This window comes from Paenibacillus algorifonticola (genome assembly GCF_050481745.1).
Lineage (GTDB): Bacteria > Bacillota > Bacilli > Paenibacillales > Paenibacillaceae > Pristimantibacillus > Pristimantibacillus algorifonticola_A.
In genome coordinates, this window is record NZ_JBCNGR010000016.1 from 1 (window position 1) to 57,671 (window position 57,671).

General features: G+C 43.8%; 48 protein-coding genes and 1 pseudogene (1 of these 49 running past the window's edge). 35 read left to right on the forward strand and 14 right to left on the reverse strand.

The annotated features are described in order from the left end of the window. The 7 genes and pseudogenes from ABEW34_RS15225 to ABEW34_RS15255 form a co-directional block, all read left to right on the forward strand. Positions 1-450: hypothetical protein (locus ABEW34_RS15225; protein WP_430160049.1), on the forward strand; the 450-nt coding region annotated here is incomplete at its 5' end. Positions 451-452: 2 nt separating this feature from the next. Further along, on the forward strand, positions 453-704 hold the full coding sequence (locus tag ABEW34_RS15230) for a hypothetical protein (RefSeq protein ID WP_056034238.1): 252 nt from the start codon (positions 453-455) through the stop codon (positions 702-704). Between the two features lie 257 nt (positions 705-961). Then, positions 962-1,201 (forward strand): annotated as a pseudogene (locus tag ABEW34_RS15235) (polymorphic toxin-type HINT domain-containing protein); the annotation flags it as partial. Between the two features lie 157 nt (positions 1,202-1,358). Further along, positions 1,359-2,066, forward strand: a complete 708-nt coding sequence (locus ABEW34_RS15240; RefSeq protein WP_430160050.1) for a response regulator transcription factor — start codon at positions 1,359-1,361, stop codon at positions 2,064-2,066. Next, positions 2,063-3,103, forward strand: a complete 1,041-nt coding sequence (locus tag ABEW34_RS15245) for an ATP-binding protein (RefSeq protein ID WP_430160051.1) — start codon at positions 2,063-2,065, stop codon at positions 3,101-3,103. The genes ABEW34_RS15240 and ABEW34_RS15245 overlap by 4 nt, the downstream gene beginning before the upstream one ends. A gap of 88 nt (positions 3,104-3,191) precedes the next feature. Next, positions 3,192-3,965, forward strand: coding sequence for an ABC transporter ATP-binding protein (locus tag ABEW34_RS15250; RefSeq protein WP_430160052.1), 774 nt, complete (start codon positions 3,192-3,194; stop codon positions 3,963-3,965). After that, positions 3,931-5,811 (forward strand): FtsX-like permease family protein, encoded by a 1,881-nt coding sequence (locus ABEW34_RS15255; RefSeq protein ID WP_430160053.1) that lies wholly within the window; start codon positions 3,931-3,933, stop codon positions 5,809-5,811. The genes ABEW34_RS15250 and ABEW34_RS15255 overlap by 35 nt, the downstream gene beginning before the upstream one ends. Before the next feature lie 254 nt (positions 5,812-6,065). Here the strand turns inward: ABEW34_RS15255 and ABEW34_RS15260 are convergent, their stop codons facing one another. Next, positions 6,066-7,211 (reverse strand): DUF6688 domain-containing protein, encoded by a 1,146-nt coding sequence (locus ABEW34_RS15260; protein ID WP_430160054.1) that lies wholly within the window; start codon positions 7,209-7,211, stop codon positions 6,066-6,068. Between the two features lie 279 nt (positions 7,212-7,490). Here ABEW34_RS15260 and ABEW34_RS15265 point away from each other — a divergent pair, with 279 nt between their 5' ends. From ABEW34_RS15265 to ABEW34_RS15295, 7 genes are all read left to right on the forward strand, one after another. Then, positions 7,491-9,005, forward strand: coding sequence for a sugar ABC transporter ATP-binding protein (locus ABEW34_RS15265; protein ID WP_430160055.1), 1,515 nt, complete (start codon positions 7,491-7,493; stop codon positions 9,003-9,005). Between the two features lie 106 nt (positions 9,006-9,111). Continuing rightward, positions 9,112-10,149, forward strand: coding sequence for an ABC transporter permease (locus tag ABEW34_RS15270; RefSeq protein ID WP_430160056.1), 1,038 nt, complete (start codon positions 9,112-9,114; stop codon positions 10,147-10,149). 2 nt (positions 10,150-10,151) lie between these two features. Then, entirely contained in the window at positions 10,152-11,144 is a 993-nt protein-coding gene (locus ABEW34_RS15275; protein ID WP_430160057.1) for an ABC transporter permease, read from the forward strand. A gap of 140 nt (positions 11,145-11,284) precedes the next feature. Next, positions 11,285-12,337: a rhamnose ABC transporter substrate-binding protein gene (gene rhaS, locus ABEW34_RS15280; protein WP_430160058.1), complete on the forward strand. Its 1,053-nt coding sequence runs from the start codon at positions 11,285-11,287 to the stop codon at positions 12,335-12,337. A gap of 33 nt (positions 12,338-12,370) precedes the next feature. Continuing rightward, complete coding sequence (locus ABEW34_RS15285; RefSeq protein ID WP_430160059.1) at positions 12,371-12,697, forward strand: L-rhamnose mutarotase; 327 nt, start codon at positions 12,371-12,373, stop codon at positions 12,695-12,697. A 172-nt stretch (positions 12,698-12,869) separates the two neighbouring features. Next, positions 12,870-13,754: a cation diffusion facilitator family transporter gene (locus tag ABEW34_RS15290; RefSeq protein ID WP_430160060.1), complete on the forward strand. Its 885-nt coding sequence runs from the start codon at positions 12,870-12,872 to the stop codon at positions 13,752-13,754. 357 nt (positions 13,755-14,111) lie between these two features. Next, positions 14,112-15,125 carry an SH3 domain-containing protein gene (locus tag ABEW34_RS15295; RefSeq protein ID WP_430160061.1) on the forward strand — a complete coding sequence of 338 codons (1,014 nt, stop codon included), beginning with the start codon at positions 14,112-14,114 and terminating at the stop codon, positions 15,123-15,125. A gap of 114 nt (positions 15,126-15,239) precedes the next feature. Here ABEW34_RS15295 and ABEW34_RS15300 read toward each other — a convergent pair whose 3' ends face one another. From ABEW34_RS15300 to ABEW34_RS15310, 3 genes are read right to left on the reverse strand one after another with little or no spacing between them, the layout of a single operon-like run. Next, positions 15,240-16,427 carry an acyltransferase gene (locus tag ABEW34_RS15300; protein WP_430160062.1) on the reverse strand — a complete coding sequence of 396 codons (1,188 nt, stop codon included), beginning with the start codon at positions 16,425-16,427 and terminating at the stop codon, positions 15,240-15,242. A 25-nt stretch (positions 16,428-16,452) separates the two neighbouring features. After that, positions 16,453-17,868, reverse strand: a complete 1,416-nt coding sequence (locus ABEW34_RS15305) for an NAD-dependent malic enzyme (RefSeq protein ID WP_430160063.1) — start codon at positions 17,866-17,868, stop codon at positions 16,453-16,455. Between the two features lie 48 nt (positions 17,869-17,916). Further along, on the reverse strand, positions 17,917-19,032 hold the full coding sequence (locus ABEW34_RS15310) for an MGDG synthase family glycosyltransferase (RefSeq protein WP_430160064.1): 1,116 nt from the start codon (positions 19,030-19,032) through the stop codon (positions 17,917-17,919). Positions 19,033-19,337: 305 nt separating this feature from the next. Here ABEW34_RS15310 and kapB point away from each other — a divergent pair, with 305 nt between their 5' ends. Further along, positions 19,338-19,724, forward strand: coding sequence for a sporulation phosphorelay system protein KapB (gene kapB / locus ABEW34_RS15315; protein WP_430160065.1), 387 nt, complete (start codon positions 19,338-19,340; stop codon positions 19,722-19,724). Positions 19,725-19,852: 128 nt separating this feature from the next. Here kapB and ABEW34_RS15320 read toward each other — a convergent pair whose 3' ends face one another. Beyond that, a complete protein-coding gene (locus ABEW34_RS15320) occupies positions 19,853-21,232 on the reverse strand; it encodes a stalk domain-containing protein (protein WP_430160066.1) in 1,380 nt (459 codons plus the stop codon). A 490-nt stretch (positions 21,233-21,722) separates the two neighbouring features. Here ABEW34_RS15320 and gltB point away from each other — a divergent pair, with 490 nt between their 5' ends. Further along, complete coding sequence (gene gltB, locus ABEW34_RS15325; protein WP_430160067.1) at positions 21,723-26,324, forward strand: glutamate synthase large subunit; 4,602 nt, start codon at positions 21,723-21,725, stop codon at positions 26,322-26,324. Between the two features lie 445 nt (positions 26,325-26,769). Here the strand turns inward: gltB and ABEW34_RS15330 are convergent, their stop codons facing one another. Further along, a complete protein-coding gene (locus tag ABEW34_RS15330; RefSeq protein ID WP_046228883.1) occupies positions 26,770-27,138 on the reverse strand; it encodes a helix-turn-helix domain-containing protein in 369 nt (122 codons plus the stop codon). Between the two features lie 390 nt (positions 27,139-27,528). Between ABEW34_RS15330 and ABEW34_RS15335 the strand changes: the two genes are divergently transcribed. From ABEW34_RS15335 to ABEW34_RS15350, 4 genes are all read left to right on the forward strand, one after another. Continuing rightward, positions 27,529-27,960 carry a PilZ domain-containing protein gene (locus ABEW34_RS15335; protein ID WP_430160068.1) on the forward strand — a complete coding sequence of 144 codons (432 nt, stop codon included), beginning with the start codon at positions 27,529-27,531 and terminating at the stop codon, positions 27,958-27,960. A 13-nt stretch (positions 27,961-27,973) separates the two neighbouring features. Continuing rightward, on the forward strand, positions 27,974-28,924 hold the full coding sequence (locus ABEW34_RS15340; RefSeq protein ID WP_430160069.1) for an LCP family protein: 951 nt from the start codon (positions 27,974-27,976) through the stop codon (positions 28,922-28,924). Positions 28,925-29,583: 659 nt separating this feature from the next. Further along, positions 29,584-30,486, forward strand: coding sequence for an ABC transporter ATP-binding protein (locus ABEW34_RS15345; RefSeq protein ID WP_430160216.1), 903 nt, complete (start codon positions 29,584-29,586; stop codon positions 30,484-30,486). Next, a complete protein-coding gene (locus ABEW34_RS15350; RefSeq protein ID WP_430160070.1) occupies positions 30,479-31,282 on the forward strand; it encodes an ABC transporter permease in 804 nt (267 codons plus the stop codon). The genes ABEW34_RS15345 and ABEW34_RS15350 overlap by 8 nt, the downstream gene beginning before the upstream one ends. A 323-nt stretch (positions 31,283-31,605) precedes the next feature. Here ABEW34_RS15350 and ABEW34_RS15355 read toward each other — a convergent pair whose 3' ends face one another. The 8 genes from ABEW34_RS15355 to ABEW34_RS15390 form a co-directional block, all read right to left on the reverse strand. After that, on the reverse strand, positions 31,606-32,055 hold the full coding sequence (locus tag ABEW34_RS15355; RefSeq protein WP_430160071.1) for a bactofilin family protein: 450 nt from the start codon (positions 32,053-32,055) through the stop codon (positions 31,606-31,608). Between the two features lie 24 nt (positions 32,056-32,079). Then, complete coding sequence (locus tag ABEW34_RS15360) at positions 32,080-33,120, reverse strand: M23 family metallopeptidase (protein ID WP_430160072.1); 1,041 nt, start codon at positions 33,118-33,120, stop codon at positions 32,080-32,082. Between the two features lie 198 nt (positions 33,121-33,318). Then, entirely contained in the window at positions 33,319-35,562 is a 2,244-nt protein-coding gene (locus ABEW34_RS15365; RefSeq protein WP_430160073.1) for an O-antigen ligase family protein, read from the reverse strand. Positions 35,563-35,667: 105 nt separating this feature from the next. Then, positions 35,668-36,303 (reverse strand): class I SAM-dependent methyltransferase, encoded by a 636-nt coding sequence (locus tag ABEW34_RS15370; RefSeq protein ID WP_430160074.1) that lies wholly within the window; start codon positions 36,301-36,303, stop codon positions 35,668-35,670. A gap of 15 nt (positions 36,304-36,318) precedes the next feature. Then, positions 36,319-36,963 carry an NTP transferase domain-containing protein gene (locus ABEW34_RS15375; RefSeq protein WP_430160075.1) on the reverse strand — a complete coding sequence of 215 codons (645 nt, stop codon included), beginning with the start codon at positions 36,961-36,963 and terminating at the stop codon, positions 36,319-36,321. Next, positions 36,936-37,529, reverse strand: a complete 594-nt coding sequence (locus ABEW34_RS15380; protein ID WP_430160076.1) for an HAD-IB family phosphatase — start codon at positions 37,527-37,529, stop codon at positions 36,936-36,938. Before ABEW34_RS15380 ends, ABEW34_RS15375 begins: the two co-directional genes overlap by 28 nt. Before the next feature lie 16 nt (positions 37,530-37,545). Then, complete coding sequence (locus tag ABEW34_RS15385) at positions 37,546-38,502, reverse strand: hypothetical protein (RefSeq protein WP_430160077.1); 957 nt, start codon at positions 38,500-38,502, stop codon at positions 37,546-37,548. After that, entirely contained in the window at positions 38,495-39,874 is a 1,380-nt protein-coding gene (locus ABEW34_RS15390; protein WP_430160078.1) for a hypothetical protein, read from the reverse strand. The genes ABEW34_RS15385 and ABEW34_RS15390 overlap by 8 nt, the downstream gene beginning before the upstream one ends. Before the next feature lie 336 nt (positions 39,875-40,210). Between ABEW34_RS15390 and ABEW34_RS15395 the strand changes: the two genes are divergently transcribed. The 15 genes from ABEW34_RS15395 to ABEW34_RS15465 all read left to right on the forward strand — a co-directional run. Beyond that, entirely contained in the window at positions 40,211-41,083 is an 873-nt protein-coding gene (locus ABEW34_RS15395) for an acyltransferase family protein (protein WP_430160079.1), read from the forward strand. Positions 41,084-41,477: 394 nt separating this feature from the next. Then, the gene (locus ABEW34_RS15400; protein ID WP_430160217.1) at positions 41,478-42,800 is read left to right on the forward strand and encodes a glycosyltransferase; all 1,323 of its coding nucleotides are present in this window, start codon (positions 41,478-41,480) and stop codon (positions 42,798-42,800) included. Between the two features lies 1 nt (position 42,801). After that, positions 42,802-43,878 carry a mannose-1-phosphate guanylyltransferase gene (locus ABEW34_RS15405; RefSeq protein WP_430160080.1) on the forward strand — a complete coding sequence of 359 codons (1,077 nt, stop codon included), beginning with the start codon at positions 42,802-42,804 and terminating at the stop codon, positions 43,876-43,878. A gap of 50 nt (positions 43,879-43,928) precedes the next feature. Further along, positions 43,929-44,933: a GDP-mannose 4,6-dehydratase gene (gene gmd / locus ABEW34_RS15410; protein WP_430160081.1), complete on the forward strand. Its 1,005-nt coding sequence runs from the start codon at positions 43,929-43,931 to the stop codon at positions 44,931-44,933. 16 nt (positions 44,934-44,949) lie between these two features. Continuing rightward, positions 44,950-45,882 carry a GDP-mannose 4,6-dehydratase gene (locus ABEW34_RS15415; protein ID WP_430160082.1) on the forward strand — a complete coding sequence of 311 codons (933 nt, stop codon included), beginning with the start codon at positions 44,950-44,952 and terminating at the stop codon, positions 45,880-45,882. A 24-nt stretch (positions 45,883-45,906) separates the two neighbouring features. Then, complete coding sequence (locus ABEW34_RS15420; protein ID WP_430160083.1) at positions 45,907-46,551, forward strand: acetyltransferase; 645 nt, start codon at positions 45,907-45,909, stop codon at positions 46,549-46,551. Continuing rightward, positions 46,548-47,666 carry a DegT/DnrJ/EryC1/StrS family aminotransferase gene (locus ABEW34_RS15425; protein WP_430160084.1) on the forward strand — a complete coding sequence of 373 codons (1,119 nt, stop codon included), beginning with the start codon at positions 46,548-46,550 and terminating at the stop codon, positions 47,664-47,666. The genes ABEW34_RS15420 and ABEW34_RS15425 overlap by 4 nt, the downstream gene beginning before the upstream one ends. 37 nt (positions 47,667-47,703) lie before the next feature. Next, a complete protein-coding gene (locus ABEW34_RS15430) occupies positions 47,704-48,489 on the forward strand; it encodes an ABC transporter permease (protein ID WP_430160085.1) in 786 nt (261 codons plus the stop codon). 19 nt (positions 48,490-48,508) lie between these two features. Continuing rightward, positions 48,509-49,252 (forward strand): ABC transporter ATP-binding protein, encoded by a 744-nt coding sequence (locus tag ABEW34_RS15435; protein ID WP_430160086.1) that lies wholly within the window; start codon positions 48,509-48,511, stop codon positions 49,250-49,252. A gap of 23 nt (positions 49,253-49,275) precedes the next feature. Then, on the forward strand, positions 49,276-51,504 hold the full coding sequence (locus ABEW34_RS15440; protein ID WP_430160087.1) for a hypothetical protein: 2,229 nt from the start codon (positions 49,276-49,278) through the stop codon (positions 51,502-51,504). After that, positions 51,501-53,099, forward strand: coding sequence for a glycosyltransferase (locus tag ABEW34_RS15445; RefSeq protein ID WP_430160088.1), 1,599 nt, complete (start codon positions 51,501-51,503; stop codon positions 53,097-53,099). The genes ABEW34_RS15440 and ABEW34_RS15445 overlap by 4 nt, the downstream gene beginning before the upstream one ends. A gap of 10 nt (positions 53,100-53,109) precedes the next feature. Further along, positions 53,110-53,685 (forward strand): hypothetical protein, encoded by a 576-nt coding sequence (locus ABEW34_RS15450; protein ID WP_430160089.1) that lies wholly within the window; start codon positions 53,110-53,112, stop codon positions 53,683-53,685. 35 nt (positions 53,686-53,720) lie between these two features. After that, positions 53,721-54,464, forward strand: a complete 744-nt coding sequence (locus tag ABEW34_RS15455; RefSeq protein ID WP_430160090.1) for a sugar phosphate nucleotidyltransferase — start codon at positions 53,721-53,723, stop codon at positions 54,462-54,464. A 140-nt stretch (positions 54,465-54,604) separates the two neighbouring features. Continuing rightward, complete coding sequence (locus tag ABEW34_RS15460) at positions 54,605-57,298, forward strand: YfhO family protein (protein WP_430160091.1); 2,694 nt, start codon at positions 54,605-54,607, stop codon at positions 57,296-57,298. A gap of 59 nt (positions 57,299-57,357) precedes the next feature. Then, positions 57,358-57,671, forward strand: partial view of a sugar 3,4-ketoisomerase gene (locus tag ABEW34_RS15465; protein ID WP_430160092.1) — the 5' portion only. Its footprint extends 124 nt past the window's final position; only the first 314 of its 438 coding nucleotides appear in the window; it begins with the start codon at positions 57,358-57,360; the stop codon falls past the right edge of the window.

Genomic DNA, 57,671 nt, shown 5'->3' on the forward strand with positions numbered 1-57,671 from the left:
TGGGCAGGTTCGAAGCTGAAATCACGTTTTTTTGCTCGGGGGACGGGATATGTTCAGACAGGTGGGAGAGAACTTTCAGTTGATGCATATCTAAAGCGACTTGATGCTGCTGGTGCAATGTATGATTCCTTTAGAAAATCGAATGTGGATATACAGAGTATTTCCCAAAATACAGGTATGTCTGTGAATAGAATTCGAAGAATAAAAGATCACTTGTTTTTTAAAGAGCATATTAAAGAACATGGTGTTGGACGCTTTGAAGCAGATTATGAAATCGCACAAGCATGGGATAGACTTCAAAAAGGATCATTTAAACCACAAGATATTGACTTATTGAATCATGAACTCTTTGAATCTAAATTTGAAGGTATTTTTAAAACAGACTATAGGACTGCACATGATAGAACGGTTGATTCTGGTCGTCCATGGTATCCACATGAGGAGGATTAAATTTGGCTTCATATGTATTGCTACTAAAAGTTCAGGAAGATGACGAAACAGTTGTCTACAGATTTGGACCAAATGAAGATGTTATGGGTAAAATTGAATTTCATAAGTTAACTAAGAAGTTTTCCGAGATAGAGTCTATACCTGATCCTAATATTCCTAGCAAATTTTATTTTGATAGAGCAGCTCAAAGATTGGTGATTTGCTTGGTTAGAGAGGGGGGCGAGTTCCCAGAAAGAACTACATTTGAATCATGATTATTTTGGTTTTCATGTGATCAATTTTTACAAGTTGTTAGGGCTACCCACTAATGAATGAATCGAGCGGAGCAAGAAGAAAGAACATAATCTTTATACCCGAGTTATTTGAATCTGATCCTAAAGAGATTATTCAAATATGTGAAGGCTAAATTTTGTAAACCTTGATTGGTCTTTTGCCTTTCAGGTTTTTTTTTTTATGACTCTGTTACCACTGAGGTGAATGGGGAAAGGCTTCTAGCAGGAAACAAGTAGAGGAGAAACCGATCGAGGAAATCGAGGTAGGGGATAAGGTTCTCTCTAAGGATGATGAGACCGGAGAAGTGGCCTATAAAGAGGTCGTAGGGCTGTTCCAGAAACAGGCTGACGAAATCTATTACGTCCACATCGGGGATGAAATCATCGAGGTCACAGGCGAGCATCCATTCTGGCTTGATGGCAAGGGATGGACGTTTGTTAAAGACCTGAAATTCGGCGACTTGCTTGTTTCGAGTGATGATTATTTGGATAACATTTCCTGTTTATAGCGCATTCCTCCCCACATTGTTGAAGCCTAGACTCAGCAGCTTGTAGAGCACGGCGGAGGTTGTACGCGCCGTAGGCCCGGCAATGATATAATTGTCATAAGCGTTAAGCTAAATTTGGAGGTGCGAAATGCATACGATTATGCTTGTTGAGGACGATCCCAAGCTTTCGGCGCTGCTGACCTCTTATATGGAGAGGTATGGGTATACCGTTTGCGTGCCGGATGATTTTGGCGCGATTCTTGGGCAGTTTGAGCAGATGCGGCCGGAGCTGGTGCTGCTAGATATTAATTTGCCGCGATTCGACGGCTACTACTGGTGCCGCCAGATTCGTACGGTATCGACGTGTCCCATCCTGTTCATCTCGGCGCGCGCCGGTGAGATGGATCAGGTGATGGCGCTGGAGAACGGGGGAGACGACTATATAGCAAAGCCGTTCCATTACGAGGTCGTCATGGCCAAAATTCGCAGCTTGCTGCGCCGCTCTTATGGTGAATATGCATCAAGACCGCAGGAACGCGTCTACGAGCTGGATGGGCTGACAATGTACCCCGAGCGTCTGGAGCTGGAGCTGTTCGGCAGTCATACCGCGCTGACCAAAAAGGAAGCGGATATTATCGAGCTGCTGATGGTGCATGCGCCTAGGTATGCCAGCCGGGACGAAATTTTGGAGAAGCTGTGGGACGACCAGAACTATGTGGACGAGAACACACTTAATGTCAATATCGCCCGTGTGCGGCGCAAGCTTCAGGAGCTGGGCATTCAGGATGGAGTGGAGACGCTGCGCGGCACTGGCTACAGGCTTGTGCCGTCATGGCGAGGAGGGGAGAGGCAATGAGGCTGTTCTGGCGCGATCATCTGGCGCTATTGCTGCTGCAGCCGGTCATTATAGGAGTGGTGCTGCTGATCTGCTGGCTGGACGGCTACCGCAATGGAGAGATGGTGCTGTACGCCGCCTTTCTCGGCGCGCTGTTGTTCGCCGCCTACCTATGCTTTCGTTATGTGACGCATAGAGAATACTACAAGCGTCTGGCCTCGCAGCCTGCCACGCTGGATGAGGGGATTGAGGCGCTCGACCAGGCGCCCGCTCCACAGGCGCTGCAGCAGCTGCTTCTCTCGCATTACCAGCTGCTGCAGCAGCAGCTGACTGACTCGCAGCAGCAGCAGAATACGCATCAGCTGTTCATGAACCAATGGGTGCATCAGATGAAAACGCCGCTTGCAGTCATCGAGCTGACGCTGCAGCAGGAGCCGGCAGCTCCGTATACAAGCAGTATACGCGAGGAGACGGACCGGCTGCGCACCGGGCTGGAAACGGTACTGTATGCGGCGCGGCTGCAGTCGTTCGAGCATGATTTTCATATTAGGCTCGTGTCGCTGGCTGTGGCTGCCGATCAGGCCGTGCATGAGTGCAAGCGGTTGTTTATCCGTAGTCTTGTCTACCCTTTGGTAAAGGGAGACAAGTCGCTGCAGGTGCGAACGGATGAGAAATGGCTTGTGTTTATCATCGTGCAGTTGCTGACGAACGCGATCAAATATTCGGCGGGAGAGCATAAAAAGGTGGAGCTGACGCTCGGCGAGCAGGGTGGGCAGGCTGTTCTGGAGGTGCGGGACGAGGGCATTGGCATCTCGCGTGCCGACATTCGCCGCGTGTTCGAGCCATTCTATACGGGGGCCAACGGACGGCGCTACCGTGAATCGACCGGCATGGGGCTATACCTGGTGAAGCAGGCCTGCGACCACCTGCAGCATGAGGTGGAACTGGTGTCCGCCCCTGGCGAGGGCACCGCGGTCAGGCTGCTGTTCCCCTCTTGGCAGCGCGGGGGCATTGAGGCACCGGTAGGCACCGGTAGGGCGAACCTTACACCGATGTAAGATTGCTGAAAGACGAATCGATAGCACAGCTGCTCCCTGCACTGTAAACTGAAGGTAGATGATTCAGACAAAGGGGAGAGATACAGGAATGGAAATGCTGCAAGTGAATCAAGTAAGCAAGGTGTACGGCACAAAGCTGGCCTATCGGGCGCTTTCGGGCATCAGCCTCTCGGTGGAAGAAGGAGAGTTCGTTGGCATTATGGGGCCTTCTGGCAGCGGTAAGACGACATTGCTGAATATGATTGCCACGATCGACATGCCGACCTCAGGCAGCGTTCTGATTAACGGCAGCGATCCGCACAAGCTGCGGCGCAACGAGCTGGCCCGCTTCCGCCGGCGCGAGCTGGGCTTCGTATTCCAGGATTTCAACCTGCTTCATACGTTGACCGTGGCTGAAAATATTGTGCTGCCACTAACGCTGGAAGGCTCAAGCATGGCTGTGATGAAGGAGCGGCTGACCGCCGTGACCCGCAAGCTGGGCATTGATGCGATTGCCGACAAGCGGGTGTATGAAATTTCTGGCGGCCAGGCGCAGCGGGTCGCGATCGCCAGAGCGATCATCCATCAGCCGAAGCTGCTGCTTGCGGACGAGCCGACCGGCAATCTTGATTCCAAGGCGGCGCGGGATGTGATGCAGACGCTGGAGACGATCAACCAGCAAGACCTGACGACGATGCTGCTCGTTACCCATGACGCGGTAGCGGCAAGCTACTGCTCCAGAGTCGTATTTATTAAGGACGGCAAGCCGTTCGCTGAGATTCACCGCGGCGAGCATCGGCAAGCGTTCTTCCAGAACATTATCGATACGCTGTCGCTGTTGGGGGGTGATGCCAGTGACCTTTCGACAATTCGCCTTCAATAATGTGCTACGCAACAAACGGCTGTATGCCGCCTTTTTTTTCAGCAGCATGTTTTCGGTGCTTGTGTTTTTTGTCTATGCGGTGTTCGCCTTCCATCCGGCTCTCGCTGACGAGAATCTGCAACAGGGTGTGTCGCGCGGGCTGCATACAGCGGAGGCTATTATTTATATTTTTGCCATATTCTTCGTGCTGTACTCGATGAGCTCATTCCTGAAATCGCGCAACAAGGAGTTTGGCCTGCTCATCATGCATGGCATGAGCACCTTCCAGCTGCGTCTAATGATTTTCCTGGAAAATCTGCTGATCGGTTTTTTCTCAACGCTTGGCGGACTTGGTCTCGGCCTTGTGCTGGCAAAGGCGATTTTGATGGCGGCGGAAAATTTACTTCGTTTGGATCATACGCTGCCCTTCTATTGGCCCAAAGAGGCGATGATGCTTACATTCGGCGCGTTCATGCTGCTGTTTGCAGTCATTTCCCTGTTCACGGTGATGCTCCTGCGCGGTAAAAAGGTTATTGAGCTGATCAAGGGGGCGACAGCGCCCAAGTCGGACCCGCGCGCTTCCCTGCTGCTGTCGTTGCTGGCGGCGCTGCTGCTCGGGAGCGGCTACGTCGGAGCATTGCTGGCTAAAGGTGCAATAGTGTTAGTTGCATTTGTTCCGGTGACCATCGTCGTCATTGTCGGCACTTATTTCTTGTTCACTCAGCTTAGTGTGTTTGCAATTAACACGTTGAAGCGTAATAAGGGCTTGTTCTGGCGGCGCACCAATATGCTGACCTTGAGCGATCTAGCATATCGGATGAAGGATAATGCGCGTACCTTTTTCATTATCTCCATAATTTCCACGGTGGCCTTCACCGCGATTGGGACGCTGATCTGCTTCGGTGCACTGCTGAAGAGGCAGATTGAGGCCGGCATGCCGTTTGAGCTGCAGTACACCTATTCCGGCCCGCGGACGGCTCAGGATATGCAATCGATTCGCAGTTACCTGGGAGAGCAGCAGATAGGCTATAAGGAATATGAGGTGGAGGGCGGTTATTTTGGAGCAGAGGGGACGGTAGCGGTTGTGCCGCTGTCGAGCTATAACAAGCTGGCCCAGGTGATCGGCAATGAGGAGCATGCGATTTCGGGCGACGATGTCATCGTTGTCAGCAATGTTCGGGGGAACCTGATTGCCAAGCCAGGCGAGCTGCTCCGACCAATAACAGTAGAGGGAACGGCGATAACGCTCCAGCCTGAACTGGAGGTCCCTGAGGGGGCTGTCCCGGGATTCCGGCCTTATTATATTGTCAGTGACGAGCTGTACGCGGAGCTCGGAAAGCCGATCAATCTGTTTGCCTTCTACTTATGGGATCTGGACGAGGGAACGGACAAGCGGAAGGCAGGCAAGGAACTGAAGGAGAAGCTGCTTCAGGCAGGCCACCCATCCTACTCCTTCAGAGCCAAGAGCTATGAACTGGATCAAATGCTGCGTAATTATAATATTGTGCTGTTCATCGGACTGTTCATCGGGGTGATCTTCTTTGTAGCTGCGGGCAGCTTCCTGTATTTCCGACTGTACCAGGATCTGGATGACGACAAGCGCAAATTTGCGATGATTACGAAGCTTGGGCTGACCTCCGACGAGCTGTCTCGTATCGTCAGCAGGCAGATGCTGCTGCTGTTCTTCGCTCCTGTAGCGGTGGCGCTGGTACACGGCGCGGTAGCGCTGACAGCGTTGCAACATATGTTCATGTCCTCGCTTGCGAAGGAGGCGGCGCTGGTGTTGGGCGGCTTCCTGCTGATTCAACTGGTCTACTTTCTGATCGCCCGCTTCTACTACATCCGCAGCATTAGACAGGCTATGTGAATGTAGCGCTGAACATTCGTTCGAAAGCGAGAGCCGGGGTAAGTCCGGAGCAAGCAGATTGCCGGATGCGCGGAACAAGGAGCAAGACCGCCGGAATTCGATCCCGGCAGTCTTGCTCCTTGTTCGTCAGCTTCGGGGGCGATGCCTGACAGCAGGGCAATAATCGTAATCATTGCGCCGACTGCTACGAACAGCGAAGCGTGATGGTAAAAGATTCGGTGATGAGGTATTAAGCAAGTCCACTGCCCATAATGCTATTCCCGCAACTCACTATACTGCCGATGAATGCGGTTTTCGGGATTTCGATCGACCGTATATAATACGGCGAGGAACAACCATTCCAGCGGCTTCATCAGCAGGTAAACGACATCGGCGGACCACGGCTGATTGATGTGTTTGCTGAGCGGATAACCATATTTGTCATAGCAGCGGCGAATGATTTTGTGCGTTCGCGGCGCGTACTCTTCAATAATATTTTCAAAAGCATTCGCAACCAGCAGCTGGCGGTTGACGACGATTCTGTTGCCGTGCCGAAGCCCTGCGCGCAGCGGCTTGACGATTTTGCGATGCCCCCTCACCGAAACGGTGCATAAATAATGACCGTCTCCCGGCACGATAATCGGCGGAGGGGTGGGCAACTTCGAATAATGAAAGCTGCTCGTTTCGAGAAATACACGGATGAAGCTATCCGGGCGCTGCCCGAACAGCACAAGCACCAGCTGGACGATTAACATGACCGGGAAAAAGGCAATCGACCAGAGCAGTGGCAGCCGTGAATATTTTTGGTGAAAATAGTCCATGGACCGCAGCCATTTGCTGCTGTACACGATCTCTTCTTGCTGGGCGCGGTGCATAAACGCATTGGCGGAATGCTTAAGCTCAGCTGCATATAGTCCGATTAAGCACGCGAAGCCCAAATGCAGCAAAATAATAGGAGTGGCTCCAGCGGAATCATCGCCGTAACGGCCGAAGCCGATGTGCGAGAAATACACGATAGCGAAGATGACATTAGCAATTAGGAGGACAGAGGCTGCTGCAAAAAGAATCGGCGATAAAGCTCCTCTAGTCCATTTCAACGCCCCATAAGCGAAGCCACTCAAAATAAGGCTGCAAATAACGGTCACTACATAATCATTGGAAAGAGTAGCGTAGCCATCCATGAAGTTCCCCGTCAGCTCACTCTGCTGCAGCGGCAATCCTCCTGCTATACCGTAGCTGTTGAACAGAAAGCCTAGCCCTAGAAACCCAACCATTGCGAGGAAGGACAGCAACTCCATTATTTTCACATGCACCTTTTTAACGGTTGTACGCTCATCTACGATCCAGCTGCGAATCATTAATACTATGGAACTGACTGGGAAAAGAAAGATAGCAATAAACAAAAATAGATACAAAATCAAGCGGTTCACTCCTTAAATAATGCGGACAACGGTGATGTAACGCCAGGCAGTCTCGCAGTCTCATCCTTATATCCTCTCATATTTACCCAATTTCGGTCTAGCGAACTCAAAAATTTTTCCGAAAAAACCGATTTCAAAAAAAGGAATCGCGCACAACATGTCGAAATGATAAATCAACGAACATGAATAATCACAAAAGAAAGTAAATAAACATCTAAAGCGTCACAAAAAAGCTATTTCATGTTTGCTTTAAATAAGCTGATGAATAGGAGCAAGCCGATGGAGCCATATGTTTTAGAATTGAAAGCGATTACAAAAATCTTTCCCGGCGTTAAGGCGCTAAGCGATGTGTTGTTCCAGTTGGGACCCGGCGAAATTCATGCGCTAATGGGTGAAAATGGAGCAGGCAAATCGACCTTCATTAAAATTATTACCGGCGTGCACGCACCGGATGAAGGCGAGATGTATGTGAATGGGCAGAAGGTGAGGTTTCAAAACCCGAATGACGCGAAGCGCCTCGGCATCGCTGCGATTTACCAGCATGTCACCTGTTATCCGGATCTTAGCGTGACGGAAAATATTTTTATGGGGCATGAAAAGGTGCAAAAAGGCACGCGTCGCATCCGTTGGAGCGAGATGCACAAGGAAGCGCAAAAGCTGCTGGATGACCTTGGCGCAACATTCAGCCCGCGTACACTGATGGGCTCGCTCAGCGTAGCGGAGCAGCAAATCGTCGAAATTGCGAAAGCGCTATCCGCCGAGGCGAAAATCATCATTATGGATGAGCCGACGGCGGCGCTCACGAAGCGGGAGAGCGAGGAGCTGTACCGAATTACGGAGCGGCTTCGCGATCGGGGAGCTTCGATTATTTTCATCTCCCATCGCTTCGAGGATATGTATCGCCTGGCGAGCAAGGTGACCGTGTTCCGCGATGGCAAATATATCGGCAGCTGGCAGGTCGATGAAATTGACAATAAAGATTTAATCGTCGCCATGGTAGGCCGGGAAATTACCCAGCTGTTTCCGAAGACGGAGGCAAAGCTGGGGGAGGAAGTGCTCCGTACAGAGGGGCTGGGCAGAACAGGCTACTTCGCAGATATTTCTTTTTCGCTGCGGCGTGGTGAAATTTTGGGCTTTACCGGCCTAGTAGGCGCGGGCCGCACGGAGGTGTTTCAAAGCCTGTTCGGCATTGAAGCGTATGACAAAGGGAATGTGTATGTGAAAGGCGAGCCGGTGCGAATAGACAATCCACAGCAGGCGATGAAGCTTGGCATTGGCTACTTGCCGGAGGATCGGCAGAAGCAGGGGCTGGTGCTGGACTGGGAAATTTCGCGCAATATCACGCTATCCGCATTGGATCGCTTCGTCAGCAAGGGCTCGCTTGATACGGGGAAGGAGGAGGTGGAAGCGGTCAGGCTGGCGCAAAAAATGAACGTCAAGGCGCCAAGCATTTACAATCTGGTCAGCTCGCTATCTGGGGGCAATCAGCAGAAGGTTGTATTTGCCAAACTGCTGACGGCTGACCTCGATATTCTCATTCTCGACGAGCCGACGAAAGGCGTAGATGTTGGGGCGAAATCAGCCATTTATGAAATTATTAGCACATTAGCGGGGCAAGGCTACGGCATCATTATGATTTCCTCGGAAATGCCGGAAATCATCGGAATGTGCGACCGGGTCGCCGTTATGCGTGAGGGTCGAATGACGGCGATGCTAGGCAAGGATGAGGTAACGCAGGAAAATATTTTGCAGGCGGCGATGGAAAGTCGCGGCCCGAGTGTTGTGCTGGCGTAGCGGCGAGCTAAAGCGCGAACATTCCGCTGCTGTGAGACGGGACGATTCGCTAGCGTTATTTTTGAACGGGGAATATTCCATTATGAACGAAAAGGGTGGGACGGCAATGGCCGAGACAAAAATGGCTGCCAAGGGGTTAGTAAACAAGCCGGCAGAGAAGCAGTCGCTGAGCGCTGTGGTCGCGAAGTTTCGCGAGCTGGGATTGTTGGCATTTATTATTGTGCTGTCACTCCTCGTGCAGCTGCGCAATCCTAGCTTTCTAACGCTGGAAAATATGAACGACATGATTACGAATACGGCGATATTAAGTATTTTGGCGGCGGGCATGATGCTCGTCATTATTACGAGAGGCATCGACCTGTCGATTGGGGCGACGCTGGCGCTATCGGGGATGATTGCCGCGCTGACGGTAAACGCTTTTCCAGAGGTCAATCCGCTGATTGCGATTTTGCTGGGAACGGCTGTCGGGCTAGTGTGCGGCATCGTACTCGGGTTTCTCATTGCAAAAATGGGCATTCTCCCGATTATCGCCACACTCGGCATGATGAACGTGTTCCGCGGGCTGACCTTTATGGCCAGCGGCGGCAAATGGGTGAGCGCCCATCAAATGCCGGTCAGCTTCAAAGCGATCGCCACAGGCTCGATTTTCGGCATCAATACGCTGATCGTCATTGCGGTCGTCATTTACATCGTATTTTATTATTTCATCAATCACACCCGTACCGGCAGGCAGATTTACGCGGTGGGCAGCAATCCGGAATCGGCGAAAATCAGCGGCATCCGCAATGATCGCATTTTATGGCTCGTTTATTCGATTATGGGCGGTTTATCTGGTCTGGCCGGTGTACTATGGGTATCCAAGTTCGCTTCTGCACAAGGCGATACAGCTATGGGGTATGAGCTAAGCGTAATTGCGGCCTGTGTACTCGGCGGCGTGAGCATTGCGGGCGGCTCGGGCAAAGTTTCCGGTGTTATCCTTGGCTCGATTTTGCTCGGCATCCTAAATAATGCGCTGCCTCTTATTAATGTATCGCCTTTTTGGCAGACGGGCATTCAAGGCTCGATTATATTGATCGCTGTTATTACGAATGCGCTCGTCAAACGGGGCGTTGACCGCAATAACCTCATGAGGAGGAACATTTAACGATGGAAACACGAGTCATTTCGGGCAGCCGGGCCTTTTCATGGAAGCGCTTTTTTATGCAATGGGAATGGATGCTGGTGCTGATATTTATTGCCGTAAACATAATGAATATGAATTTGTCCGAGTATTATTGGAGCTTTGACAGCCTGCGGGATGCGACGATGACGTTTCTTGATAAAGCGTTTATCGTTTTGCCGATGGTGCTCATCATTATTCTTGGGGACATTGATATTTCTGTAGCGTCGATTGTTGCGTTATCCTCCGTCATCATGGCGGACTTATATAACTCAGGCGTTCCTATGCCGCTGGCGATGCTGATTTGCCTCGGCGTCGGCGTCGTATGCGGCTTCATTAATGGCCTGTTAATCGTCAAGTTCAAGGAGCTGTCCTCGGTCATCGTGACGCTGGCAACGATGATTATTTATCGCGGCATCGCTTATATTTTGCTGGAGGATCAAGCGGCAGGCAAGTTTCCAGAGTGGTTCAGCTTTCTTGGCTGGGGCTACGTCGGCCCGATTCCATTCATCCTCATTGTTTTTGCAGGATGCGCGGCGGTGTTTATCGTGCTGCTGCATCGTACGACTTTCGGGCGGCGCATCTATGCGATGGGCAACAATTTGACAGCGAGCCGCTTCTCGGGCATTCGCGTCGAACGGATGAAAATTATCGTCTTCACCTTGGCGGGCTTAATGGCGGCGGTTACGGCGTTATTCCTCACCTCGCGGATGGGCAGCACGAGACCGAATGTGGCGACAGGCTATGAGCTGGATGTTATTGCGATGGTCGTTCTAGGCGGCATTAGCACAGCGGGCGGCAAAGGGCGGATGATCGGCGCGATTTTGGCCGTTTTCCTGATCGGCTTCCTGCGATACGGTCTAGGGCTCGTCAATGTGCCTGCGCAAATGCTGCTTATTATTCTCGGTCTGCTGCTCATCGTAGCGGTTATGCTGCCGAAGCTTAAGCTGTCTTCTTCTGCCAAGAAGCCAAGCCGCTAAGCGCAACACGCGGTAAACGGCTGCATGTTTAACAGGAGCGGGCAGCAGAGAGAGAAGCGTTTCGTTTGCGGCAGCCTGCCCGGCTCATCCGGGAAAGATGCAGCTTTTTATATACAAATGATAAAAGGGAGGCAATACAGATGAAAAAGGTTTTAGCGACATTTTTGACAGTAATCATGGTGTTAACGGTTTTAGCTGCATGCAGCACTTCGGGAAGCAAGCCGGCAGGAGAGTCCAGCGGCGATACTGGTCCGAGCGGAGGAAAGAAGAAATTTGCCATTATCTTTAAAAATACGGGCAACCCGTATGGCGAGAAAGAAATGGAAGGCTTTAAGCAGGCGATAGAGGAGCTGGGGCATGAGGCGATTTTGAAGGCGCCGGATCAGCCGACTGCTGAAGCGCAAATTCAAATGATTGAGGAGCTCATCTCGCAAAAGGTTGCGTCTATCGCCATCGTCGGCAATGATCCCGACGCCTTGCAGCCTGCACTTAAAAAAGCGATGGATCAAGGGATCAAGGTGCTGTCGCTTGATTCCGCGGTTAATGGGGAAAGCCGGATGGTGCACATTAACCAAGCAGACCCTGAGCGTATTGGGCGTGTACAGATACAGGCCATTTCCGACATGATCGGCGGTAAAGGGCAAATTGCAGTTCTCAGTGCGACTTCGCAGGCGACGAACCAGAATACTTGGATTGAATGGATGAAGAAAGAGCTGGAGGACCCGAAATACAAAGACATCGAGCTAGTGAAGGTCGCTTATGGCGACGATTTGCGGGATAAAAGCGTATCGGAAACAGAGGCGCTGCTCAAATCGTATCCAGACCTGAAGGGGATCATTGCGCCAACGACAGTAGGGATTGCAGCGGCAGGCAAAGTGCTTATCGACAAAGGGCTAAAAGGCAAAGTTCATCTGACGGGCCTCGGCCTGCCAAGCGAAATGGCGGAATATATTGAAGGCGGCGTGAGTGAATGGATGTATTTGTGGAACCCGCTTGATGTAGGCTACTTGTCTGGCTATGCGGCTGACGCGCTGGTGAATGGCACCATTAAAGGCGAGGTAGGCGACAAGTTTACAGCAGGACGCCTTGGTGATAAAGAAGTAATCGTTGACGTTGGCGGCACGCAAATTATGCTCGGCGATCCATTCAAATTTGACGCGGCCAACATTGCAGAGTGGAAGGAAGTCTACTAAAACCGGGCCGGGCTAAAAAAAGGAGGAAGCATCATGGCACTGAGCAATAAATATGCCTGGAGCTGGCAGGTGAAGGAGGAATCCTTGGAGGAATATGTGCGGATGCATCTTGATCCGTGGCCGGAAATCATGGAAGAGCATCGCAGTGCCGGCATCTCCAACTATTCTATTTTTCAAAATGGCACGCAGTTTTTCTATTGCTTTGAGTGCGATGATGTGGAAGCGGCCTTCGCCTACATGGCCGATAGCGATGCCTGCAACCGCTGGAATGCCCTGACGTCAAAAATGGTTCAAGGCTCCTTTGATTTTCAGCAAGCCGAACCCATTAAGCCGCTCCGTGAAGTTTTTTTTCTGAAATAGTATTTTAAAGCGATCCGCCTCAGCCCCTGCTGCTATGCGATTTCCAAGGTAAAGTGTTGCCCTGCTGCATAAAAGTACGCATAAGGTCAACACTGTTTCTCTAGACCCACTCTGGTTTAGTCGGGTATGATACCTTTACTTGGAGATCATTAGGAAATGAGGTAAGGACGCTTTGGATCAGTATGAAAAAATCAAGCAGGGCGAGAAGGGTGCTTGGCTCAGCATTGCGACGTATTTGACGCTGACCGCACTAAAGCTGGGAGGCGGCTACTATTTTGCTTCTGGAGCGCTCGTTGCGGACGGGTTTAACAATTTAACGGATATTGTGGCATCGCTGGCGGTCCTTATCGGTTTGCGAATTTCACAGAAGCCGCCGGATAAAGATCATCCGTATGGACATTTTCGGGCAGAGACGATTGCCGCGCTGATTGCGTCCTTTATTATGGCAACGGTCGGCATCCAGGTATTGATTACTGCTGTCGGTTCGCTTTGGTCGGGAAAAGAAGCGGCGCCATCCCTTAACTCGGCGTGGATCGCCATTTTTTCTGCTGTCGTCATGCTAAGCGTTTATTATTACAATCGCCGGCTGGCGAAGCGAATTAACAATCAGGCGCTTATGGCGGCGGCAAAGGATAATTTATCCGATGCGCTCGTCAGTACGGGAGCTGCGATCGGCATTATTGGCGCGCAGTTCGGCCTGCCTTGGTTAGATCCAGTAGCAGCCATTGCAGTTGGTGTTATCATTTGCAAGACGGCTTGGGAAATTTTCTACAGCTCGACCCATGCGCTGACGGATGGCTTTGATGAGAATGAGCTGACGACGCTAAGGGCGACGATTGAACGCACGAAAGGGGTAAAATCCATTAAGGATATTAAAGCCCGCGTTCATGGCAGCAACGTGCTTGTTGACGTTATTGTACAGGTTGATCCCGAGCTCACACTGATCGAGAGCCATGTCATTTGCGATGAAATTGAGCATCGCATGGAGCGCAAGCATAATATTATGAGTGTGCATGTCCATGTAGAACCCCATGAGCTGGAGCATGCTAAATTGTAGTCAAATGCCGAGTAACATGTCGAATAAAAGGGATGTAATTGTTCCCAAGGTAAAATAAACCAATTTATCTAATACTTTAGTCTCAATTGATTATCGCGACTATAGTCTCGTTTTCTAGGTTGGGCAAAAAGAGCAGTAAAGTGAGCAACAGCAGTAGCTGCAGCGCTTTATTTGAAGGGGCCATTCGCAAATGCGAAGGCCTCTTCGTTTTTTGCTGCGAATTTTTATTGCTTCCAATTTACCAATTTGGTAAATTGGCAAATAGGAAAAAAGGTTGATGCTGTCAGCAAGCAGCCGCCCCTACAATGGTTGGAGCACCATTTATTTATTTTTTAAACAACCAAGGAGGCGTACAGCTTGAAACACACCATGAAAAAAAGGATGATTACCGCCGCTTTCACCGCATCCCTATTGCTCGGTTCTGTCTCGGCTTCAATTCCCACAGTGATGGCTGCTCAGAGCGCGACCGTAGATGCAGGCGTGAACTTCCGCAGTGCACCATCGGCCTCAGCTCCCGTTATTCGCATGCTAAAAAAAGGAGAACAGGTCACAATTCTGGATGCGTCAAACGCATATTGGTACAAGCTTCAGGATTCCTCTGGCCGGACAGGCTATGCTTCGCCTTCCTATTTCTCCGTGTCCTCCGTATCGACTCCGAATACGGCAACAGGCACCATTAAAAAATCGGTATCCTTCCGGACAGGCGCAGCGCTTTCGGCTAGCCGTATCCGGTTTTTGCAGGCTGGTGAGCAGGTAGCGATTGTATCCCAGCCAAACGGCAGTTGGTATGAAATTAAAGATTCTTCTGGACAAGCTGGTTATGTCAGTTCTCAATCCCAATATATTAGCGTCTCAGGAAACGTTTCATCAGGCGGCAGTGGCAGCGGTTCAGGCAGCTCAGGTGGATCGCCTGGCACTACAGCACCATCGACCGGTTCTGTGGAAGGCGTCATTGCGGCGGGGCTTAAATATTTAGGTACGCCTTATGAATATGGCTCAAGCCGCAGCACGACAGCCACATTTGATTGCTCGGATTTTGTAAGGCAAGCCTTTCTGGATGGGGTAGGCATTAAGCTGCCTGCTGATTCAAGGGGGCAAGGGGAGCATGTGGCGCAGCGAGGGAAAGCGGTGACGGACTGGCGCCAGCTTAAGCGTGGCGATATTATGTTTTTCATGTCTTATAAGGGAAGTAAAGCTTCTGCCTATGCGGGTACGAACAAAGCAACAGCAACGATTACGCATGATGGCATTTATTTAGGGGACGGCAAAATTTTGCATACATATTCCAATGAGTCTGGCGGCGTAACGATAAGCAGCATAGCAGGCACACATTGGGAATACCGATTCCTGTATGGAGGCAGCGCGCTGTAGGCCGGGCAAGGGACAACCACCAATTTTGAAACATCTGCTATAAAAAATCAGCCTCCAGCACTCATCGCTATGCAACGATTGATGCTGGAGGCTGCTCATTGAGCCAACTTGGGATTAAGCTGTAAAGTCTTTCTGCGGTGCGATTGGCGTTTGCGACTGTTTCCCCGGCTTCGGCAAATTGCCGAACAGCACCCAGGAGAATGGTAAAAAACGTGCGGCTAATGAAACGATTATCCAAGAGCCGACGAGCGCAGCTACATAGCCGCCCACATACCAGCTGTGCAGCAGCAAGGAATTGCCTGTCACAGGCGGATATTCGCGGTAGTAGAACAGGATGAACGGATGAACCAAATAAATGCCGAACGATAAAGCGCCAAGCTTTGAGAGCAGGGAGACTAGCCAAGGCGCGGCCTTGCGGTAGAGCAGAAAGCCAAGCTGCAGCAGCACAAGCGCCGAGAAGAAAGTATGCATATTCCATAAAAACTCATACAGCAGCGAGTGGTAGCTCTCGATTTTAAGTCTCGTATCATACCAATTGCTTACATGCCATAGTCCAGCGGCAAGCCATAGGCACCATAATGCAATCCATGCCGCAACTCGCGTTTTACTCGCATTTTGTTTATTTATAATGATCCAATGCTTGATTTTCGGAAAATAGATACCGATTGCTGCCCCCATCAAATAGTAGGAGAAGTAGGATAGCGAGTAGCTGCCCTTATTCGGTATCGGCGTCGTCAGCGCGTATTTATTAATGAGAACGAATGCCCATTGAATGGCAAAGCCAGCTGGTATCGCCCATTTGACTAGAGACGGGAACTTTTTCAGCAGCCATAGAAACAAAGGGAGAAGCAAATAAAACTGGATGCTGATAAACACAAAATACAAATGCGTATAGGCGTTGCCGGTCAACACCTTGTCCCAGAAGCTGCTTAGCGTTTGGTCAAGCGGCCTGTTTGGATAGTAGTTGTAATGCAGCAGAGTGAAATAAATAATGGAAAACACCAAATAAGGAATAATGATATACAGCGCTCTGCGTTTATAAAAGGACCCAATCAGCTTGGCGTCCAGCGGCCTCGTATAATAATTGTAAAATAGGACGAAGCTGCTTAGAAAAATAAAGGTCGGCGTGCCGAACTTCATAAATATATTAAAAAAGTTATACAAGAAATAGTAGCCGGAATTGACCATTTTCAGCGTAGCGTAGGAGGTCGAGTGGACCGATAATACACCTAATATGGCCATTGCACGAACAATCTGCAGCTCGGGAATCGCTTCCCGGCGCTGCAAGGATGCTGTAGACATGTAGCATTTCTTCCTTTCTGTGAGGCTATTCGCGCGGATGTCTGCGAGCTACACCGCTTTCGATAGCAGCATGGATGATGCGTTTTCGCACCTCTTCGACTACTTTGACATTGAAAACGCTCGGGATAATATACATCGGGCTGAGCTCGTCGTCGCTAATGACAGAAGCAATCGCTTCGGCGGCAGCCAGCTTCATTTCTTCATTTATGGTAGTTGCACGGCTATCGAGCGCCCCGCGGAAAATCCCCGGAAAGCACAGCACGTTGTTAATTTGATTCGGATAATCGGATCGCCCTGTTGCAAACACAGCAACGATATCCTCGACCAGCTCTGGACGAATTTCAGGCTCGGGATTCGCCATAGCAAATACGATAGGCTCTGCATTCATCGACTCAACATGCGCTCTAGACAAAATCCCGCCTGCCGATACGCCAATAAAAACATCTGCACCAGCAAGCGCTTCGGCCAAATGGCCCGTCTTCTTCTCGGCATTTGTGTGTTCGGCGTACCACTGCCACATGCCGTTGTCATAGTGGCGATCAGCGGTTAAAATCCCTTCACGGTCGACTCCAATAATATGTTTTGCGCCGCCGGCAAGCAGCATCTTGGTACAAGCCGTACCTGCTGCTCCAATACCACATATAACGAAGCGGGTATTAGAAATGTTTCGGCCCGTCAGCTTGAGCGCGTTCAGCATAGCGGCGAACAGAACGACGGCTGTGCCATGCTGATCATCGTGAAACACTGGGATATCAAGCTCTTCACGCAACCGGCGTTCGATTTCAAAGCAGCGCGGTGCGGAAATATCTTCCAGATTAATGCCGCCGAAACCCGGCGCTAATTGTTTGACGGCTTGAATAATTTGCTCCGTATCTTGGGTATCGAGGCAAATGGGAAACGCATCAACGTCTGCGAATTGCTTGAACAGCATCGCTTTGCCCTCCATGACAGGCATTGCGGCATATGGCCCGATATTGCCAAGCCCAAGCACGGCACTGCCATCAGAGACGACAGCGACGGTGTTGCGTTTAATCGTTAGTGTAAATGCTTTGGACGGATCCTGTTCAATTGCTTGGCATACTCTTGCGACGTCCGGTGTGTAAACGCGCGAGAGATCGTCGCGGTTCTGAATCGGCGTTTTTGGCTGAACCGTAATTTTGCCACCGAGATGGAGCAGAAAGGTGCGATCGGAAATGTGCTGAAGGCGGATGCCGGGCAGCGTGCCAAGAGCCGAGGAAATACGATCGGCGGTGCCTGCTTCGGTCATCTTTACGGTCAAATCCCGTACGGTCGTTGTTTTATCGGTATGAATGACGTCAATCGCTATAATATCGCCGCCAGCAGTCTCAATAGCCGTCGCGGCCTTGCCGAACTGTGCTTGCTGAATATCGATTTCCACCCGTAAAATAATCGTTTTACCGTCCATGCTGCGTTCCTTCATTCGCTCTCCACTCCTTATCGATTGGCCGTGAGTCTGACAAAAACGCCGTCACTGCATTAAACGCAGGACGGCATTCGGGCAGCTCTTCGGGTCGTATTGTTGGTTGCGCTTCGTTAGCAAGCTTTCTCGGAATTGGCCTGAGGTATACGGTTCCTGAATCATGGCAAACCACTTATCTACCATAGCAGCAGAATCAAGCATTTCACCAAAGCCATTGCGGATAAAATATTCGCAGTTTTCTTCTTCCTGTCCCGGAATCGGTTCATAGAAAAGCATCGGCATTCCTTTGCTCATGCCTTCGGTACAGGTCATCCCGCCAGGCTTCGTCACGAGCAGATCGGCAATGTCCATCAGCTTGCTGATCTCGTTCGTAAACCCGAGCACTTGAATGTTCGGATGCTGGAACATGGTGCTCGAAAGCATTTTCTCCCTTACCTTCTCATTGCTGCCTACGCAGAATATCAACTGTATGTTGTCGCGCCACTTGGTCATATATTCAAGGAGATTGTCTTCATACATCAATCCCCACCCGCCACCCATTATAAGCACGGTAGGCATAGGCTTTAAGTTGAACTTTTGCAGCAGCTCCTGCTTGTCGTAGGTTGTCCAGAAGTTCGGGTGTACCGGAATGCCGGTCACTTCTATCTTCATGGGTATTACGCCGCGCTCCATCAGCTTGTTTCTCACAAGCGGGGTAGATACCAGGTATTTGCTGACCTCCGGATTGACCCATGCGCCATGAGCATCGTAATCGGTAATAAGCGTGTAAAGCGGAATATGTAGTCCAAGACGCTTTAGCCTGCCTACGACTGCATTGGGAACAGGATGCGTACATACGATAAGATCCGGCTTCAACTGGGAAATAACCTGCGACGTTTGTGTATAGAACATGCGATGAAGAGCAAGCTGCGTAAATCGGTTAAGCGATTTCTTGTAATTGCTGCGATACATCAGGCCGACCATTTTTGGCTGCTTGCTTACGGTTTTGCGATAAGCAGACATAATCCATGGCCCGACAACCGGATTAAGAAATTTGCCCAGCTCGATAACGCGGGTTTGAATCTCGGGGTTAATTTGGCGCAATCCCGCCGCTAAAGCATATGCGGCTTGCGTATGTCCCGAGCCGAAGCCCTCGGAGAGCAGCAGCACTCTTTTCTTACGCATAATGTCACCTACTTTTCTAATTCCATAATACGTCGCCAAGGTTGGGAACACAAGTCATTCCAGGTTATTAAAATGCAAGCGGCCACACCTGTTGCGTTCATTAGTAGCTTGCTCAATATGCTGGTGCAGCAACCTGTCGCAAGCAGCGGGGTTCAGAGCTTGCCTGCCGGCGCTATTGTCCTTTATGATTAGAATGGCATTAACCGGAAGCAGATTATTCATCATGATCGTTTCATTTAAAATAAAGCGGGTGTTGCGGCTGTTTTTAGAAGCTGCATACGGCACTTAAGTAGGAGGCATGCTTAATGGAAGAAGCAAGGAGCACATTTGAAGTCGGAGCCATTGTAAAAGCGGAAGTAAGATCGGGACAATATGTAGGAGAAGTAATGGAATTGCACGGGCCCCGTGCCTTGTTCAAGGTGCTGGCTGTCCTTAAGCATCCACAGCAAGGTGACTTGCACCATCCGTATGAGCCGGATGTACCGCTATTTCATGAGCGGCCGGCGCTGGCCTATACAGAGAAGACGATGATTCCGCTGCGCCAGCTGCAGACCTTTAGCGGCCATGTGCCGGATTACCGCGAATCGCTGCATGCGGCTTTGGCAGCCGAAGTGGCCACGCTTGACCGGTTAAGGCGCTGGTCCGAGCAGGGGCTTGCTTTGCTTGAGCAGCTTGGAAAGCAATACAAGTAGCCATTGCTGCAGCCGATGGACTGGATTGCGCCAATCGTATAAAACAAATGGCAGTCGTTCACTTAGGACGGCTGCCATTTGTTTCATTTATGACTAGTCTTGCGCCGACCTGCTTTCCCAGCTTAAAGCTAATTGATGAAGACAGCTTGAAGCGTACTGCGGTAGGTAACCTGCAAGCCAAGCTCATCAGAGAGGACCGCTAGCGGCAAATAGGTTTTTTGCTCTTTGCCGTTCTTTTGCAAATAAGCGGCAGGACTGTTCAGTTTTTTCTTCACGCCATCAACGAGTATGGTTGACGATCCAATCGTAAACGCTACCGTATGTTTATTGTAGGAAACGGCTGCCGTTTGGGTCGTTTTGTTCCAGACAAGCTTCGCTCCAATGGCATCTGTAATGTCGCGCATCGGTACGAAGGTGCGATTGCTCTTCATGGTGGCAGGGGAAGCAGCTGGCAGTTCCTTGCCGCGTACAACTACCGAGACGGGCACATTCGCTGGGCGAGTGCGAACTTTCAAATATTTATTCCATATTGTGGTAGAATAAGTGTGACCCATAGCAGCGTACCCAAGGCGAGTCGGGTGAACATCGCTGTTGGCGATTGATGTATATTCCAGCTCCTTGCCGACAAAAGGCTTGCTGACCTCAGTAATGGTAATATCGATGCCTTCCGCTTTTATAGCGGCAACAATCGTTTTTAGCTTTTCATTAAGCTGGCTCAGCGCCTGTAATTCAAATTCCCGCAGGCGCGCTGCATCTGGTGGCAGAGGAAAGCTTAGGCTGCCAACCGTAATCGTTGCTGGAATCGGCATATATTGATCGGCGATCACGAGTTTAGCTTTTGGCGCGAGTGACGTTGCCGCCTGTAGCCCCGCAGTCAGTCCCGTTTCATATTGATCCAGTGCAGCCTGCAGCAGCTGTGCTTTCTCCTCATCTGTCGTTGTGGAAGTGATTTGTGCAGCTACCCCAAGCAGATCATTGCCGCCAATCGTCATGATGATGAGATTGGCGCCGCGGATGCTGTCTCCGATTTTTGTCGCATCGCCAATAATGCTAGTGGCACGCGGGTCCTTCAGGCCAGGCTGCACGTCGCTCACGGTGACGCTTTTGCCATCTTTAGCCGCGCCAAGCAATTGGCTAAAGCCAGTTGTCGTCAGCCCCAGCAGGCCGTAATTGACATATTCCGCGCGAAGCCCCTGGAACAAGGCCTGCTCATATACATGCTCCACATAGCCATAGGGTACAGATTTTGCATCAAAGCCATACTCATAGCCGGCCGTAAGTGAATCTCCAAGCGCAACGATTTGATAGGATGCAGCAGCATCTTCTTCTGCAGCGGCGGCTGTTTTCAAGCCGGGTGAAGCCACTAATAAACCGATAATGATAAATAGAAACGACACTTTCCTCCACTTTCCAGACAACATAGACACTTCCTTTTGATAAAATAGTAGCAGCGGGTTTTCATTCATTTGCATAATTGTGTATAAAGTTTGCAGTAAGAACACGAACATTGCCGTTCTGCTCCCAATTATGAAAATATTAAATTGATTCCGTTTTGGCCTGATGTTAAAATACTGTAATAATCGCAAGTGGCGGAATACAGCCCGGAATATGGTCAACCTCAAACGATCCCCGCAGCGCTGCTTAATTTTATTCAACATAACACGAACGTTTACCTGCGAGTGCAGCTAAAAAGTTTGTGTACACCTATCCGGCGCGCTGCCGGATACAGTCGTTTGAGTAATTATGCAAAGTGATAAGCTGGCGGATTGGCTCTGCTATCCGTTTTGCTAAAATATAAGCGTTTATAAGTTTCACACTTATAAATGGGCTTATATTTCATCGCGAAACGGCAGCTTTGCCACTAAAGGACGGCTTCAGCCGTTTACGCTTGTCAAGCTACAAGCCTGTTTGATGAAGCATTACTGCTTGTTCTCACAGCGATCGGCTTGGTTCCGTTATGCACGCCCCAAAAATCTTCTGATAGAAAGGTTGCACACAATGAAAGAGAAAATTTTTGGATTACCGCCGAAACAAGGTCTGTATGATCCTCAATTTGAGAAAGATGCATGCGGCATGGGATTCGTGGCGAACATCAAAGGAAGAAAGTCGCACAAGATTATTCGCCAGGCGCTGACGTTGCTGGAGAATATGGAGCATCGCGGCGGTCAGGGCAGCGAACCAAACACGGGAGATGGAGCAGGCATTATGCTTCAAATTCCACATGCGTTTTTTGCAAATGAGCTGAAGCGTATGGAAGTGGAGCTGCCAAGCGAAGGCGAATATGCCGTAGGTATGGTGTTTCTGCCGCAGGATGAGAACGTTCGCCGTTCGCTGGAGAACGATCTTGAAACTATTATTCGTGAAGAAGGCCAGTCGCTCATCGCTTGGCGTACCGTGCCGACGAATGATGCAAAGCTCGGTCAATCTGCTAAGTCGGTTAAGCCTTTTGTCCGCCAAGTATTTATTGGCAAGAACGAAAGCTTGAAGGACGTCTTGGCATTCGAGCGCAAGCTGTATGTCATTCGCAAACGGGCGGAAATCGCCATTCGTTTCTCGGGCAAGGAAGGCGGAGAAATGTTCTATTTCCCGAGCCTGTCCACGAAGAAAATCGTATACAAAGGCATGCTTACGACTGAACAGGTTGGCTCCTTCTATGTGGAGCTTAACGATGAGTCCGTCGTTACAGCGATGGCGCTTGTCCACTCCCGTTTCAGTACGAACACTTTCCCGAGCTGGGAACGTGCCCATCCGTTCCATTATTTAATTCACAACGGTGAGATTAATACGCTTCGAGGCAATGTGAACTGGATGCATGCGCGCCAAACGCTGTTCGAGACGGAATTGTTCGGCAGTGATATGGACAAAATTAAACCGATTATTAATCCAGATGGCTCGGATACAGCGATGTTTGACAATACGCTGGAATTCCTATACTTGTCCGGCCGTTCATTGCCGCATGCGGCGATGATGATGGTTCCTGAACCATGGTCCAACCACGAAGGCATGGATGATGACAAGAAAGCTTTCTACGAATACCACAGCACATTAATGGAGCCTTGGGATGGACCGGCTGCAATGGCCTTTACAGACGGCGTGCAGATCGGCGCTTTCCTGGACCGCAACGGTTTGCGTCCAGCTCGTTATTACGTGACGAAGGATGACCATATTATTTTGGGCTCCGAGGCGGGTACGGTTGTCATTCCGCCAGAGGACATTTTATACAAAGACCGTCTGCGTCCAGGCATGATGCTGCTGATCGATACGAAGGAAGGCCGCATCATTTCCGATGAGGAAGTGAAGAAGCAAATTGCGACAGAGCATCCTTATCGCGAGTGGCTGAACGAGCATTTGATCGATCTTGAGGATTTGCCGGATGCGCCTGAATTGCCTGAGCTTGATCATGCGACGGTACAGCAGCGCCAGCAATCTTTCGGTTATACGTTTGAAGATTTGCGCAAAGTGCTTGAGCCTATGGCAAGCAGCGGCATGGAGCCGATTGCTTCAATGGGCTATGACGCTCCGCTTGCTGTATTGTCGGATCGTCCTCAGCGTTTGTACAACTATTTCAAACAGCTGTTTGCGCAAGTAACGAACCCGCCAATCGATTCGATTCGTGAGGAGATCATTACTGCAGTAGGTACGACAATCGGACCTGAGCGCAATCTATTGAATCCGGAGCCGGAAAGTGCGCGCCACATTAAGCTGGAGACACCGCTCCTTTCCAACGAGCAGTTTGCGAAGCTTCGCCATGTTCGCCGTCCGGGCTTCAAGTCGATTACGCTGCCGATCTTCTTCACGGCGAGTGAAGGGGAAGAGGGGCTGCGCGCAGCACTGAAGCAAATGTGCGAAGCAGCAGACCGCGTTATCGACAAAGGGCATAATATTCTTATTTTATCCGACCGCGGTATCGATAAGGAAAATGCAGCGATTCCGGCATTGCTTGCCGTATCCGCATTGCATCACCATTTGATTCGTCAAGGTACGCGGACTAAAGTAGCCATTTTGCTTGAATCCGGCGATCCGCGCGAGGTTCATCACTTTGCGCTGCTGCTTGGCTACGGCGTGAGTGCGGTTAACCCGTATTTGGCATTTGAGACGCTTGATGATATGATTCGCCAAGGTTTGCTGCGAAATATTTCGCATGAGAAAGCGGTCAAAAACTTCATTAAAGCTGCTACTAAAGGCGTTACGAAGGTATTGTCCAAAATGGGTATTTCCACGATTCAATCGTACCGTGGCGCACAAATTTTCGAGGCGCTTGGCTTGAAAGAGGAACTCATTAATGAATATTTCACTTGGACACCTTCGCGTATCGGCGGTATTGGACTTGATGTAATTGCAGAAGAAACGCTTAAATATCATAACTTGGCTTACGCTGACCAAGAAGGCCGTGTAACGGAACTAGAGTCTGGCGGCGAATACCAATGGCGTAAAGACGGCGAGGACCACCTGTTTAGTCCGCAGACGATCCATACTCTGCAGATGGCGGCGCGCTCCAATGATTATAAGCTTTACAAAAAATTCTCCCATCTCGTTCAAGGCGAGGACAAGAAGCATATGATGCTTCGTTCATTGCTAAGATTCAAGGATGGTAGAACGGCGATTCCTATCGAAGAGGTTGAACCGCTGGAATCGATTATGAAACGCTTCAAGACAGGCGCGATGTCCTTCGGCTCGATCAGCAAGGAAGCGCACGAAAGCCTAGCGATTGCGATGAACCGCCTTGGCGGACGTTCGAATACGGGAGAAGGCGGCGAGGACCCAGCGCGCTTCATTCCGGATGAGAACGGCGATTCCCGCCGCAGTGCAATCAAGCAGGTGGCATCGGGACGCTTCGGCGTAACGAGCAACTATTTGGTCAATGCGGATGAAATTCAAATCAAGATGGCGCAAGGCGCGAAGCCAGGAGAAGGCGGACAGCTGCCAGGACGGAAAGTATACCCTTGGGTTGCTGAGGTTCGGGGCTCCACGCCGGGCGTAGGCTTGATCTCGCCTCCACCGCATCATGATATTTATTCCATCGAGGATTTGGCCGAGCTTGTTCATGACTTGAAAAATGCTAACCCGCGTGCGCGCATTAACGTAAAACTCGTATCCGAGGTTGGCGTGGGCACGATTGCAGCAGGTGTTGCCAAAGGCCGTGCCGACATTATTATGGTCAGCGGTTATGATGGAGGAACGGGCGCATCTCCGATGAACTCGATTCGTCATGCCGGACTGCCGTGGGAGCTTGGTTTGGCTGAGACGCACCAGACGCTGATGATCAACAAGCTGCGTGATCGCGTTACGCTTGAAACAGATGGCAAAATGATGAACGGACGCGATGTTGCGATCGCTGTTTTGCTCGGCGCTGAAGAATATGGCTTCTCGACAGCACCACTTGTTGTGCTTGGCTGCGTGATGATGCGCGTTTGCCAGCTGGATACGTGTCCGGTCGGCGTAGCTACGCAAAATCCGGAGCTGCGCGCGAAATTTATGGGCGATCCAAGCCATGTGGTCAACTACTTGCGTTTCGTTGGTGAAGAGCTGCGCGAAATTATGGCTGAGCTTGGTTTCCGTACGATTCAGGAGATGGTTGGCCGCGTAGATATTCTTGAAGCGAAGCATCTGGCTGATCATTACAAAGCGAAAGGTCTTGACCTGACGCCGCTGTTGTATCAACCGGAAGTATCTCAGGATGCTATTCGTTACTGTGCACAAGAGCAAAACCACGGTTTGGATTTGTCGCTTGATATTAAGGAACTGGTACCAGCTGCGAAAGCTGCTTTGGAAAATGGGGAGCAAGTACGCGGTACATTCCCAATTTTGAATACGAATCGTGTTGTTGGAACCGTGCTCGGCAGTGAAGTAACTCGTCGTTATGGCGCGAAGGGCTTGCCAGAGGATACGATTTCCTTCCACTTCGTTGGTTCAGCAGGCCAAAGCTTTGGCGCTTTCGTTCCTCAAGGCATTACGCTATCGCTGGAAGGCGATTCGAATGACTATGTAGGTAAAGGACTTTCCGGGGGCAAGGTCATTGTTGCTCCTTCATCGAAAGCAACCTTTGCCGCTGAGGAAAATGTCATTATCGGCAACACGGCACTATACGGAGCAACAAGCGGCGAAGCTTATATTCGTGGTATTGCTGGGGAGCGTTTCGCGGTTCGCAACAGCGGAGTGAGCGTTGTTGTTGAAGGCGTAGGCGACCATGGCTGCGAATATATGACGGGCGGCAGAGTCGTCATTCTTGGTCAGACTGGCCGTAACTTTGCAGCTGGGATGTCCGGCGGTGTTGCTTACATCTATGACGAGCAAGGCGACTTCTATAAGCATTGCAATATCGAAATGGTATTGCTGGAGCGTCTTGAAGAGGAAGCGGATATTGCTGAATTGCGCGGCCTGATTGAACGCCATGTTACCTATACAGATAGCGCCATTGGCGGTCGTGTATTGAATGACTGGAATCTGTCGCTTGAGAAATTCGTAAAAGTCATTCCGAAAGATTACAAGAAAATGCTGGAGTATATCCGCAAAGCTGAAGATTCCGGCTTGAAGGAAGATGCAGCGCTGCTGTCAGCATTTGAAGCCAGCATGAAAGAGCTTGCCCGTACAGGCGGCTGATCCATGTTGTTTAATAGATAAACGAAAAACGGCTCTCCGATAAGGAAAGCCGTTTTTCGTTGCTTTTTTATGCTGCACCACTACTAGAAAGTGCTTATCTGGGTAGGTTTTAATCTATGTTTTTCCGTACAAGCACTGTTCACTAATTTAGGAAAAATGAGAAGTATTTCAAAAATCACAAAATATTTACCTTAAATCTACGTAATTCGACAAAAAAACAACAAAAAAAGAACAATCGTGCTCCCACCTTACGACAAATTCCCAGTAAGGTATTGGGTATAATAACAGTATTGTTCAAACTATACATAAGGCAGGAGTCGGATACGAAGATGGCAGAGAAAAATTCAGGCCGTATTGAACTAGATGTAAAGGATATACTTAGGCAAATGGGAATTCCTCCAGAGAAGTGGCCACCGATAGTGAATTCACCATCCCAATAAATAGTCTAATTCATCATTCTCTCCGCTCGTACAAAAGCAATAAACCGTTTCGTTTCTTCCACCGTCAACTTACGCCCATCAATACTCAAATTAAACTTCTCCAATATTTCATCATCGGATAATTCCAAATGCTCGGCAAAATTGCGAACATCGTCACTAAGTACCGTTTGCGGATGAAGGGTGCGTCCAACCAGAAAATCAACGGATACTTGGTATAGATCGGCAAATTTTTTCAATGTCTCGGAATCCGGTTCCCGGCGATTTTTCTCGTAATGAGATAAAGCAGCACGTGAAATGCCTAGCTTTGCTGCGGTTTGCTCTTGTGTCCAGTGTCTGTCATCTCTCAATTGAGCAATTCTGCTGCCTATGTTCATATGACCCCTCCTAAAGGTTTGCTAAGCAAACCATCTTCGTAAGCATTAACTTTCGTTTGCGAAGCAAACTAGCATCGTAAGCATAGTCTTAGGTTTGCTAAGCAAACCATCTTCGTAAGCATAAACTTGCTTACAACATATAAACGGCAGGTTTTGCTATGCAAAACCTAGTTTGTATACACACTTATTGGATTATAACTGCTACACCTATATTAATACGGAAACGTTAGATTTGCATTTGTTGCAACGAAATGTCGCAAAAAATATTGTTAGACGTTTTTTTTGCTTGACATGATACATTTTGTATCTTAAAGTGAAGGAAAAGCTTGATACATAACGTATCAAATTATTTCCAAGTCATTATCACTTTATACCTATAAGGAGAAACAAATGGACGGTAAAGAGGAAAACTCACGCAGTAAGGTCCGTTTAAAGCTGAGGCCAGGCATTAAAGCAGGATTGAGGCTGCTCAATCGGCATGGCCAATTAATGAGTCCATCTACCGGAACGGTACTAGTGCTGAATGTAAGCCAGGAGGGTTTATGCTTTTGGTCTTCCTTAAGGCTCCCCGTACATCGGATGTACATGGTAGAAGTCCGCATGAAGCTTTCAGGCAAAAACATCCGGCTTCAGGGAAATGTTGTTTGGCGTAAACGAACGGATAATGTTTTCGAGTACGGTATGCATTTCCAGCCCCCACTGCTTATCAAATCCATTATTACCCGCCTATTAAACGAAGAATTACTCGCCCAACAGCCGCAGCAGCGGAAAATCCATCAGCTATATCGCAGTTTGAACGCAAGAAGCACTTTTGTCAAATGAGGAGGCTCTTCGGGTGAAACGTTGGGTGAAACGCTCGCTTATTATCGTCAGCACCGTATGTCTGGTCGCTGGCTTGGGAACGGCGCTATACAGCTGGTATCTATATGGAAAATTTAAAAAAACGGCTGCTGATATGTTCGAGCCCATCATTTCTACACCATACGTCAGCTCAGATTCGGAGCTGCAAATATCCGGCATAGAAGAAGCAATAACTGCGGAGAAGCCGTTCACCGTATTAGTAATGGGAGTAGATGAACGAACGAATGATCGCGGGCGTTCAGACACCATGATTGTCATGGGGGTGAATCCGCTCAAGCATTCGATCTTTATGTTCAACATTCCGCGGGATACGAGAACGGCTATTATTGGACATGGCACGACGGATAAAATAAACCATGCCTACGCTTTTGGCGGTGTAGAAATGTCAAAGCAGACGGTAGAGCATTTTCTTGATTATCCGATTGATTATTATATTCGGGTCAATATGGAAGGTTTCTCAAAAATCATAGACGAGCTTGGCGGAGTAACCGTCAACAATCCTTATGCTTTTGATTTCAGTGGTTATACGTTTGAGCAAGGGCCTATTCAGTTGAATGGAGAGCAGGCGCTGCTTTATTCCCGCATGAGATATGAGGACCCGAAGGGGGACAGGGGCAGAAATGACCGGCAGCGCGCCGTCCTAAAGCAGCTCATTTCCAATGTGTTTACCTTATATGGAGCTACGCAAATAAGCAATCTGCTTGTGGAGATGGGTGACAATGTAAGAACAAATATATCTTTTGATGAGATGAAAACCTTTTTTAAAGAATATGGGACCGGGATCGAAAAGGTGGACAGCATTGAAATAAGCGGCAGCGGAACGATGATTGATAAAGTATGGTATTACATCGTCGGTGATCAGGAGCGGGATCGAATTCACGAGCTTTTGAAAAAACAAATGAGCATAGAAACGGATGCGGTTTAAAGCTTTAGCTCCTATAAAAAAAGGATAAGGACCCTGACAAATCGTTGTCAGGGTTCGATGTTTCTGTAAGGCGACAAAATTTGAGTTTTCTGTTGACATTATTCGCTAAATACCATAAAATATAAACAAACAGATACATTACGTAACATTTTACATACATTATGATACATTAAGTATACAAGGAGTGATTAGGTGATTCAGCCTCAGGAGCAGTTCTATTGCGTCGGATGCCAAAACATGATACCTACTGGGCAAGCGAATGTGTTGTTCCGAACCGGATTTTTCCGTGTAGTAAATCGGCTAGGTTGTTGTAGAGCCTGTGCTCAGGCCCAAGCTGGCCATGCTAACAAGTTGGAGGCACAAATGCAAGGCGCAACAGGCGGAGTCATCCCGTTAACTGCTAAATCTGATTTTGATCCCTATCAAACGAGCTTTTATCCTGAATCCCAAAGCCTCCTGACTACAGAAGTTGTGTAGCAGGAGGCTTTTTCTAAGATTCGTGTACATATTCCAATCGTTTCCTTATTCGATTATACTAGGTAAGGTTAGTTGTAGTTAGAATAATGTTAGATCATTATTAGATTGCTAATTGAAATGTGACAGGACATGCGGTTAATTGGAGAAGGAGGAAATAAAAATTGGAGCAGCCAATCGTACAAATGCTAAATGTAACGAAGCGCATCGGCAAACGGACGATCGTTGATCATCTCAGCCTTGACTTGCCGGCTGGTGAAGTATTCGGCTTCCTCGGCCCGAATGGCGCAGGCAAAACGACAATGATTCGAATGATGGTCGGCCTCATTTCAATAACGGAAGGCGAGATCAAAATTGATGGTCACAGCATCTCAAAGCAATTTGAGAAAGCGATTCGCCATGTTGGTGCCATTGTCGAAAATCCCGAGATGTACAAATATATGACCGGTTATCAAAATTTGGTTCATTTTGCCCGAATGGTTCCAGGTGTTGAGCATTCACGTATTCAGGAGGTGACGGAGCTTGTCGGGCTTGGCTCACGCATTCATGATAAAGTGAATACCTATTCGCTTGGGATGCGGCAGCGGCTTGGTGTAGCACAGGCGATTTTGCATCGTCCAAAGCTGCTCATTCTGGATGAGCCGACGAACGGACTTGATCCCATGGGCATCCGCGAGCTGCGGGATTATTTGCAAAGGCTGGCCAAGCAGGAGGGACTGGCCATATTTGTCTCCAGCCATTTGCTTGCCGAGATGGAGCTGATGTGCGACCGGGTAGCCATTATCCAGCAGGGCAAGCTAGTGGAGGTCGTCCAGGTCGAGAAGAATAGGGAGCCGGAACAGACGGCAACGCAGCGGGTTGTTTTTGATGTGGACGATTTAGAGTCGGCGCTGGCTGTTGCGGCAGATGAGGGAATAGCAGGGGAACGGGCTGGCCAAGCCATTGCCATTGGAGCGGATAAAGAAGCGGTCGCTATCTTTAATGCAAAGCTTGTAGCGGCGGGCATTAAAGTATACGGCATTCAGGCACAGCATCAATCTTTAGAGGATCGGTTCCTCGAGAAGACGGGGGGCGGTCATATTGCATAACTTCAGCAAGCTGCTATTGAATGAAAATATGAAAATATACCTCCGTACAAGAACTTGGATTATGACGGGCCTGCTGCTGGCATTGGTTGTATTTATGACCGTACCCGTTTATTTTATGTCCAAAGACAGTGCGATATCGATGTGGACACTTGTAAAATATGAATCAGCTGTAGGTTATTTGCTTATTGCCATGTTCACATCCGTCGTTGCGGCGGGGAGCGTTGCTGAGGAGTTCACGAGCGGAACGATCAAGCTGCTGCTTATTCGCCCGTGGATGAGATGGAAAATTTTATTGTCCAAATATATTTCAGTCGTGCTGTTCGCGCTGTTACAGGTTGTGCTGCTTTATGCCTTTACTATTGCGTTCAATTTTTTATTTTTTGACCATACGAATGTAACGGCGGCAGAAATTCACGGTTTTTTCGTTGATGATGGCCAATTTGAAGGCTCGGCGGCAGTATATAATATGAAATATTATTTGATGCGCTTTATTGCCCTGCTTGTGACCTCGATGATAGCGTTTATGCTGTCAACGGTATTCCGGAGCGGCGGGCTAGCTATCGGGCTTTCCATTTTTCTCGTATTTTCCTCCATTTCCATCGGTCCATTTATCGGGCTGATGAATTATAAATGGGTGGACTACTTGTTTTTCGTCCAATTGGATTTGGTGCCTTATTTGACCGGAAACGTTGGCGACCGGACGCTCGGCTTCGCGATAAGCGTGCTTGCCGTCTATTATGCGCTATTTGCAGCGCTCACCTGGTTTGTATTCTCTAAGCGTGACGTTGGCGCGTAGTGAAGCCTCATAAGCATGATGGGAGCTGGGAGCTCGCCCTGACTGAGTTCGCAGAAAAAAAGAAGCCTTGCCAGCCAGACTTCTGAATAGGGCGGATAAGCTGGATAAATGAAAGAGTACAAGGCAGGCGATAACTCGCCTGCCCTGTTTTCGTATGTTCAAAAATAAGTGAAGCTTTTTTGCACAGGATGTTCCCAAATGCTGCTAGCAGGCTGCTTCCCCTAATCCAATCCGTTTGGTTGTTCTATGTGTTTTCAGCTGATTGCTTCAAGCTGCTCTTATTAAGCTTATAATGCGGTTCATTGGCACACGCTGGACGCTTGCTAGACGGCCTGACGGGCCTTATCCCGATTGCTGCCGTCCTTAGCAGCATTATCTTTGCCTGCGCTGTCTGTTTCCGAAAGCGGGCGTGTGAGCGGGGCCTGAGCCCGTTCCATATGGCAGCTGCCATTAAAGCTTCCGCCATCTTGAATAATTAAGGAATGGGCATTAATGTTTCCTGTGATTTGCCCGGTTGCAGTAATCGTGAGCCGGCCCTTCGTCGTAATATCTCCGAATAGTTTGCCTGCTACAGTCAAATCCTTCGCCGTTATATTTGAACGAGCTACCCCAGATTCACCAATGATGACATCTCCAACACATTCAATGTCTCCACGATATTCGCCTTCAATACGCAGGCCCGCTTCACATATGAGCTTACCTTCTGCATGGGTACCCTGCCCGATCAGTGTATCCGTGGGGGATATTCGTTTGTTTTCCTTAAAGATAGACATAGAAAAACCTCCTTGTTTCACAGCTTAGGATGGTTGAAGCAAGTAGGGCAAAGGATTGACAGCCTCGTCGCCTTGCATAATTTGAAAATGAAGATGAGGCCCCGTGCTTCTGCCTGTAGAGCCTAGCAGGCCGATTTTCTCGCCCCGCACGACCTGTTCTCCTTCCTTGGCTTCTATGCTTTGCATATGCATATAGACGCTGTTCAGCCCGTTATGATGGTCAATAATGATATAGTTGCCCTCAGAGCCTCCAGTACCGACTTCCTTAATCGTTCCATCCGCTGCGCTGAAAACTGGGTCGCCTGCTTTACCGCCAATATCAATGCCAGCATGAAAGACAGCTTTCCCTGTAAAAGGATCTTTGCGGTAGCCGAAGCTGGATGTGAGCTTCTTCGAATAGGTAGGCCAGCCTGATGGATAGGAATCAACCTGCTGCCTTCTTATCTGTGCTTGCCGCAGCGTCTGCGCCATCGTTTCCTCCAAAGAGTCGATCATTGCGCTTAACGAGTGAACGTCAAATGAGGTAGAGGAAGCCAAAGCTCGAAAGGACATCCCGCTCGTTTGCAAGGAATCGCTCGCATCATAACCGGCTTGCTGTGCCAAAGCCTGCTCGCGCTTGTACAACTGTTCAGTTTGTTGCTGAGGCTTGTGGCTGCTCGTGTCTATCCCAGAGTCAGAGCTGCCATATTTGTCGATAAACTGTTTGAGCTTGTTTTCCAGTGCGAGCAGCTCATCTACACGCGTCTGCATGTCCTCGGTTTGCTGAGCAAGGCTCGCCAGCTGCTGCTGCAGGGCGAGGATCGTCTCATCCTTATTGGCGACGGTATGCTGATACTGCTGCAATTGTTCATCCTGCTGTGTCGCCTGCTCCTGCAGCTGCGCCTCAAGCTCATGCAGCTCGAGTACCGATTTGAGCTGGAGGGCGGCAAAACAGCCCGACACGGCAAGTGCAGCTGCGGCAGGGGCTGCAATGACGGATCGCTTTGAGACATGAAACTGCTTGACGGTTTTGTCGGCGCCGCGCATGACTACAAACGACCACTTTGAATTAGAAGATCGATTCAATAGAGGTTTCTCCTTCCGGCCGGTATGAGAATTTAGAACGTTCTAATGCAATTTATTCTGCCGCGGCGGGAAACATGTCAGAAAAATAGGAAAAGCGCCTCCCAGGGAACGCCCTAAAACGGGTTTATGCGTAAAGCATGCATAGATTCAACCGTTTACAGACGAGGCCAGAAAGGCGCTTATTCGTGTGCCAATTGCTTATTTGGTCTCAATAGATGCTAGTGCTTGCTGCATCGCAGTAGTGAAGCTGAAGTCGCGTCCCTGCGATTGTTCTGGAGGCAATGTCGCAAGCTGGGCGATACGCCGCTCCACTTCCGCTTTAAGCTCCAGCACACGCTCGCGGTAGCTCTCTGCATTTCCGGCATCACTGCTCATTGCCGCGACATACTCAACTATCGCGTGATCATAAAACTCGATATCCCAACGGAATTTGCTAATGCCTTCTTCCAATACTTGGAGCATCTCTGTTGTTTTGCCGTCCTTTTTGTCATTTTGATATTGGGCCATAATGAACGAACGGTTGTAAGGATCATTGGCTTTGCCGCTTGCAAGCGTCTGCTGCGCTTCTTCTTTCATGGAAGCATTTTGCGTCTGCTCATAGGCTTGCATCAGCCATTCATATTTAGTCAGGTTAAACACAGATTGATCAGGAGAAATCTTAATGGCCTTATTGAGTGAAGGCAGCAGTTGGTTGAGCTGTGCCCTCCCAGCGGCAGCCGTATTATACGCATCCTGAAACGTGCTGTTTGCGCCGTTCGCGCGTGCGGAGCCGACTAGCAGGACAATTGCGAGCACGCCGATGGCAGATGGATAGATCCATTTTACAGCGCTGCGCTGTACAGATTTTTCTGCTCCTTGTTTAAACACTAGCGATTTGCCATATGGCGCAATCATAGCGCCTAAGCTAATGAACAGCAAAGCGCTCAAATAGACGTAGCTCATATCAAAATCGATGGCGCTATGCAGCAGCAGCGTCGTTGCCAAAATAAAAAAGATCAAGTGGCTGCCCCGACGTTCAGGATAACGAATGTACGAGCGAATATACAAGTAATAGATGTACACGAGCAGTCCAATCAGTGCAGCAAATCCAATCCAGCCTACCTCAACTAGCGTTTGAATGAAGAAGCTGTGCGCCTGTCTGCTCCAATAAGGATTGTTTTGGTATTGCTCATATAGAGCCTGCCAGCTGCCTCCCCCAGCTCCGAGCAGCGGATAGTCTTTGGCAACCTTAAGGCCATCCTCATAGAAGGTCCAGCGTTCGAGAACGCTGTGCTGCTGCAAGTTGATGTTTTCGAATCGGGAAGCCATTTTCTCAGGCAGCAGATCGCGGATGCCGTCGCTTGTAATAAGTAATACGGCTGCTAATAGTCCAACAACGACAATAGCAGCGGGAAAAGCAGCAAACGCCCATTTGCGCTGCGCAAGACGTGCACTTTTATTATCGATCCACGGGAACAGCTTCTTGTGAATTAGCATGATCAGTCCTGCATTAACAAGGGCTGATCCAGCAAGCAATGCCCAGCTTTGCAGCGGCAGCTTGTCGAACATCGAAATCGTCGTCGCCACTTTTGTTTCGGTCGGCTGGACAATCGCGGAAATCGCTTCTGTATTAGCCGTGATTTTGCCCAAAATAACGAGCGTCAGTAAAGCGGATAGACCAGCATAGACGACATAGGCAAATTGTCTTGCCAGCTTCAGGAAAGGCAGAAGTACAATAAGCATCACTGGAATAATAACGAGGGCGCCCCGCGAATAAGCGAGAAAAAAAGAAATTAAAATTGGTACGAGCATAATAGAATTAGCTAGGCGCATATACCAGCGCTCACAGGTTGCTGCATAATAAGCGGCGATCAGAAAGATGGCAATTAGGAAGCCGGCGTATGTATTGGAATATTGAAAGACTGAGCTAAGCCGGTAGCCATCGTGGGCGAGCCACATTGCATCCTTGTAATATTGCTGGCCGAACAAGTTCAGCAGGCCGAAAAATACGATTAAATAGGCAGAGAGCACAACGCCATATTCCAGCCATTTTCGCATCTGTACTTTTCCAGCGGCATATAGACTGGTCAGAAACAGGGCAGCGAGCAGGAAAAAGACAAACGTCATAAATTTGGCATAATAGCTGGAGACGGCCTGCATCGAAGAGAGCCAATAGATGGTCGGCAGCAGCAAAACAGCAATCGACAGCACGCTGCGATGGTTGTTCAGTTTCCAGTCCGTAAGATAAGCGTACAGGGCGGTTGCGGCGAGTAGAATGTAGCCATAGATGGCCGCGCTGTAAATGGGAGACTCAAAGCCATATTCATAGCCATTGAACAATCCGCGCTCGTATGGGAAAATAAGGACGAACAAAGCCAAGCCAAGCGTCAGTAACCCTTGCAACAGCGGTTGCTCTTTAGACAATTCCGCTGTATTTTGTGTTGCTTTTTTCCTTGCACTCATTAATATGTACTCCTTGTATGCGTAGTAGATTTCTTCATAGTACTATTTTAACAAATGATGGGGGCTGATTCCATAATAACCACATTTTAATAGTCTATAAGCTAGTTATTTTAAAGTAGCTATATAGGAATAGAAGTGAGTGTTATTCCAACGGTTCATTTCCGAGGGATAAATGTCTACGGTTTCGACACTAAAGTATTCTGACAGTAAAAGAAGCTCTTTCTTTTGATGCCTATAGATAGAAAAATAATCATGACCAATCTCACTTGAATATTTATTTATAATGACGTCCTCGTTAACGCCCGATTGATGTTTAACAATTAACTTGCCGTTAGGCTTCAACATCATTGCACAGTTTTTATATATTTTACTTACTAGTTCATCATCAACAACGTATTGTAATACTCCAAATAGAAGAATGGCATCATATTTAATATCATCATTATAATTAGTAACGTCAGAAACAACTGTTTCTAAATTGGGTTTATCCGAGCGGAAACGCAGTAATTCCTCATGCTTCTCTACCCCTCTAATAAAAGAAGCGTGATCAGCCAATAGGTTGGTTAGCGTACATGTGCCACAGCCTAGATCCAGTATTTTTGACTGAGCTGGAACTTGTTTAATAATGAATTGATAGTCATATTCAAGCATTTGATCATCTTTTGTAAAATGTGTGGCTACTCTAGGGTCCTCTATTTTAGCTCTTGATTCCCAAAAATCATCGATTATCTTTTGATTCATTCGAAAGGCACCCCATTAATAATTTTCTTTTACCCATTTGACAGCAGACTCATAGTCAGAGGGGGTATCTATTTCAATGGACCTAACGAAAACCCCCTTGATGGGCAGAAGATTATTTACCATCTCGAATACATGACCCTTAGTTGCAGTTACATTTTCATGATTAAGCTGCAGTAAGCCAGTCCATTCAAAGGTGCCATTTTTTCGGGAAAATGATGTGACTTTCTTATCATTGTCGAATTCATCTAGCTCCACATATACAGGCTCCTCTGTGGATGGGATGCAGTAGCCCAAGCACTCTTCATTGATAGATAGAAATTTTAAAAGATCCTCGGGATGTACAAGCAAATCACCATCCAAAGAAACAACCATTCCATTTGAATATTGGGCACCAAGGGATAGGCTTGCTCCTGTACCTGTATTAGTGTAGTTGTGATTGAAGATGAAGGTAACATCTTTTCGGATTTTTAATACCGTTTCTATCACTTGCTTGGCTTGAAAACCAACTACGATTCGTATATCTTTAAAATCTTTTAACAAATCTAATTGCCACTGAATAATCGGTTTATCTAATATTTTCACCAGTGCTTTCGTAGTACCCATGCCAAGACGAGAGCCAACTCCGGCACAGCTTATAACAATTGTTTTAGAAACTGACATAATTTCACCTCATCGTAAATAGCATGTGTTGCACAGGCAAGTACGGAATCAGCAGGCGCATGCACACCGCCATAACCGATTCCAATCGTTGCATTTTTTATCATTCCGGCATCATTGTTTCCTTCGCCAATGGCTACGAAGGGCTTAGGAACATGCAAAGCTACCGTTTCTTTGTCCAATATGGATTCTATTCCGATAACGAAGTCATCTTTGCTGATTGCAATCGAAGTATAACTTTTAACCCCAATACGATCACAAAGTGGCTTGACCCAAACATCCAGATTTCCAGTTACGATAAAACATTGTTCCTTATACTCTTGTATAAATGCAAGAATTTGAGGATTTAAAGGAATAGAGTCAACAATTTCTCTGACCTTTGAAATTTTTATATTTTTGAATAACTCAACTCGTTGTTGAAAACTAATATGGAACGGTATCATCCCGTTTATTGTTTTGTAAGTGAGCTCATTTACTTCCTCAAATATGCCTACTTCCTTAGCGATTTCCGGGAGCAACTCTTTTTGCGTAATTGTACCGTCCAAATCAAATAAGAATTTCCAGTTCATAAAATGCTCCTTCTATTTATACAGATAAAATTTTAGTTGCGAGTTCAAAGTTAAAAGGGAGTATGAATTCGGGAGCGTTTCGGACCGGCATATCCCCAGCTTTAATTTGTTCTATAGTCTTCATGCAGTCTTCTAAGGGGAGAGACGTAATACTTGAGATACCTATGCTATAAGACAATTGTTCTTGGCGGGGAACGACATTGTCCAATACATTTAGAACCATTCTCCCACTTAATCCAGCTTCAATAGTAACAGAGGTTGTTGAGTTGGTAATGATAATATCGTTTGAATGAATCAAGTCTAAAATATTCGTATGAGAAGGAAAGATATTAACCCCTTTTTTCTTCAAATAGGACTCGAATTCAAGTACGTTTGGCCAAAAAGGCAGCTTGATCCCTATACCTTTATCAAATAGCGGTTTCCAAAATTCATAAGTGAAGTCGTAGCCTTTTTTGAAATAATAGCCTATTGAGGACATTGCAAAAGCTACACGCAAATCTTCCCCGGCTACATAATGACTTGGCGGGGTGTTTTTTTGCTTTTTAATCCAACCAACCTCAACCACCTCAGCATAGCGTTTTAAATGATTAAGATTAGGCAGGGGGGAGAGAAAAACATCAAACAAGGAAAGCCACATACTATCTTGTGGAAGAACAGGTGTTACTAGATCATGCGGATAATAAATGCACTTTTTAGGTTTTAAATATTCAATAACCTCCAGCGCACTTATGATTCCATCGTCCTGGTAATAAGGGGAGAAGTTTTTTTTATCCATAAACAAATGAGCAGATGTTATAAAAACAATATCCTTGCCTCGGAGCGGTTTAATAACGTCGATAGCATTTTGTTGCTTCATCATATCAATTTCGATACAATTGTAATTTAAGTCTTTCATATATTGGTATAAAGGATGTAGCACATATTCGGAACCTTCACCAAATCCAAAAAAAAGATAGATTCTATTGTTAGTCATTTTCTAATCCTTTCATGACGCGTCTCTCTGCTGTGTAGACAACCAATAAAGTAGACAAGCCGGCTTCGTAAGCATCATTAAGAATCTGTTCATTGCCTTCTAGGTAGTAATAGCTGTTCGTTGCGTGAAAATATCTACTTGTCGGCCCTAGCGTACTGTATTGCCCATTATTATAAAATAGGGTTGACGAAACTTCAAAAAAACCATTTGTATGCAGAATTTCTCTAACTTTCGAATCATTTACAAGATGTTGGGTGATATTTTGGGAGCTATTATAAACCTCTTCTCCGAACAGATTATGTTTACTATCTATCCCATTCAACTTCATGTCCATTATACAAAAGCTGAGATTTCTAGATCCGTTTTCTGGTACAATCGTCTCTCCTAAATAGTTGAAGATGAATTTATTGTCACCAGGAACAACAGTGATTTTTTCTGAAAATACTAATTGCTCATTTAAATTATAGGTCTTATTTAAACCGCATCCATTGACTGTGAAAAATTCTGTACCGAAATGGCTTAGACTATGGCTTGTCCATTCCAGTTGAAAGGAATGAGTTTCATTCGTATTATTACGGATATTAATGCATGCTTCCTTATTTACGCCTTCAATCCAACGGAAATAAGTATCTCCAATTTCAACGTTGCTAAAGCCATACTCCCATGAAACCAATATAGGAGTTGTACTCGCAAAGACGGAAAAGACCATTTTTCCTGTTACTGCTTCTGCAAAATCCTTTATGGCTCCAGAGGTCAATAAATATTTGGAGAGCACAGGACTTCCAACAAACACCGCATCCAAATCTTGTGCTAATTGTGGTAAAGCGGAAGGGTAGCTGGCTGTGAAGTAATCATTGTTGGAATCGGCTGTATAGAGGGATAACAGGTTCTCTAGGGACATTGGGTTAATTAGTTTGATATTATGGGACAAGTCTTTATACAATTTCGGCCAATGAGATATTACAGCTATATTTGTGCCCTGATTAAATGTTGAAATCAGTTGGTCAATGCTTACATATTCAAATACTTCATATTCTATTTTTTTAGATGTGCTTTCAAGTTGATAACTAAAATTATTATTAAGTGCTGATTGACTTACCCCTGTTATGTTTTGTTGAGGTAGATTATTCAATATCAATTTTAGTGTATCGGTTTTTTTAGTATGCTTTCTATCTTCATTTGATTGCACGTTTTGTTGTAGGATAATTAGGTTTTCTTCCAAAGTTACTAGTTTGTTAGTTAAGATTGCATTCGATTGTTCTAGCGATGCGATATGCTGCTGAATAGATGTCATATGCTGCTGAAGATTAGAAGCTATCTGATTCAAAATTGGATTCGCTAGTTTGTAATAAATTTTTTTGAAAATTTTCAAATCATCATCCCCAATTAAACAAAGTTGAAACGAGCGACTTTATTAAGTAATAAAATTATATCACACTAAGAATGATATCCTAACCCTAATACAATTGCACCTCTTTTGTATGGTCAAACATTTATATGGAGTTATGGTTTAGGATAGTTATGTAGCTAATAGATCTTTTTTGAACCGGAATAATGAATCTACTAGCTGATACGATTATTGGGGGGAGAAGGAATCAGAGAAAAGTTGAACCCATATTTAAAGAATCTAGGTTTCTATTTCAGAAAGAGTTGGATACTTAAAGTCTAATGTACTTTAAATCAAATTTAGTTAATGAAGGAGTTCATCATGAATCCAAATACACGCTATGATTGGATTGATTTTTTAAAGGCGCTTGCTATGATAGCTGTTGTGTTAAACCACACATACAATATTATTTTCACAGATAGAGTGCTGTTACTGCATACAATTTTCTCGGTAACAATGTTTGTGTTTGTTGCGGGGATAACAGCTGCTATTTCTATAGATAGGCAAAAGGAAGTTAAACCAAAATTTATAATGAGAAGAATATCAGGTATATTAATCCCATATACTTTAGCGGCACTTATGTATAATCTTTATGTATATAAAGGAGTTTTTAGTCTGAGTGGTTTTTTCGTTGAACTAATAACCTTCTCTTATCCAGCAATGTATTATATAGCGTTCTTTATTCAACTTGTACTAATTTCCACCCTACTTTTTAAGATTATCAAAGCGCAACACAAGTCTCCCTTAATAATATTAGTCATTGGTTTGATATATTTTTTGTCTGTATATTTAACGGAAAATACAATTGTATCGAACATAGCTCTTGCTGGAGGGAATATTTTAGGTGGGACTTATTTATTTGTTTATGCTTTAGGTATACTATTTTACATGTGGATGCCAAAGCCTTCGAATATGAAAACGAATTTAATTTTTTTAGTGTTGTGTATGGCAGGGTTGATCTTCTTTGAAAATAGAGGTTATATATTTAATTCATGGTCTAACCCACCTACTGAACTTACAATGCTCTATACTCTTCTTATATTCGGCATAGTTTTTAGTGTTTTCAACGTTTCATATAGTAGAATTCGATATATTAAAAAAGGATTAACTTTATTTAATTATATAGGTAAGCATTCATTGTATATTTACCTCTACCATTTTCTTTTTATAAGAATTGCTACAGAACATAACTAGGGATTCAATCGAATGTGATAAATGCAATTTGGATATTATTCTGTGCAATGGTACTGCCTTTATTAATAGCTTATATCACAAATAGGTATATTAAACCTAATTTCAAGCAATTATTCTTCTATCATAACGAGAGTGCTAAATAACCAAGCAGAATATACCTCTGAGAAAATAGATTGATTCGATATAGCGGGGCATCTGTTGTAGGGAGAAAATTCAGTGGCGAGTATAGATCACTATCATTTAGCGTTGACTAAAAATGGAATGAGAAAATTTGGTTTGCGCTACGTAGCAGTTTTCACTTCGTTATGCTCGACGTAGGAATGGATTTACCGTATACTTATTTCGACAAAGCTTTCTTCCTTTCATAATAAATCGACAAGGTATCCAATTGAATGTGATACAAATCCTTACAATAATATCTTTGGTGGTGTCTGTAATAAAAAGAATAATTTCTCGTTTTTTATATAAAACGTCCAGTTTTTTAAAACCGGTGTTGGTTCGTCTAGTTCCTTCTACTATCAGGCGTTATGCTAAGGAAAAGTTATTAGCAACAGCTGAACCTATAAATAAAAGCACGTTTAAAATTCGTAATAATGGTGCTCTTAAGGGAGTTAATTTACTTGGTTATGCTAGAGCTGAAATGGGAGTTGGTGAATCGTGCAGATTAGCTGCAAACAGCTTAAACGCAGCCAATATACCGTTTGGAATTCTTAACTTTACAGGTACTAGCAGCTCAAGGATGGCTGACACAACCTGGATGCATAAAGAAGTATCAGAGCCAACCTTCGATGTTAATGTGTTTCATATCAATGCGGAACAGATGCCTGAGATAAATGTGTTATATGGTAATACATTATTTGAGGGAAAATACAATATTGGTTATTGGCACTGGGAGTTGTCGGAGTTTCCTGACGAGTGGCTTAATAGCTTTAGATATGTGGATGAGATTTGGGTTCCCTCTACCTTTGTTGGGGATGCCATAGCACTAAAAAGTCCTGTTCCGGTTGTAAAAATTCCGCACTCTATAGAAGTGAAAATAAAGGAAGATCGGGACCGTTCATATTTCGAATTACCAGAGGCAGCCTTTCTTTTTCTTACAATGTACGATGTGAAAAGTTCTCAGGAGCGTAAAAATCCCCGTGCGTCCATTATTGCGTTCAAATTAGCTTTTGAACCAAATAATTTGAAGGTTGGATTGGTAGTTAAAATCAACCGTTATAAGAGCAATGACAACGATTTGATTTTACTTAAAGAGTTGATTGGCGAGTATCAAAATATTTACTTATTAGATGAAACGATTAGTAGAAATGATGTCAATGCTTTAATTAGCATAACAGATTGTTTTATCTCGTTACATCGCAGCGAGGGATTTGGTCTGGGCTTCGCAGAGGCCATGTATCTCGGTAAACCAGTGATTGGCACGAATTGGTCCTCTAATGTGGATTTCATGAATGAGAAAAATGCATGTCTTGTCGATTATGAGTTAGTGCAATTAGGACAAGATTATGGGCCATATAAGTCGGAGCAGCATTGGGCGGAGCCTGACGTGCACCATGCCGCAGAATATATGAAAAAGCTGGTGAACGATCAACCATATTATGAGAGGATTGCTGCTGGAGGGGAAAGGTACATAAAAGAGTTTCACTCTCCAATTGTAATTGGGAAGCTAATTCAAAAAAGACTGGACTATATTTATAACTGGCAGTTTGGAGGATGAGATGACAACAACTTGTTTGATTATGGCGGGTGGAAAAGGCGAAAGATTCTGGCCTAGAAGCCGTGTGAACTTGCCAAAGCAGTTTCTGAATATATCGGGCAACAAATCGATGATTCAGCAAACCATTGATCGGTTGCAAATTTTTATACCTATTGAGCAAATTTTTATTATTACGAATGAGTTATATGCTGAATTAATTAAGGCTCAAATTCCTAATCTACCTGCGGATAACATTATTATAGAGCCTATCGGACGCAATACTGCTCCTTGTGTAGGGCTTGCTTCAATTATTATTGAAGAGAAGTATCCTGACAGCTCGATGATTGTAATACCATCGGATCATATCATTAAAAACGAAACTGAATTTGTGAATATATTGCAAACAGCAGTGTTGGCCAGCAAAGAAGGAGAGAACTTGATTACCTTAGGAATTACTCCTACTTATCCAGAAACAGGGTACGGGTATATAGAGAGTACGGATGAAACTTTCGAATTAAATGGTTTGAATGTTCATAAAGTGAACAAATTCGTAGAGAAACCAAATGAAGAAAAAGCGAATGATTATCTAAAAGCAGGAAATTACTATTGGAATAGCGGCATTTTCGTATGGAGAGTAGCTGTTGTCAGAGATTATATTCGAAAGCTCATGCCTGAAATGCATGATTTATTAGAGACAATGAAAATGGCGTTTAAAGAAAATGATAGAAATACGATTATTAAAGCTGAATTCCCAAAAATGCCTGATCAGTCAATCGATTACGGGATTATGGAAAAAGCAAGCGATATACATGTGATTCCCTGCATTTTCGGCTGGGATGATGTAGGCAGTTGGACCGCATTGGAACGTATAAATGATGTTGATGATAATGGTAATGTGACCAATGGCAACACATTAAATATCGATACCAAACGATGTATTATTGAAAGTAACGGTAAGCTCATTGCTACTTTAGGTGTTGAGGATTTAATTATTGTAGAGACTGAAGATGTGACCCTGATTTGTAAGAAAGACAAGGCCCAAGAGATAAAATCTCTAATTAAAGAGCTTAAAATTCAAAAGTTAGAGCGATACTTATAATGAAATTATATAAGAAGCAACTTAAACATTATTAATAAGGGGAAATAAGAATGACACAAAAACGTGCACTAATTACAGGAGTTACTGGACAAGACGGATCGTACCTGGCGGACTTATTATTAGAAAAAGGGTACAAGGTGTTTGCACTAAGAAGAAGAACAAGTGTACCTGTACTGGAGAACATCGAACATATTCAAGATAAAATTGAAATTATTGATGGCGATTTACTTGATTTGAGTTCACTTATTCACGCGATGAAAATTTCAAATCCGGATGAAGTATATAATTTGGCCGCGCAGTCTTTTGTGGGAACTTCTTGGGATCAGCCTATTCTAACAGGGCAAGTGACTGCTATTGGCGTAAGTAATATGCTCGAAGCCGTGCGTATCGTTAAGCCTGATGCCCGTTATTATCAAGCATCGAGCAGTGAAATGTTTGGTAAAGTAGTGGAAACTCCCCAGACAGAGGCTACTCCTTTTTATCCGAGAAGCCCTTATGGTGTAGCAAAGGTATATGGTCATTGGATGACTGTAAATTATCGCGAAAGCTTCAATATGTTTGCATGCTCAGGCATATTGTTTAATCATGAATCACCACGTCGAGGTATTGAATTTGTAACAAGGAAAATAACGAATGCTGTCGCAAGAATCAAGTTAGGGTTGCAAACAGAACTGCGGTTGGGCAATCTTGATGCTATGCGCGATTGGGGATTCGCCAAGGACTATGTTGAATGTATGTGGCTGATGCTTCAACAGGAGCAACCAGATGATTATGTTATTGCTACTGGGGAAATGCACTCTGTCCGAGAGTTTTGTGAAATAGCATTCAGCTATGTAGGTTTGAATTATGAAGATTATGTCGTTACAGACCCTAAATTCTTCAGAGCGGCTGAAGTAGACCTGTTGCTTGGCAACCCGGCTAAAGCGATCAGCAAATTGGGTTGGAATCCACAAAAGACAACATTCAAGCAGCTTGTACAGCTAATGGTAGATACGGATTTGAAAAAAGAAAAACATAAACATAGCGACATATTAGTAGCTGGGCCTAAAGTTTAAAGAAAGAGAGGTTTCAATGAAAGCTCTTATAACTGGAGTAAGCGGCTTTGTAGGCAGTTTTTTGAGTGAAGAGTTATTAGCTAACAATTTTGAGGTTGTTGGGCTGTCACGGACACCTTCCTCAAATAAAAATATAGAATATAGGAAATGCGATATTCTTGATGAAGGTAAGCTAAAACAAATACTTCAAGAGGTTAAACCGGACCATATCTATCATCTTGCTGGCTCTGCATTTATCCCTATATCTTATGAGCGGCCCATCGAAACTTACCGTACCATTGTCAATGGGACTCTTTCGTTGTATGAGATCATAAGAAATCTGGAGATAGACTCCAAGGTGTTATATGTTGGTTCAGCTGAAGTCTATGGAATCGGCAAGGGGGTCCCTTTTACGGAGGAAGATCTTTTTCATCCTACTAATCCCTATGCTGGGGCTAAGGCTGCAGCAGATGTAATAAGTGAACAATATGCCAAAGCCTACAACATGAAAATTATAAGAGTTCGTCCATTTAATCATACTGGCCCTAAGCAATCATCTGAATTCGTATGTTCAAATTTTGCGAAGCAGATTGCGCTTTTAGAGAATGAAGGTAAACAAAATATTCGTGTAGGGAACATTAATGTCAGCAGAGATTTTTTGGATGTGAGAGATGTCGTTCATGCCTACCTGTTGTTGATGAAACACGGTAAGGTGGGAGAGGTTTATAACGTTTCTTCAAATAAATCAGTATCGATAGGGGAACTATTGAATTCCTTGCTTTTATTTTCAAATATTCAAAATCCTACTGTGGAAATAGATAGCAGCAAAGTGCGGAAAAAAGATACTTTTGTTCGTGTAGGTGACAGCACGAAGCTGCAAGGTGATACAGGCTGGTACCCTAAACATGATTTGAAAGATACGATGAGAGATCTTCTTGCCTACTGGAGAGAACATAGCTTTAATAGCTAAGGTTTAAGAGGGAGGCAGTTTACGATGGCTAATAAAGTAGTTGTTGTGGGCGGAGGAGGGCACGCGAAGGTAATTATTGATATCCTCCAAACGTCAGGCAATTATGAGGTTGTGGGTTTTACATCTCAATCAGATAAAGAACGAAGTCTATGTGGCACTCCTTATTTAGGGGATGATTCCACACTAGAGGAGCTTTATCGTTCAGGCATTCAGTCATTTTTCACAGCAGTAGGGGATAATAAAATACGCAGAAAAATATTCGATAGACTAGTTGAAATGGGATTTAAGTCTGTAAATGCAATAAGCCCATTCGCATGTGTTTCGTCCTACGCAACAATTGGAGAAGGCGTTATTATCATGCCTGGTGCCATAATTAATGCGTATGCTTGCATTGGAGATAATGTAATTATCAACACTAAAGCAAGCGTGGATCACGATTGCTGCATTGGCAGTCATGTTCATATTGCTCCAGGCAGCACGATAGCTGGTTCTGTTTCTATTGGAGAAGGAACATTTATTGGAGCGGGCAGTACTCTTATACCAGGCATAGAGGTTGGCGGATGGTCAGTTATCGGAGCTGGTTCAGTAGTCATTTCTAATATACCGTCAAATGTAAAAGTAGTAGGTGTACCAGCAAAAAAATATATAAATAAGGATGGAGAACTATGAAGGCAGTCAAAAGTATACCATTGGCAGTACCCGTGCTTAACGGCAATGAAAAAAAATATGTAATGGATTGTCTTGAAACAGGATGGATTTCTTCAAATGGCAAGTATGTAAATGAGTTTGAAAAGAAATTTGCGGAGTTTTGCGGTGTGGAACATGCTTTATCATGTGCGAATGGGACAGTGGCACTTCATTTACCCCTATTAGCTTATGAGGTTGGACCAGGTGATGAAATCATTATTCCTACTTTTACTTATATCGCTACAGCGAATGCTGTCAAATATTGTGGAGCAACGCCTGTTCTAATTGATTGTGAGCCAAATACTTGGAATATTGATCCTAAGCTCATTGAAGAAAAAATAACGGATAAAACTAAAGGAATTATTGTTGTACATCTATACGGACATCCTGTGGATATGGATCCAATAATGGAAATTGCCAAAAAGCACAATTTGTTTGTAATCGAAGATGCAGCTGAAGCACATGGTGCAGAGTATAAAGGCAAAATCGTTGGATCGATTGGCGACGTCGGCACCTTTAGCTTTTTTGGAAATAAGATTATTTCCACTGGAGAAGGTGGAATGATTACAACAAACAATAGTGAAATAGCTGCCAAAATGAAGCTTCTTAGAGGTCAAGGTATGGATCCTGAAAGAAGATATTGGTTTAATATTGTAGGCTACAATTATCGTATGACCAATATGCAAGCCGCAGTTGGTTTGGGACAGTTGGAAAATATCGATTGGCATCTCAATGGACGTAAAAAAGTAGCTAATGCTTATATCAAACAATTAGCCCCATATTCTGAGCTATTTACTATGCAGCCAGAGCTTTCATGGGCTAAACATTCTTATTGGATGGTATCTGTATTGTTGACGGATAAAGTTAAAATAAGCCGTGATGCCTTAATGAAGCTTTTGGAAATAGACGGAATAGAGACGAGACCTTTATTTTATCCTATGCATCAGATGCCACCTTATTTTGAAGATTCGACTTATCCGACTTCAGATCACATTTCTGTGAGGGGACTTAATATCCCGACTAATGCCTTGTTAATAGATACTGATATCAGCTACATATGTGAGAGGCTCGTGTTCCACTGCACAAATAACAGCTAATAAGAAATTAATAAGGAAGACCTTCGGAGGTAACACATTGAGTGGATATATGAAGAAAATATATCGTACCAGATATTTCTGGTCACATCTTGTAAGAGCAGAGTTGAAAAATAAATTCAGACGTTCCAAGTTGGGAATACTATGGACATTTATGAATCCTTTGCTTCTTACATTATTGATGTCAACCGTTTTTGGTACGGTGTTTAATATGTCAATTGTGGATTATGCACCTTATGTATTATCTGGCATTATTGTTTGGGAGCTTATAAGCGGTTCTTTTATCGGTGGTGGTCATTCTATTATGACCGGTGAGCAATATATACGACAATTTAATCATCCAATACTAATTTATACATTAAAGACTGCTCTAGTATTTACGATTACTTTCGTAATAGCAATGATCTCTTTGCTGGTATGGATTCTGTTTATTAATCCACAAAATATTATTTTGGGAATTATAACATTACCGTTGACCACTCTCTTATACTTCTTTATGTCCTGGGCTATTACGACAATAGCTGGATTTACGAATATTAAATATCGGGACTATCCACAAGTAATAGCTTTAATTATTCAGGCTGTGTGGTATGTGTCCCCTGTTTTCTTTAAAAAAGAAATGTTTTCATCAAGTCCAGCCTTGGAAACATTTATGGATATTAATCCAATAACTCATATATTAGCTCTAATTAGAGAGCCTTTTCTATACGGCTCTATGCCGTCGATGATTGATTACGCATACACGCTCGGTGCCATACTCATATTAGGTAGTTTAGCCATTTGGATCAATGCTAGAAATCAAAGTAAAGTTATTTTTTATCTATAACAGATAAGAGGAAATTAATATGGACAATTGTTTTATTAATCTTGAAAATGTTGATTTATATTATCCGTCTCATATTTATAATGCGACCACTTTAAAACAAGAAGTTTTTTCCATGTTAAAGCTGCAAAAGAAGAAAGAAAAACTTGATAATGTACATGCACTTAGAAACTTTAGCCTGAAAGTAAATGAAGGCGAGAAACTAGGAATTATTGGACATAATGGTGCGGGTAAAAGCACTCTGTTAAAAACAATAGCAGGGGTATACCCCATTAAATCAGGTCGTATTGATGTGAAGGGCGAGATCCGTTCCTTATTTGATCTTTCTCTAGGATTTGACCTTGAGTCAACGGGCAGGGAAAATATTATGTACCGTGGACTCTTACTAGGTGAGACACCGAAAGCAATAAGAAAGCAAGAACAAGAGATTATAGACTTTGCAGGGCTTGGTGAATTTATTGACTACCCGATTCGTTCCTATTCATCTGGCATGCTGATTCGTCTGGCATTTGCGATTTCGACTTCAATACCTGGTGAAATTCTTTTACTTGATGAAGTTATTGGTGCAGGAGATGCTTCTTTTGCGGTTAAAGCGAAGGAACGAATGACGGGACTTATGAGTCAGGCCAAAATCCTTGTACTAGTATCTCATGATCTTAACACAATAAAGGAAGTATGCGATCGAGTTATTTTAGTTAAACAAGGGCAAATAATTAAGGATGGAAATCCAGAAGAGGTTATTGAATTCTATAAACAAACCGTATAATTGCTTATAAAGGAAGGGTTATTTTGTTGAAAAAAAGAGTGTTATGGGTATTGAATCACGATACTTTAAGTAAATTCGAATTGCCTTTAATCCATGAGCTAGGATTCGAAATATTCACACCAAAAATAGTCCCTAAAAATACTTTGCAGCAAAGTGGTTCAGTCACGTATGAATATGATACAACTCTTTCGATACCTGAGCAAGATCTGAAAATACTAAATGAATATAATTTTTATGAAAACGAAGAAATGCCTTTTATTATAAGACACCTTATTAATAAATACTTTGATACGGCTATAGTAATGTTTGATTTCTATGCTTTGAATAAACTTGTAGATAATTTTAAAGGGAACATATTTGCGAGGGCGTTTGGGTTAGGCAAAGCAATCACTTATAGAGAAATTACGGAGCATGTATTTGGTCCGGAGTATTTTTATAAGCTAGAGACGATTAAGGATAGATTTTGGTTCTCGCATTGTTATGAGAGCATTGTTGATATTGAAACAGGAATTTATAAAGAAAAATCGGTATTTATGCCTTTAGGTTTGCCAGATGATTTTTATACGGTTTCTGATCAGTGGGTAGGTAATACTAATAAACTGCTCTTTTTTTGCACGAGAATAAATTTCAACGCAGAATCAAATGGGATATACAAGAAATTCAAAAAAGATTTTAAAGGATTAGATTATGTTATAGCAGGAAATCAACCCGTGCCAGTAGATGACCCCAATGTAACTGGGTTTCTTGAACGTGAAGAAATTAATGATTTATTCACAGGCTGTAAAGTCATGTTCTACCATTCAACCTACCCAAGGCATTTGCATTATCATCCTCTTGAGGCGATGATAGCGGGAATGCCTGTGCTTTATTTACAAGGAGGGCTTCTCAATAAATTGGGTGGAGAGCGTCAATCCGGATGCTGTAAAAATATAAGTGAAGCTCGCAATAAAATTCAGAGAATATTTGATGGAGATACGAAATTAATAGAGGAAATAAGGGAAGATCAAAAAAAGATCCTTCATTATTTTTCTTTTCAATATAACAAAATGAGCTGGGAACAAAACTTTATTCCTATTTTAGAACGGAAAAATAAAGATTCATCTGAAAAATCAGTAACTATCGCAACTTTTATTGCAGAGAAACAATCTAAACAACATATTCAAGATTACGTAGCTTTATTTAAAGCTTTAGATGAAGGGCTCAAAGCAGTTAATCAGCAGCACAAATTGATTTTTAATGTGCATAGTAATGAATATAATATAGATCATGATTTTTCAGATTTACTTTATAATAGCGTAGATGTTAGGGAGTACAGTCTTCAAACGTTAGATACTCAAGAAATAAACGATATTTATGCGCTTATGTTTAAAAACAAAGAAGTATGGTATGAGAAATATGTTATTCCAACGGATAAGGCGCAAAACTATGCTGATGTGGATTTTTGGCTATTTTTTTATAAAGAATTTGAGCAGCCTATAGCTTCTATTAAACCTTATGGATTATTTATTGATAATCTAAATGAACGGTATTTCGAAACGATAAATAATATTTGTATTTCAAATATAAAAAATGCTGCTTTTATTTTTACGAATTCAGCGCAGACGAAGGAAGATCTAATCACTTATTTAGGAATTAACAGTTTACAAATCATGATCATTCCTTTTGTGTATTCAAATCTCAATTTGTCCATGGATACGTCTAATCAAGCTGAAGATCACATTCTTATCGAGGCTAATTTAAAATACCCAACACATGTAACTAAAATATTGGATGATATAATTGATTACTATAAATTATACAGAGCCGATGAAAAAATCATTATTAATTTCGATAATTATAATGATAAAAAAGCGGCTCATTTCTATGATGAAATATCTAAAGCAGTAAAGAAAAATAATATTATAAAAGATAAGGTATTACTTTATGCTGGAATTGGTGAAAACCAGTATAATGTATTATACAAATTTGCGAAGAAAATTATCTTTCCGCATCATATTGATAATGTGCAGTATAAACTTGCTAGAGCAGCCTTTTTTTCTAAGCCTGTCGTACTAGATAATTACCCCTTTTATAATGAGATTGAACAGCAAATAGGAGGTCAATTTCAATATAAAAATTTTGCTCTAAATAAAAATGCTCTTATAGAAGTTTTATCTGAGTCAGATGAAATGAAGCTGGGAACTAACAAAGCTAAGCTTCTGCCTGACGTGAACACAGAGCTATTGTCGGATGTATGGAGGAAATTATTATGAGTAAAATAGGTGTGTTTTTAGGGTTTCAATCAAGTGATAACCTGTCAATACATGGGATTGGCAGACTATTAGCTTTTTTTCTGAAAGAAAACGAAGAGAAGAGTAACAAAATCGTATTAATTTGTCCTAAGTGGCTGATTCCGACGCTTCATAAGCTACTGAAGGATCATAAAATATCACCGGATGATTTTGAAATTGTAACTACAGCAAGCATTCCAATTGGCATAAGGTTGAAGAACTATATTTCGGATAAGAAGAAGAAAAAGCCAGGGGTATCTAAATTAAAAAGAATAATAAAAAGTGTGAAAACAAAAGCGGAATCATTATTTAGCAGTTATACCGCTGATTTCTTTAGCACGTCATCTTGGACGCTTTTAGTAGCAAAAATTTTAATTTTGACTCTTCTTGCAGCAGTAGCATCTCCTTTTATTATTTTTGTAGGTATAGTTTATATTGTGTATAAAGTTTTAAAGTTTGCTATATCAAAGCTTTATAGGGTAGCTAAGGCAGTTATTCCGGTAGGAAAGATAGCAAACAAAGCTAAAAGTGTTATCATAAATGCAAGAGGTGTTATTTATCAACTCGTAATTGACACAGAGCTTAATAAACTTGTTTCAATCACGAATAAACGCAAGGATATTCAGGTTTGCTATATTCCTTCTATGGTTTGGCCGCAGATCCAACATTTAAACTGTAAAAAGGTTCTGGCAGCACCGGACATTGTTTTTTACGATTTTCCCACTCAATTTATTGGGGTAACTGATATTCATAATAGAATTCGTAGAAGTATAGCCTCAGCGGATCATTTTATTAGCTATAGTGAATATGTGAAAAATCATCATTTGGTTATAAAAAGTGGTGTCGATCCTAGTAAAGTAACGGTAATCAAACATGCAAATATAGAAATGAATCGTCACTTGAAAATATCAACGGGTATTCAAAAGTATCTGACAGTTGAACAAAATGCTCAACAGATTATTTCGAATTATATGCGCATAAAATCACATCCCGGTAATGTATTGTATAAAGCAAATTTTGAGAAACTTGAGTATATCATATACTCTTCTCAATATAGGCCCCATAAAAATATATTTAGTTTGATCAAAGCGATAAAAATAGTAAATAAAGATAGGTATCGTAATATCAAGCTTTTTCTAACAGGAGATATCTACGAAGTAGATTATATTAAAAAGTATATTAAAGATAACCATTTAGAGAATGATATTTTTGTATTTCATAATATATCCTCAGAAATGCTTGCCGCCTTGAATCAATTGGCTAATTGTGCTGTTAATCCGACTTTGTTTGAAGGAGGCTTCCCGTTTACCTTTTCTGAAGCCTATTCGGTAGGTACCCCTTCAATTATGAGTAATATACCGGTTGTTCGATCGGAAATTGGAGACTCTGATTTACAGGATGCCATGCTATTTGATCCCCATAATATAAGTCAAATTGCTGAAAAAATCATTTGGGGTGTAGATCATGCAGATCTGTTATTCACTAAACAAAAGGAACTATACACTAAGTTTAGTGCAAGGGATTGGAAAACAGTGGTGAACGAGTATAATCAAGTTTTTAGTAAACTTCTGAATTAAGGTGATGAGGATGACCAAAATATTTAAGTGGAGTTTTATATTTCTGAGTATATTTTTCACTTTTAACTTAGCTGTTGCAGCTAATGAATTAGATTCAGACGTTAAAATTATTGTGAATTCTCAGAAAGAAAATTACTCAAAGAAGATGAACGTTAATTTAACAGTAGTTTTTAATAATAAAGAACTCTATAGCGATAAGGTTTTTGTTGCTTATCATTTATATGATAACAATAATAAAGAAATTCTGTGGGAAGGAAAGAGATATCCTCTTTCTATTAATGATGATGGAGTAGGAAAGCTTACTTTTGATATTGATTTAGCATTGAAATCCACGTTGGCTAATGTGGATTACGCTAAAGTGGATTTTGATTTAGTAGACGAGGAAAATGCGTATTGGTTTTCGACGTATTCGAACATTACGTTAGCTACGGACCACATCATATATCAAAATGATCGTTTGAAAGAAATGCTCTTTACCTTGAGCTCATCCATCAAAAGTCATCCAGTCATTTTCTCTATTAATATTTTGTTTTTCCTTTTGTTTATTTATGGGTTTTATAAGATTAGAAAACACGAATTGTTTTAATGTTCATACAATATTAAAGTTAGGGGGATAAAATAATGAAGGCTATAATTTTAGCAGGAGGAACGGGTTCCCGTCTTTATCCTTTAACAAAAGTAACGAATAAGCATTTGTTACCGGTTGGAAGATATCCGATGATTTTTCATTCTGTGCATAAGCTTAAACAAGCAGGATTAACGGATATTCTTATTGTGACGGGTAAAGAACATATGGGTGATGTAGTGAATTTGCTAGGAAGCGGCAAGCAAATGGGAGTTAGTTTTACCTATAAGGTTCAGGATGAGGCTGGAGGCATAGCTCAAGCCTTATATCTTGCCAAAGGTTTTTCAGGTGACGAGAAAATAGTAGTTATCTTAGGAGATAATGTTTTTGAGGATAATATAACCTCTTATGTACAAAGCTTCAGAGAACAAAAATCAGGTGCCAAAATTTTATTAAAGCAGGTTGAGGATCCACAACGTTATGGTGTAGCAGAGCTCGAAGAAGATAAAATTATATCCATTGAAGAGAAGCCGCAAATTCCTAAAAGTGATTACGCGGTTACCGGTATTTATATGTTTGATAACGAAGTTTTTGACATCATTCAAACCTTAAAGCCATCAGCTAGGGGAGAGCTGGAAATTACAGACGTTAATAATGCGTATATTTCACGAGGACAGCTTTCTTTCAACCTTCTTGAAGGCTGGTGGACGGACGCAGGTACACATCAGTCTTTAGCTTTAGCAAATGAACTATCTAAAAATTTGCTGCTAGATGAAGAATTCGGAAATATAAAAAATTAAATGAAAAAGTATAATACAGTATGATTAATAGGTCTTGTGGGAAATTCACCCTAGCCAAAAAAGTTCATGCATTCAATATATTCGCTTTTGGTGTCTATAAACTCACAAAATCTATTAATTAGTAAAGGGGTATGGAGGCTTTGTACACTAAGCTACGCCATTTTTATCAAGCTTACAATCGAGACGTAGTTGTTATAATGCTTTATGCAGTAATTTCATGTTTAATGTATTTTAATATGTTCAATTCCTCTGGTTTTTTAGCTCCCGGTGATGGTATCGTGTCATATGTGCCACTAAAAAAGTTTTATGCTGAAGCTCTGCATAATCTACATATTCCCTTATGGAATAGTAATTTATCTTTGGGAATGCCGTTTTTGGCCGATGTGCAAACCTCGGTTTTTTATCCCCCAAATTTAATATATGCTATTCTTCCATTCAATACTGCATATAATTTCAGTTTTCTATTGTGTTTAACGCTTGCCGGCAGTTTTACCTATTTATATTTAAGATCTATTAAGCTAAGCCGCAGAGCGGCTTTTGTTGGTGGACTTGCTTTTATGTTTTCAGCAGCCATTAACGGACGCAAAGGACAAGTAACCATTCGCGATGCAGTAATATGGCTACCATTGATACTCTATTATTATGAAATGCTCATCAATAAAAGAAAGAAAATTTATCTTGTATTAATGAGTTTAGCCTTTGCAGTACAATTTTTTGCCGGATTCACTCAGGTATCTTTTTACACAGCAATGGTATTAGGGGTGTATTTTTTATTTTCTTTGAAAAGATATCCGAATATGAAGCAATGGTTGCTCGATAAAATCAATTTTTTATTTATTGCAATTGGGCTTATTGCGATACAATTATTACCTACTATATTTTTAACCAGATATGTGGGAAGGGAGAGCATCATTTACGAGTTTTTTGCTGGATTTTCTTTGCCTTTAAAGTCTTTAATTACTTTCTTCTTTCCTTATTTTTATGGAAATGACACACCATATGTTCCTTACCCTATATATAAGAATCAAAATATATTTTCTGATAATTGGAGCTTCGGCGTTTATGTAGGATTGATAACGGCAATAATGGCGTTAATTTTGATTTTCACTAAAGTTAAGTCTAGTAGGAAAGTATTGATATGGACTACCATTATGGTTGTGTCTCTTGTACTAGCTTTAGGAGATTCGTTTCCACTTATAAATAAAATTATGTATCATGTTCCTTTATATAATGCTTTTAGAGTATCAGCTAGGTTTAACTTTGCTTTTGATTTGGCAATAGCTGTACTATTCGCTATGCAAATTCATAGGATTTTAGAAAAGCCGGAGCGTGTAATCAAACTAAAAAAATATATATTATATACAAGCGGAATAATACTGGTCTGGGCAATAGCAACTGCTGGTGTATATATATTATGTCCCCCAGATGGAATGAACAAAGATATCATAGTAAGTAATTTTAGTTTGAAAAATTCTTCGATTATTATACCTATTGTTTTGCTCATTGTTTATAATTTGATTTTATTTGTTTATTTGAAAATAAAAAGAAAAGCAATTATTCAAATTGTTTTCTCAGTAGTGTTATTATTAGACTTACATAGTTACTCTTTCTATTATGCAAATGCTTTTCAAACTGATAAAAATGAAACTATTGCAAAAGAAGTTAGGGATTTGATTAAGCCAGATGAAAGAGCATGGGCTGTCTTTGATCGTTATGTAGGTAATGGAGATTTCGGTGGGATGATTCCAAATAGGAATATGTTTTACGGAATTAGCTCTATAAACGGCTATGCAACATTTCTTTCTAACGACTATAAGTCGCTACTGGGTTTTGATGAAAGAGGGGTTAATATTCAATCGCCAGTGTTGCTTTCAAATAACTATATCTTGTCAGCTTTAAATGTAAAATATATTATTGCAAATAATGATAAAGAAGACCTTATTAACAATTCAAGTTTTTTTGATGTAGATAATCGTATTGAGGTAGCTAACATTTCGAATAAAAAAATAGAATATATTGAAGAGGCGGGGTATGGAATTCATCAAGAGATAGTAAAATTAAGGCCTAATAATTATTACAATATTAGTTTTAGATTAAAAGAAAATTCAAGTAAAAATTTATATGTCGATTTTGCGGGAGAAAATTACATCGGAGATGCTCAACAATTAAAAGTGTCTAACACAGAGTCTAACACTTACTCACAAATTTTTCACTTCGGTTCTAACATTCCCAAAGAAGTATATATACGAATTGTTTCTCTGGATAAATCACCTTTATTAGTCGACCAGTTAACTGTCGAAATGCTTCCGAAATTAGAGAATACGGCTCCTTCATATGAAAATATTTTTCAAGATGAGAATTACACAATTTATAAAAATAACCATTCGTTAGATAAGTTTTATGCTGTTCAGAATACGGTTAATTCTGATGATTTGAAAGGTGATCTTTATTCCACTAATTTGCTTACTACAGCAATTGTGGGGGATTATCCGCAACGTTCGAATATGAACCTTCCGTCAATAAAATTGCTTGAGTATTCGGATGGCTATGGAAAAGCCGAGATTGAATCAAAAGATGCTGCTAGCTTTGTAGTGTTCTCAGAACAATACTATCCGGGATGGAAGGCTTCTATTGATGGGAAAGAGACTGCCATTCATAAAGTAAACGGTCTGACGCAAGGTATTGAAGTACCAGCAGGTAAACATACTATAGAGTTTTCCTATGAGCCTAAAGAATTTAAATTAGCGATATATATATTATTATTTACACTAATATATATATTCGTGTATGTTAACTTTGACAAAGTGCGTTTTAACAAAAAAAGTAAATCATAAAGAACTCATAAAATAAAATTGGATTGTCAACCAGGCTTCCATAATCAGGAGGAATTCTCATGAGCAGTAATGTTAACCTACAAAGTGAGACAAGTAAAATGACGTTGATTAGTGAACGTGGCGATGAGCGTGGTTTATTAAGTGTTATAGAAGGGGAGCATAATATTCCTTTTGATATTAAGCGTGTATTCTATATTTATGGAACCAAAGAAGGTGTCAGACGCGGATACCATGGACATTATAAAACCAGACAGGCGTTAGTTTCCGTTTCAGGATCATGCAAGGTTTACTTAGACAATTTACAAAGAAAAGAAATAGTTGAACTAGATTCTCCTAATAAAGTTTTAATTCTTGAACCTAATGATTGGCATGA

Excerpts from the sequence above, each read along its gene's own strand:
- ABEW34_RS15305 (WP_430160063.1), bottom strand. The coding sequence starts at position 17,868 with ATGAAGGAACGCAGCATGGACGGTAAAACGATTATTTTACGGGTGGAA.
- gltB (WP_430160067.1), top strand. The coding sequence starts at position 21,723 with ATGAAAGAGAAAATTTTTGGATTACCGCCGAAACAAGGTCTGTATGAT.
- ABEW34_RS15310 (WP_430160064.1), bottom strand. The coding sequence starts at position 19,032 with ATGCGTAAGAAAAGAGTGCTGCTGCTCTCCGAGGGCTTCGGCTCGGGA.
- ABEW34_RS15275 (WP_430160057.1), top strand. The coding sequence starts at position 10,152 with ATGGAAACACGAGTCATTTCGGGCAGCCGGGCCTTTTCATGGAAGCGC.
- ABEW34_RS15330 (WP_046228883.1), bottom strand. The coding sequence starts at position 27,138 with ATGAACATAGGCAGCAGAATTGCTCAATTGAGAGATGACAGACACTGG.
- ABEW34_RS15415 (WP_430160082.1), top strand. The coding sequence starts at position 44,950 with ATGAAAGCTCTTATAACTGGAGTAAGCGGCTTTGTAGGCAGTTTTTTG.
- ABEW34_RS15240 (WP_430160050.1), top strand. The coding sequence starts at position 1,359 with ATGCATACGATTATGCTTGTTGAGGACGATCCCAAGCTTTCGGCGCTG.
- ABEW34_RS15300 (WP_430160062.1), bottom strand. The coding sequence starts at position 16,427 with ATGTCTACAGCATCCTTGCAGCGCCGGGAAGCGATTCCCGAGCTGCAG.
- ABEW34_RS15445 (WP_430160088.1), top strand. The coding sequence starts at position 51,501 with ATGAGTAAAATAGGTGTGTTTTTAGGGTTTCAATCAAGTGATAACCTG.
- ABEW34_RS15335 (WP_430160068.1), top strand. The coding sequence starts at position 27,529 with ATGGACGGTAAAGAGGAAAACTCACGCAGTAAGGTCCGTTTAAAGCTG.
- ABEW34_RS15265 (WP_430160055.1), top strand. The coding sequence starts at position 7,491 with ATGGAGCCATATGTTTTAGAATTGAAAGCGATTACAAAAATCTTTCCC.
- ABEW34_RS15365 (WP_430160073.1), bottom strand. The coding sequence starts at position 35,562 with ATGAGTGCAAGGAAAAAAGCAACACAAAATACAGCGGAATTGTCTAAA.
- ABEW34_RS15395 (WP_430160079.1), top strand. The coding sequence starts at position 40,211 with ATGAATCCAAATACACGCTATGATTGGATTGATTTTTTAAAGGCGCTT.
- ABEW34_RS15285 (WP_430160059.1), top strand. The coding sequence starts at position 12,371 with ATGGCACTGAGCAATAAATATGCCTGGAGCTGGCAGGTGAAGGAGGAA.
- kapB (WP_430160065.1), top strand. The coding sequence starts at position 19,338 with ATGGAAGAAGCAAGGAGCACATTTGAAGTCGGAGCCATTGTAAAAGCG.
- ABEW34_RS15420 (WP_430160083.1), top strand. The coding sequence starts at position 45,907 with ATGGCTAATAAAGTAGTTGTTGTGGGCGGAGGAGGGCACGCGAAGGTA.
- ABEW34_RS15355 (WP_430160071.1), bottom strand. The coding sequence starts at position 32,055 with ATGTCTATCTTTAAGGAAAACAAACGAATATCCCCCACGGATACACTG.
- ABEW34_RS15370 (WP_430160074.1), bottom strand. The coding sequence starts at position 36,303 with ATGAATCAAAAGATAATCGATGATTTTTGGGAATCAAGAGCTAAAATA.
- ABEW34_RS15385 (WP_430160077.1), bottom strand. The coding sequence starts at position 38,502 with ATGACTAACAATAGAATCTATCTTTTTTTTGGATTTGGTGAAGGTTCC.
- ABEW34_RS15345 (WP_430160216.1), top strand. The coding sequence starts at position 29,584 with ATGCTAAATGTAACGAAGCGCATCGGCAAACGGACGATCGTTGATCAT.
- ABEW34_RS15435 (WP_430160086.1), top strand. The coding sequence starts at position 48,509 with ATGGACAATTGTTTTATTAATCTTGAAAATGTTGATTTATATTATCCG.
- ABEW34_RS15375 (WP_430160075.1), bottom strand. The coding sequence starts at position 36,963 with ATGTCAGTTTCTAAAACAATTGTTATAAGCTGTGCCGGAGTTGGCTCT.
- rhaS (WP_430160058.1), top strand. The coding sequence starts at position 11,285 with ATGAAAAAGGTTTTAGCGACATTTTTGACAGTAATCATGGTGTTAACG.
- ABEW34_RS15245 (WP_430160051.1), top strand. The coding sequence starts at position 2,063 with ATGAGGCTGTTCTGGCGCGATCATCTGGCGCTATTGCTGCTGCAGCCG.
- ABEW34_RS15270 (WP_430160056.1), top strand. The coding sequence starts at position 9,112 with ATGGCCGAGACAAAAATGGCTGCCAAGGGGTTAGTAAACAAGCCGGCA.
- ABEW34_RS15425 (WP_430160084.1), top strand. The coding sequence starts at position 46,548 with ATGAAGGCAGTCAAAAGTATACCATTGGCAGTACCCGTGCTTAACGGC.
- ABEW34_RS15405 (WP_430160080.1), top strand. The coding sequence starts at position 42,802 with ATGACAACAACTTGTTTGATTATGGCGGGTGGAAAAGGCGAAAGATTC.
- ABEW34_RS15450 (WP_430160089.1), top strand. The coding sequence starts at position 53,110 with ATGACCAAAATATTTAAGTGGAGTTTTATATTTCTGAGTATATTTTTC.
- ABEW34_RS15455 (WP_430160090.1), top strand. The coding sequence starts at position 53,721 with ATGAAGGCTATAATTTTAGCAGGAGGAACGGGTTCCCGTCTTTATCCT.
- ABEW34_RS15250 (WP_430160052.1), top strand. The coding sequence starts at position 3,192 with ATGGAAATGCTGCAAGTGAATCAAGTAAGCAAGGTGTACGGCACAAAG.
- gmd (WP_430160081.1), top strand. The coding sequence starts at position 43,929 with ATGACACAAAAACGTGCACTAATTACAGGAGTTACTGGACAAGACGGA.
- ABEW34_RS15255 (WP_430160053.1), top strand. The coding sequence starts at position 3,931 with ATGCCAGTGACCTTTCGACAATTCGCCTTCAATAATGTGCTACGCAAC.
- ABEW34_RS15320 (WP_430160066.1), bottom strand. The coding sequence starts at position 21,232 with ATGTTCGTGTTCTTACTGCAAACTTTATACACAATTATGCAAATGAAT.
- ABEW34_RS15380 (WP_430160076.1), bottom strand. The coding sequence starts at position 37,529 with ATGAACTGGAAATTCTTATTTGATTTGGACGGTACAATTACGCAAAAA.